Annotated in this window: 49 protein-coding genes and 1 pseudogene (2 of these 50 cut by a window edge); 23 read left to right on the top strand and 27 right to left on the bottom strand. The window is 73.3% G+C overall.

Annotated features, from left to right (window positions below; all coding sequences use genetic code 11):
- Window positions 1-49, top strand: the 3' end of a protein-coding gene (locus tag OG875_RS28930; RefSeq protein WP_330177181.1) for an NAD(P)/FAD-dependent oxidoreductase. 965 nt of this gene lie to the left of the window's left edge; only the last 49 of its 1,014 coding nucleotides appear in the window; its start codon lies off the left edge, out of view; it ends in the stop codon at window positions 47-49.
- Window positions 50-124: 75 nt separating this feature from the next.
- On the opposite strand, the gene OG875_RS28925 is transcribed toward OG875_RS28930, so the two are convergent.
- From OG875_RS28925 to OG875_RS28910, 4 genes and pseudogenes are all read right to left on the bottom strand, one after another.
- Window positions 125-607 carry an NUDIX hydrolase gene (locus OG875_RS28925; RefSeq protein ID WP_330177180.1) on the bottom strand — a complete coding sequence of 161 codons (483 nt, stop codon included), beginning with the start codon at window positions 605-607 and terminating at the stop codon, window positions 125-127.
- Between the two features lie 95 nt (window positions 608-702).
- Window positions 703-2,343 (bottom strand): apolipoprotein N-acyltransferase, encoded by a 1,641-nt coding sequence (gene lnt / locus OG875_RS28920; protein ID WP_330177179.1) that lies wholly within the window; start codon window positions 2,341-2,343, stop codon window positions 703-705.
- 216 nt (window positions 2,344-2,559) lie between these two features.
- Window positions 2,560-3,102 (bottom strand): annotated as a pseudogene (locus OG875_RS28915) (hypothetical protein); the annotation flags it as partial.
- A 638-nt stretch (window positions 3,103-3,740) separates the two neighbouring features.
- Entirely contained in the window at window positions 3,741-4,547 is an 807-nt protein-coding gene (locus tag OG875_RS28910; RefSeq protein WP_330177178.1) for a glutamate racemase, read from the bottom strand.
- A 58-nt stretch (window positions 4,548-4,605) separates the two neighbouring features.
- Between OG875_RS28910 and OG875_RS28905 the strand changes: the two genes are divergently transcribed.
- Window positions 4,606-5,778, top strand: a complete 1,173-nt coding sequence (locus tag OG875_RS28905) for a glycosyltransferase (protein ID WP_330177177.1) — start codon at window positions 4,606-4,608, stop codon at window positions 5,776-5,778.
- Between the two features lie 25 nt (window positions 5,779-5,803).
- Here the strand turns inward: OG875_RS28905 and OG875_RS28900 are convergent, their stop codons facing one another.
- Window positions 5,804-7,066, bottom strand: a complete 1,263-nt coding sequence (locus OG875_RS28900; protein WP_330177176.1) for a TerD family protein — start codon at window positions 7,064-7,066, stop codon at window positions 5,804-5,806.
- 253 nt (window positions 7,067-7,319) lie between these two features.
- On the opposite strand from OG875_RS28900, the gene OG875_RS28895 reads away from it, so the two are divergent.
- The 4 genes from OG875_RS28895 to OG875_RS28880 all read left to right on the top strand — a co-directional run bounded on the left by OG875_RS28895 (window position 7,320) and on the right by OG875_RS28880 (window position 12,376).
- Window positions 7,320-7,853, top strand: a complete 534-nt coding sequence (locus OG875_RS28895; protein ID WP_330177175.1) for a DUF6643 family protein — start codon at window positions 7,320-7,322, stop codon at window positions 7,851-7,853.
- Between the two features lie 91 nt (window positions 7,854-7,944).
- Window positions 7,945-8,862, top strand: a complete 918-nt coding sequence (locus OG875_RS28890) for an MOSC domain-containing protein (RefSeq protein ID WP_330177174.1) — start codon at window positions 7,945-7,947, stop codon at window positions 8,860-8,862.
- A 253-nt stretch (window positions 8,863-9,115) separates the two neighbouring features.
- Window positions 9,116-9,724, top strand: a complete 609-nt coding sequence (locus OG875_RS28885; protein ID WP_330177173.1) for an Rv1733c family protein — start codon at window positions 9,116-9,118, stop codon at window positions 9,722-9,724.
- A gap of 222 nt (window positions 9,725-9,946) precedes the next feature.
- Window positions 9,947-12,376, top strand: coding sequence for a right-handed parallel beta-helix repeat-containing protein (locus OG875_RS28880; RefSeq protein WP_330177172.1), 2,430 nt, complete (start codon window positions 9,947-9,949; stop codon window positions 12,374-12,376).
- Here the strand turns inward: OG875_RS28880 and OG875_RS28875 are convergent.
- Window positions 12,346-14,823, bottom strand: a complete 2,478-nt coding sequence (locus tag OG875_RS28875) for a hypothetical protein (protein ID WP_330177171.1) — start codon at window positions 14,821-14,823, stop codon at window positions 12,346-12,348. The genes OG875_RS28880 and OG875_RS28875 overlap by 31 nt on opposite strands.
- Before the next feature lie 182 nt (window positions 14,824-15,005).
- On the opposite strand from OG875_RS28875, the gene OG875_RS28870 reads away from it, so the two are divergent.
- Window positions 15,006-15,833: a DeoR/GlpR family DNA-binding transcription regulator gene (locus OG875_RS28870; RefSeq protein WP_330177170.1), complete on the top strand. Its 828-nt coding sequence runs from the start codon at window positions 15,006-15,008 to the stop codon at window positions 15,831-15,833.
- Entirely contained in the window at window positions 15,830-16,291 is a 462-nt protein-coding gene (locus OG875_RS28865) for an SRPBCC family protein (protein WP_330177169.1), read from the top strand. Before OG875_RS28870 ends, OG875_RS28865 begins: the two co-directional genes overlap by 4 nt.
- Window positions 16,292-16,670: 379 nt before the next feature.
- Here the strand turns inward: OG875_RS28865 and OG875_RS28860 are convergent, their stop codons facing one another.
- Entirely contained in the window at window positions 16,671-17,780 is a 1,110-nt protein-coding gene (locus OG875_RS28860; protein ID WP_330177168.1) for a PLP-dependent cysteine synthase family protein, read from the bottom strand.
- 276 nt (window positions 17,781-18,056) lie between these two features.
- Between OG875_RS28860 and OG875_RS28855 the strand changes: the two genes are divergently transcribed.
- Entirely contained in the window at window positions 18,057-18,374 is a 318-nt protein-coding gene (locus tag OG875_RS28855) for a hypothetical protein (RefSeq protein ID WP_330177167.1), read from the top strand.
- A 250-nt stretch (window positions 18,375-18,624) separates the two neighbouring features.
- Window positions 18,625-19,212 carry an ATP-binding protein gene (locus tag OG875_RS28850; RefSeq protein ID WP_330177166.1) on the top strand — a complete coding sequence of 196 codons (588 nt, stop codon included), beginning with the start codon at window positions 18,625-18,627 and terminating at the stop codon, window positions 19,210-19,212.
- Between the two features lie 229 nt (window positions 19,213-19,441).
- Here the strand turns inward: OG875_RS28850 and OG875_RS28845 are convergent, their stop codons facing one another.
- Complete coding sequence (locus OG875_RS28845) at window positions 19,442-20,296, bottom strand: YhjD/YihY/BrkB family envelope integrity protein (RefSeq protein ID WP_330177165.1); 855 nt, start codon at window positions 20,294-20,296, stop codon at window positions 19,442-19,444.
- Between the two features lie 183 nt (window positions 20,297-20,479).
- Window positions 20,480-21,694 (bottom strand): ROK family protein, encoded by a 1,215-nt coding sequence (locus OG875_RS28840; RefSeq protein WP_330177164.1) that lies wholly within the window; start codon window positions 21,692-21,694, stop codon window positions 20,480-20,482.
- A 76-nt stretch (window positions 21,695-21,770) separates the two neighbouring features.
- Between OG875_RS28840 and OG875_RS28835 the strand changes: the two genes are divergently transcribed.
- Both OG875_RS28835 and OG875_RS28830 read left to right on the top strand, forming a co-directional pair.
- Window positions 21,771-23,141, top strand: coding sequence for an MFS transporter (locus OG875_RS28835; RefSeq protein WP_330177163.1), 1,371 nt, complete (start codon window positions 21,771-21,773; stop codon window positions 23,139-23,141).
- A gap of 73 nt (window positions 23,142-23,214) precedes the next feature.
- The gene (locus OG875_RS28830; protein WP_330177162.1) at window positions 23,215-23,586 is read left to right on the top strand and encodes an SCO4225 family membrane protein; all 372 of its coding nucleotides are present in this window, start codon (window positions 23,215-23,217) and stop codon (window positions 23,584-23,586) included.
- Between the two features lie 33 nt (window positions 23,587-23,619).
- On the opposite strand, the gene OG875_RS28825 is transcribed toward OG875_RS28830, so the two are convergent.
- The 3 genes from OG875_RS28825 to OG875_RS28815 form a co-directional block, all read right to left on the bottom strand.
- Window positions 23,620-24,285 (bottom strand): response regulator transcription factor, encoded by a 666-nt coding sequence (locus tag OG875_RS28825; RefSeq protein ID WP_330177161.1) that lies wholly within the window; start codon window positions 24,283-24,285, stop codon window positions 23,620-23,622.
- Window positions 24,282-25,499: a sensor histidine kinase gene (locus tag OG875_RS28820; RefSeq protein ID WP_330177160.1), complete on the bottom strand. Its 1,218-nt coding sequence runs from the start codon at window positions 25,497-25,499 to the stop codon at window positions 24,282-24,284. The genes OG875_RS28825 and OG875_RS28820 overlap by 4 nt, the downstream gene beginning before the upstream one ends.
- Window positions 25,500-25,727: 228 nt before the next feature.
- Window positions 25,728-27,095 carry a geranylgeranyl reductase family protein gene (locus tag OG875_RS28815; protein ID WP_443079219.1) on the bottom strand — a complete coding sequence of 456 codons (1,368 nt, stop codon included), beginning with the start codon at window positions 27,093-27,095 and terminating at the stop codon, window positions 25,728-25,730.
- A gap of 149 nt (window positions 27,096-27,244) precedes the next feature.
- On the opposite strand from OG875_RS28815, the gene OG875_RS28810 reads away from it, so the two are divergent.
- Both OG875_RS28810 and OG875_RS28805 read left to right on the top strand, forming a co-directional pair.
- Complete coding sequence (locus OG875_RS28810; protein WP_330177158.1) at window positions 27,245-28,609, top strand: dipeptidase; 1,365 nt, start codon at window positions 27,245-27,247, stop codon at window positions 28,607-28,609.
- A 145-nt stretch (window positions 28,610-28,754) separates the two neighbouring features.
- Window positions 28,755-29,504, top strand: a complete 750-nt coding sequence (locus tag OG875_RS28805) for an MBL fold metallo-hydrolase (protein WP_330177157.1) — start codon at window positions 28,755-28,757, stop codon at window positions 29,502-29,504.
- Here the strand turns inward: OG875_RS28805 and OG875_RS28800 are convergent.
- Window positions 29,445-30,491: an NUDIX hydrolase gene (locus OG875_RS28800; protein WP_330177156.1), complete on the bottom strand. Its 1,047-nt coding sequence runs from the start codon at window positions 30,489-30,491 to the stop codon at window positions 29,445-29,447. The genes OG875_RS28805 and OG875_RS28800 overlap by 60 nt on opposite strands.
- A 211-nt stretch (window positions 30,492-30,702) precedes the next feature.
- On the opposite strand from OG875_RS28800, the gene OG875_RS28795 reads away from it, so the two are divergent.
- Complete coding sequence (locus tag OG875_RS28795; RefSeq protein ID WP_330177972.1) at window positions 30,703-30,897, top strand: hypothetical protein; 195 nt, start codon at window positions 30,703-30,705, stop codon at window positions 30,895-30,897.
- A gap of 147 nt (window positions 30,898-31,044) precedes the next feature.
- Here the strand turns inward: OG875_RS28795 and OG875_RS28790 are convergent, their stop codons facing one another.
- Window positions 31,045-32,028 carry an ROK family protein gene (locus OG875_RS28790; RefSeq protein ID WP_330177155.1) on the bottom strand — a complete coding sequence of 328 codons (984 nt, stop codon included), beginning with the start codon at window positions 32,026-32,028 and terminating at the stop codon, window positions 31,045-31,047.
- Window positions 32,029-32,247: 219 nt separating this feature from the next.
- On the opposite strand from OG875_RS28790, the gene OG875_RS28785 reads away from it, so the two are divergent.
- Window positions 32,248-33,291, top strand: coding sequence for a LacI family DNA-binding transcriptional regulator (locus OG875_RS28785; protein WP_330177154.1), 1,044 nt, complete (start codon window positions 32,248-32,250; stop codon window positions 33,289-33,291).
- 521 nt (window positions 33,292-33,812) lie between these two features.
- Here the strand turns inward: OG875_RS28785 and OG875_RS28780 are convergent.
- The 4 genes from OG875_RS28780 to OG875_RS28765 all read right to left on the bottom strand — a co-directional run bounded on the left by OG875_RS28780 (window position 33,813) and on the right by OG875_RS28765 (window position 37,683).
- On the bottom strand, window positions 33,813-35,117 hold the full coding sequence (locus OG875_RS28780; protein ID WP_330177153.1) for a DUF6986 family protein: 1,305 nt from the start codon (window positions 35,115-35,117) through the stop codon (window positions 33,813-33,815).
- Window positions 35,118-35,288: 171 nt separating this feature from the next.
- A complete protein-coding gene (locus OG875_RS28775) occupies window positions 35,289-36,251 on the bottom strand; it encodes an electron transfer flavoprotein subunit alpha/FixB family protein (protein WP_330177152.1) in 963 nt (320 codons plus the stop codon).
- A 73-nt stretch (window positions 36,252-36,324) separates the two neighbouring features.
- Entirely contained in the window at window positions 36,325-37,125 is an 801-nt protein-coding gene (locus OG875_RS28770) for an electron transfer flavoprotein subunit beta/FixA family protein (protein WP_330177151.1), read from the bottom strand.
- 210 nt (window positions 37,126-37,335) lie between these two features.
- Window positions 37,336-37,683: a TlpA family protein disulfide reductase gene (locus tag OG875_RS28765; protein ID WP_330177150.1), complete on the bottom strand. Its 348-nt coding sequence runs from the start codon at window positions 37,681-37,683 to the stop codon at window positions 37,336-37,338.
- A 332-nt stretch (window positions 37,684-38,015) separates the two neighbouring features.
- Here OG875_RS28765 and OG875_RS28760 point away from each other — a divergent pair, with 332 nt between their 5' ends.
- Window positions 38,016-38,738, top strand: a complete 723-nt coding sequence (locus OG875_RS28760) for a lysophospholipid acyltransferase family protein (protein WP_330177149.1) — start codon at window positions 38,016-38,018, stop codon at window positions 38,736-38,738.
- A gap of 342 nt (window positions 38,739-39,080) precedes the next feature.
- On the opposite strand, the gene OG875_RS28755 is transcribed toward OG875_RS28760, so the two are convergent.
- The 4 genes from OG875_RS28755 to OG875_RS28740 all read right to left on the bottom strand — a co-directional run bounded on the left by OG875_RS28755 (window position 39,081) and on the right by OG875_RS28740 (window position 43,189).
- Window positions 39,081-39,773 carry a B3/B4 domain-containing protein gene (locus OG875_RS28755; protein ID WP_330177148.1) on the bottom strand — a complete coding sequence of 231 codons (693 nt, stop codon included), beginning with the start codon at window positions 39,771-39,773 and terminating at the stop codon, window positions 39,081-39,083.
- 107 nt (window positions 39,774-39,880) lie between these two features.
- Window positions 39,881-40,951, bottom strand: a complete 1,071-nt coding sequence (locus OG875_RS28750) for a threonine aldolase family protein (RefSeq protein WP_330177147.1) — start codon at window positions 40,949-40,951, stop codon at window positions 39,881-39,883.
- The gene (locus OG875_RS28745; protein WP_330177146.1) at window positions 40,948-41,730 is read right to left on the bottom strand and encodes an SDR family NAD(P)-dependent oxidoreductase; all 783 of its coding nucleotides are present in this window, start codon (window positions 41,728-41,730) and stop codon (window positions 40,948-40,950) included. The genes OG875_RS28750 and OG875_RS28745 overlap by 4 nt, the downstream gene beginning before the upstream one ends.
- Window positions 41,731-41,809: 79 nt before the next feature.
- The gene (locus tag OG875_RS28740; RefSeq protein ID WP_330177145.1) at window positions 41,810-43,189 is read right to left on the bottom strand and encodes a DUF6421 family protein; all 1,380 of its coding nucleotides are present in this window, start codon (window positions 43,187-43,189) and stop codon (window positions 41,810-41,812) included.
- A 264-nt stretch (window positions 43,190-43,453) separates the two neighbouring features.
- Between OG875_RS28740 and OG875_RS28735 the strand changes: the two genes are divergently transcribed.
- The gene (locus OG875_RS28735; RefSeq protein WP_330177144.1) at window positions 43,454-44,137 is read left to right on the top strand and encodes a glycerophosphodiester phosphodiesterase; all 684 of its coding nucleotides are present in this window, start codon (window positions 43,454-43,456) and stop codon (window positions 44,135-44,137) included.
- Window positions 44,138-44,209: 72 nt separating this feature from the next.
- Here OG875_RS28735 and OG875_RS28730 read toward each other — a convergent pair whose 3' ends face one another.
- The 5 genes from OG875_RS28730 to OG875_RS28710 all read right to left on the bottom strand — a co-directional run bounded on the left by OG875_RS28730 (window position 44,210) and on the right by OG875_RS28710 (window position 49,243).
- Window positions 44,210-44,764 carry a GNAT family N-acetyltransferase gene (locus OG875_RS28730; RefSeq protein WP_330177143.1) on the bottom strand — a complete coding sequence of 185 codons (555 nt, stop codon included), beginning with the start codon at window positions 44,762-44,764 and terminating at the stop codon, window positions 44,210-44,212.
- Between the two features lie 318 nt (window positions 44,765-45,082).
- Window positions 45,083-45,934, bottom strand: coding sequence for an NAD-dependent epimerase/dehydratase family protein (locus OG875_RS28725; RefSeq protein WP_330177142.1), 852 nt, complete (start codon window positions 45,932-45,934; stop codon window positions 45,083-45,085).
- Entirely contained in the window at window positions 45,934-46,845 is a 912-nt protein-coding gene (locus OG875_RS28720; protein WP_330177141.1) for a carbohydrate ABC transporter permease, read from the bottom strand. Before OG875_RS28720 ends, OG875_RS28725 begins: the two co-directional genes overlap by 1 nt.
- Window positions 46,842-47,864, bottom strand: a complete 1,023-nt coding sequence (locus tag OG875_RS28715) for a carbohydrate ABC transporter permease (RefSeq protein ID WP_330177140.1) — start codon at window positions 47,862-47,864, stop codon at window positions 46,842-46,844. Before OG875_RS28715 ends, OG875_RS28720 begins: the two co-directional genes overlap by 4 nt.
- Window positions 47,861-49,243 carry an extracellular solute-binding protein gene (locus tag OG875_RS28710; protein WP_330177139.1) on the bottom strand — a complete coding sequence of 461 codons (1,383 nt, stop codon included), beginning with the start codon at window positions 49,241-49,243 and terminating at the stop codon, window positions 47,861-47,863. Before OG875_RS28710 ends, OG875_RS28715 begins: the two co-directional genes overlap by 4 nt.
- Before the next feature lie 156 nt (window positions 49,244-49,399).
- Here OG875_RS28710 and OG875_RS28705 point away from each other — a divergent pair, with 156 nt between their 5' ends.
- From OG875_RS28705 to OG875_RS28685, 5 genes are all read left to right on the top strand, one after another.
- The gene (locus OG875_RS28705; RefSeq protein ID WP_330177138.1) at window positions 49,400-50,185 is read left to right on the top strand and encodes an IclR family transcriptional regulator; all 786 of its coding nucleotides are present in this window, start codon (window positions 49,400-49,402) and stop codon (window positions 50,183-50,185) included.
- A gap of 104 nt (window positions 50,186-50,289) precedes the next feature.
- Window positions 50,290-51,576, top strand: coding sequence for an enolase C-terminal domain-like protein (locus tag OG875_RS28700; protein WP_330177137.1), 1,287 nt, complete (start codon window positions 50,290-50,292; stop codon window positions 51,574-51,576).
- The gene (locus OG875_RS28695; protein ID WP_330177136.1) at window positions 51,573-52,259 is read left to right on the top strand and encodes a ThuA domain-containing protein; all 687 of its coding nucleotides are present in this window, start codon (window positions 51,573-51,575) and stop codon (window positions 52,257-52,259) included. The genes OG875_RS28700 and OG875_RS28695 overlap by 4 nt, the downstream gene beginning before the upstream one ends.
- Window positions 52,244-53,323, top strand: a complete 1,080-nt coding sequence (locus OG875_RS28690; protein ID WP_330177135.1) for a Gfo/Idh/MocA family protein — start codon at window positions 52,244-52,246, stop codon at window positions 53,321-53,323. The genes OG875_RS28695 and OG875_RS28690 overlap by 16 nt, the downstream gene beginning before the upstream one ends.
- Before the next feature lie 288 nt (window positions 53,324-53,611).
- Window positions 53,612-56,650, top strand: partial view of an alpha-mannosidase gene (locus OG875_RS28685; protein ID WP_330177134.1) — the 5' portion only. The gene runs 153 nt beyond the window's last position; the window shows 3,039 of its 3,192 coding nt (coding positions 1-3,039); the start codon lies at window positions 53,612-53,614; its stop codon lies beyond the right edge, outside the window.

The raw sequence follows: 56,650 nt of genomic DNA, 5'->3' as shown, positions 1-56,650 counted from the left end.
CGCGCGGTTCCCGTCCCTGTTCGCGGCGGCCGTGCACGCGCTCCAGTAGGACGGCGGTCGCTCCGCCCTCTCCTGTCGCACCCGGCCCGCCCGGCGACGCCTGTCGCGTCAGGCGCCGGTGGCGTCAGACGTCCGTCGCGGGCCGGAACCAGGTGGGCCCGTCCGAGAGCGCCTGCTTGATCCGGAACCGGGCGAACTCCCCCAGCTCGGGCAGCGCGTCCACGGAGAACCAGCCGACCTCCAGCGACTCGTCGTCGTTGACCCTGGCCTCGCCGCCGACGGCCCGGCAGCGCAGGGTGATGTCGAGGAACTGGCACCGGTCCCCGTTGGGGTACGTGACGGGCTCCGGCAGCGCGTGGACGAGGACGACGCGCTCGGCCTTGCAGCGTACGGCGGTCTCCTCGTACACCTCGCGCTCCGCCGTCGTCGCGGGATCCTCCCCCGGCTCCGGGATCCCGCCGACGATCGACCAGGCGCCGGTGTCGGCGCGTCTGCCCAGCAGCACCCGGCCCTCGTCGTCGAAGACGACGGCGCTGATCCCCGGCAGCAGCAGCAACTGGTGCCCGGCGGTGGCCCGTAGCTCTTTGATGAAGTCCGGCGTTCCCATGCCCCCGACCCTATGCGCGGCGGACCGCCGGCTCTCCGGGCGGGCGGTCCGCCGGCGCCCCTCAGTCCTCCCGGGCGGGGGTCCGCCGGTTTCGCTCAGTCCTCGGGGTGGGCGGCCGGGCGCCGCCGGGCGCGTACGCCGCGCACGGCGACCGTACCGAGAGCGCCGAGGGCGATCGCCGCCAGCAGCGCCTCCGGCAGCGTGCCCAGCCGGGTCGCGGGCGTCTGCGAGGAGCGCAGCGGCATCGCGCGGACGAGCGCGTCGGGGGTGAACATCTTCGTCTCCTCGACCACCCTGCCGTCCGGCATGATCATCGCACTGACACCGCTGGTGACGGGCACGACCACCGACCGGCTGTGCTCGACGGCCCGGACACGGGACATCGCGAGCTGCTGGTAGGTCATCTCGCTGCGCCCGAAGGTGGCGTTGTTGCTGGGCACGGCGATCATCCGGGCGCCGTGGGTGACGGTGTCGCGCACCGCCCAGTCGAAAGCCGCCTCGTAGCAGGTGGCGAGCCCGACCCTGGTCCCGGCCAGGTCGAACACACCGACCTTGTGACCGGGGCCGAAGTCGCGCCGTACCCGGTCGACGTCGGCGCTGAAGATCCGTACGAAGGACCGCATCGGGATGTACTCGCCGAACGGCTGCACATGGCGTTTGTCGTACGTCGCGACGGGGCCGCTGCCCGGCTCCCACTGGATCAGCGAGTTGCGCAGCTTGCCGGTGTCGGGCGAGAGGACCGAGCCGACGACGGTGGGTACGCCGATCGCGTCGACCGCGTCGTCGATGACCAGCCGGGCGTCGCCGTTGCGGTAGGGGTCGAGGTCGGAGGAGTTCTCGGGCCAGAGGACGAAGTCCGGCCGCGGCACCTTGCCCGCCTCGACGTCGGCGGCCAGCTGCTCGGTGCGGGCGGCGTGGTTGTCGAGTACGGCGCGGCGCTGGGCGTTGAAGTCGAGTCCGAGGCGGGGGACGTTGCCCTGGATGGCGGCGACGGTCGCGGTGCCGTCCTCGGGTGAGGCGTCCACGAGGGGCAGCGCGGCGAGGGCGCCCGCGACGGGGACGAGCACGGACAGCGCGGCGACGGCCACGGCGGCGCGGGGCACGGGGCGTGCGGCGCCCCCGGTGGAGGCGGCGGTGCGGCGCTCCCGGTGGGCGAGGACCTGGCGGACCGTCTCGTACAGGCCGAAGCCGCACAGGACGACGGCGAAGCCCAGTACGGGCGTACCGCCGACGGCCGCGAGCGGCAGGAACATGCCGTCCGCCTGGCCGAAGGCGATCTTTCCCCAGGGGAAGCCGCCGAACGGGAACCGGGCGCGCGCGGCCTCGCCGAGGACCCACACGGCCGCCGCGAGCACCGGCCACGCCGGCAGCCGCGACACGGCGGCGATGCCCGTCCCGACGGCGCCGACGAACAGCGCGGAGACGGCGGCCAGCGCGATCCAGGGGAGCGGGCCGACCTCCTCACCCGTCCACTTCAGGAGCGGCAGCAGGAATCCGAGCCCGACGAGGAAGCCGAGCCCGAACCCGGCGCGCGGGCGGCGGCCCCGCAGCGTCCAGCCGAGCAGGGCGAATCCGGGCAGCGCCAGCCACCACAGGGGGCGGGGCGGGAAACTCGCGAAGAGCAGCAGCCCGGACAGGGTCGCGGCGCCCGGCCGCAGGAACCGGCGCGGCCACCGCCGCCCACCGGGCGCGGGGAGGGGCTCTGCGGGTTCGACGGGGGTGATGGTGGTGCTCACCCGGCGGAGTCTACGGCGGGGGCGGCGCGGGGCGGCAGTCCGGCCGGTGGCCGCACGGCCGGTTCAGACCTCGGTGGACCCGCCGAGGGGCGTTCCGCCGCCGGTGGCGGGACCGCCGTTGCCCCGGCCGCCGGTGCCACGGCCACCCGCCGCCCGGCCACCTGTGGCGCGGCCTCCCGTGGCGCGGTCGAGCGCCGATTTGCCGAGGCCGACGCCTCCGCCGGTCGCCGCCCGGAGCCGGTCGCGGATGACGCGGACCGCTGCCTCGGCGTCGTCGACGGTCACCGTGAACGTCCTGCCGTCGCCGAGGGTCAGCGCGACGCCCTCGCCGCGCCGCACGACCACCGCCGTCCCCCGCTCGGGCCGCCAGCGGTAGCCCCAGCCGCCCCACTGGCGGGGTGTGACGCTCGGCACGAAGTCGGCGCCGGTCACCTGGGCGAGCGGGATACGGCGGCGCGGCAGCCCGACATGGCCGCAGCGCACCTCCAGGTGCTCGTGGTCGACCTTGACCGCCACGTGCACGAAGGCGAGCGTCCCGCAGAGGATCAGCAGCCCGGCGGCCACACAGCCGATGACCGACGCGGCCAGCGCCACGACGCCGGTCTCCCAGGACGATTGGATCGCCAGCTCGATGCCGAGAGCGAGGCAGGCCGCGCCCACCACGGCGAACAGCCACTGAATGCGGTTGGTCGCTCGGCCGGTCCAGGTGTCGGGGAGGGGCACTGTGCCAGGCCCCCCTCGCCGGGGGTGCTCCGTCATGATTGCAGCGTACTCACGAACCTCCGGGTGAGCACCGCCGCGACGGCGCCCGGAACGACCGCCTCCGCCAGGTCCCTTGTCTCCCCCGCCGGAGCGCCGCACGGTGACGATGACCACAGCGGCCCGGCGATCCCGGTCATGGGGGTGCGGCCCGTCGAGGGGCGCCCGATGTCCGTACGCCGCGGAGAGCCGGCCTCCTACCGAGGTGCGCACGTGGCCGACTCCGCCGCCGCGTGGCGGCGTCACGGCGTGGCCGGGCGTCGACGTCCCGCCCAGGCCGTGCCTGACAAATAGCGCCCTCAGGGCGGGGCGTGCGGCCCGCCGGCACGCGGCCGACACCGCCCGCCGTGCGTGCGACCGCACGGCGGAGGATCAGGCTCGCACCGGGCGCACGTGACCGACTCGGCCGCCGCGAGGCGGCGTCGCCCCGGCCGGGACGCCGACGTCCCCGCCGGGATCGTGTCCGGCACGTAGCGCCCTCCGCCCGCGGGGCGGGGCGTGCGGCCCGCCGGCACGCGGCCGACACCGCCCGCCGTGCGTGCGACCGCACGGCGGAGGATCAGACTCGCACCGGGCGCACGTAGCCGTGGCTCCCACAACCACCGCGAGGGTGCGTGCCGGGTGTCGTGCGCCAGGCGCTACGTCGCGGACCCGGCCTGGTACGCGTGGGTGACGCCCGCGAGCAGGCGGCCCTCCGCGTATGTCAGGGCCGCGTCCGGCAGCGCCGACGGCCGGCCGCCGAGCAGGACGGTCAGCCCGCCCGGCTCGGCGTCCGCCGGGGCCGCCGGGGGGTCGCCGAGGCGGCGCAGTGCCTGCGCGACGACGGCGCCGGCCGAGCCGTGCAGGGTGACCTCCGGCAGACCGGGCTCCCGCAGGGCCGCCCGGATGCGCTCGCCGACCAGTTCGTAGTGGGTGCAGCCCAGGACGACGGTCCTCGCCGCGCGGGGAGTGCGGGCCGCAGCGTCGGCGACGGCGCGGGCGACGGCCGCCTCGTCGCCGCGATCGATGGCGTCCGCGAGGCCGGGGCACGGCACCTCGGTGACGTCGACGGTGGCGGCGAAGGTACGGATGAGGCCGCGCTGGTAGGGGCTGCCGGTGGTGGCCGGGGTGGCCCAGATCGCGACGGGTCCGCCGCCGGCCGCCGCCGGTTTGATCGCGGGGACGGTGCCGACGACGGGGACACCGGGCTCCAGGGCGGCGCGCAGCGCGGTCAGGGCGTGTACCGAGGCGGTGTTGCAGGCGACGATCAGCGCGTCGGGCCGGTGCGCGGCGGCGGCACGGGCCACCGTGAGCGCGCGGGCGGTGACGTCGTCGGGGGTCCGGGGTCCCCAGGGCATTCCGCCGGGGTCGGAGGAGAGCACGAGACCGGCGTCCGGCCGGAGCCGGCGGAGGGCGGCGGCAGCGGCGAGCAGTCCGATACCGGAGTCCATCAGCGCGATCTTCACCCGGTCACCATAGACGACCGGTCTTGCGGTCCCGCCGTCGTGGGGCAGACTGCGGCGAATGAGCGCCATCGCCTGGATCGCCGCGGCCTCGCTGGCCGCCTGGGGCTTTCTGTTGCTGGGTCAGGGGTTCTTCTGGCGTACGGATCAGCGGCTGCCGCCGCGCGCGGTCCCCGAGGTGTGGCCGTCGGTGGCGGTGGTCGTGCCCGCGCGGGACGAGGCGTCGATGCTGCCGGTGAGTCTGCCGTCGCTGCTGGCGCAGGACTATCCGGGGCGGGCGGAGGTCTTCCTGGTCGACGACTCCAGCACCGACGGTACGGGCGCGGTGGCCCGGGAACTGGCCGACCGGTACGGCGGTCTGCCGCTGACGGTGGTCTCCGCGCCGGAGCCGGCGCCGGGCTGGACGGGCAAGCTGTGGGCGATGCGGCACGGCATCACGCTGGCGCGGGAGGGGGAGCCGGACTATCTCCTCCTTACGGATGCCGACATCGCGCACGAGCCGGACAGTCTGCGCGAGCTGGTAGCCGCCGCCGGGACCAACGGGCTGGACCTGGTCTCCCAGATGGCCCGCCTGCGGGTGGTGACGGTCTGGGAGCGGCTGATCGTGCCCGCGTTCGTCTACTTCTTCGCGCAGTTGTATCCGTTCCGCCGGGTCAACCGGCCGGGGTCGCGTACGGCCGCCGCCGCCGGAGGCTGTGTGCTGCTGCGGACGGAGGCGGCCGAGCGGGCGCGGATCCCCGACTCGATCCGGGGGTCCGTGATCGACGACGTGTCGCTGGCGCGTGCGGTACGCGGGGCCGGGGGCCGGATCTGGCTCGGTCTGGCCGAGCGGGTGGACAGTGTGCGGCCGTATCCGTCGCTGCGGGATCTGTGGCGGATGGTGGCGCGGTGCGCGTACGCCCAACTCCTGCACAACCCGCTGCTGCTGGCCGGTACGGTGGCCGGCCTCTCCGTCATCTATCTGGCGCCGCCCGCGGGCGTGTGCGCGGCTCTGGCGGGCGGTGACACGGCGGCCGGTCTGCTGGGGGGCGGCGCGTGGGCGGTGATGGCCGGGACGTACGTACCGGTGCTGCGGTACTACCGGGAGTCGCTGTGGCTCGCTCCCCTGCTGCCGTTCGTCGCCCTGCTCTATCTGCTGATGACGGTCGATTCGGCCGTGTCGCACTATCGGGGTCGCGGTGCGGCCTGGAAGGGGCGTACGTACGCCCGTCCCGAGGCCGCACCGGAGCCCTGAGACGCGAGGGCGGCGGAATGGGCCGTCACTTTCGGCCGGGTGTCCAGTTCATGCCCCAGCCGTACGCGTAGTCGATGGTGCGCTGCGGGCTGACTCCGCGTTCCGGTACGAGAAAACGCGCTTCGCGCTGGACGAGGAGATCGGATCCGGTATTGGTGATCAATGCGAGCGCGCAGACCGTGGAGGGAACGGTGCACTCGCCGAGTGAGAAGTCGATCGCGGCGCCGTTCCGGGGCTGGAGGGTGACGGTCGCGTCGAGATCGGCGAAACTGCGCGCGCCTTCGTAGATCGTCACGAAGATGACGACACGGCGCAATTGGTGCTTGTGGTCGAGGTTGATGCTGAGGTTCTCGCCGTTGGCCGACCCTCCCGTGCGGTCGTCGCCGTCGAGGTGGATGAACGGCGGCTGGTGAAGCGCGCCGAAGGCGTTGCCGAGTGCCTGGACGACGCCTTTGCGCCCGTCGGTCAGTTCGTAGAGCGCGCACAGGTCGAGGTCGAGGTCGCCGTGCATGGCGACGGCCCGGCCGAGCTTGGCGCCCCAGCCCTTGAACTGCTTGCGCACCTGCCAGCTCAGATTGACGCGCATCTCACCGGAGTTGCCGCCCTGCTTGGACAGGGAGACGGTCGGCGCCTCCTTGGTCAGCGTGACCTTGCTGAGCCGTACCGGGGCCGCGGCGGCGGAGGGCGCGGGAGCGGCGGGCGGGGCCGGGGGTGTGTACGCGGGCGGCGCGGGGGCGACGGGCGCGGGCCGGGCGGTCTGCTGCGGCTCGTCGACGCTGATGCCGAAGTCCGTTGCCAGGCCCTCCAGTCCGCTGCTGTACCCCTGGCCGACGGAGCGGAACTTCCAGGCGCCCTGGCGCCGGTAGAGCTCGCCGAGCACGAACGCCGTCTCGACGGTCGCGTCCTGGCTGTCGTAGCGGGCGATCTCGGCGCCGGTCGCCGCGTCGAGCACCCGTACGTAGAGACCCGGCACCCGGCCGAAGGGGCCGCCGTCCGCCGAGGCGGCCACGACGATCCGCTCGATGTCGGCCTCCACCCGGGTCAGATCGACGGAGACGGTGTCGGTCACCCCGCCGGGACCTGTGCCCTTGCCGTCGTGGCGGACGGCGCCGGACGCGTGGGAGGGCTGGTTGTAGAAGACGAAGTCCGCGTCGGAGCGGACCTTCCCGGCCTTCAGCAGAAGCGCGGAGGCGTCGACGTCCGGTGTGCCGGGCGCCGAACGCCAGCCCAATTCGACGCGCACACTCGGTGCCGCCACCGCAACATTGGCTCCCTTAAGCATGGACATGCTCGCCCCCATCGAGATCGCGCGACCGAATGGTCTCCGTCGCTCTCCACCTAATCACCGGGACGGTGATCTCGCCCACGTCAGACCCGGCGGTAACCCTTACCTGGCTTGGCTTTTACACGATCACTACGGTCCTGGGCGACCGATTTTCCCACGTTCGCTCGCATTGGGGATCCGAACTGGCCCAGAGCGCGCAAAAGAACACACTAATCGGACTCCCCACTTGGCACATCGTGGGCTTAACTTAGGTTCCATGACCTCCCCCCGCTCGACCTACGGCGGCGGTTACTACACCGCGCCGTCGTTCCCGGACACCCCGATCTACGACTCCCTGGTCGCGGAGCGGGGCACGCCTCAGATCGCCCCGATCCGAGTGCCCTCCGCCTACGACACCGGCAACACCGGCTACCAGAGCAACAGCTATCTGCCGGCGCTGCCTTCGGCGCTTCCCGCCCTCCCGGCGGCCCCCTCCCAGCCCACGCCCTCCTACGGCGGGTACCAGCCGCAGCCGGCGCAGCATCCCGTGCCGCTCCAGCAGGCCCCGGCGCCCTACATCCCGCAGCAGGCGCCCGCGCCCCGCGGCGGCTACCAGGGCGGGCAGCCCTACCAGCCGCCCCAGCAGCAACAGCAGCCGCCGCGTCCCCAGCAGCCCCGTCCGCCGCAGCAGCAGCGACCGGGATCGCCCACGGGGTACGAGGCGATGCGCCCCGCGTCCCCGCGTCCGGCCCCCACGCCGGCGCCGTACGACGACCCGTACAACCGCCCCTACCAGAGCCGGGGTTACTGACCCCGGGAGGTCCGGAGGCGCGGCGGCGGCACGGGGAGCACCGGGCGGAAATCGGCCGGTGGTCCCGGGGGTCCGCTGGCAGGATGACCGTATGCCGCAGCCGTCCTCGCCCGTCCTGCACTCCCTGCGCGTACATCCGGTGAAATCGGTGGGAGGTTTCACGGCCGACAGCGCGTTCGTGGAGCCCTGGGGTCTGGCGGGCGACCGCCGGTGGGCGCTGGTGGACATGTCGGACCGCGCGGTCACCCAGCGCGAACAGCCGCGGCTCGCGCTGGCCCGCGCCGTGTCGTCGCCGGACGGCGGGATCGTGGTGCGCGCGCCCGGCCGGGAGCCGCTGGAGGTGGCCCGCCCGTCGGGTGACGGGTCGTCAACCGACGCCGCCGGTGCGGGTGTTGACCGTCCCCGGCCGGCGCTGCCCGGTGACGGCGTCGTGGTGAACCTGTTCGGGACGAAGGTCGACGCCGTGCTCGCCGACACGCGCGCCGGTGACTGGTTCAGCCGCCACCTCGGGGTGGAGGTCCGGCTGATTCATCTGGGGGACCCGGCCCACGCCCGGCCGGCGGATCCGCGGTACGCGCGCGCCGGGGAGACGGTCAGCCTCGCCGACAGCAATCCGCTCCTCGTCGTCTCCCTCTCCTCGCTCGACGCTCTCAACTCCCTGGTGGCGCAAGGCGATCACGCCTACGAGGGCCCGCTGCCGATGAACCGTTTCCGTCCGAATCTCGTCGTCGCGGGCACCGCCCCCTGGGCCGAGGACGCGTGGCGCCGGATCACGGTCGGCGAGGTCACCTTCCGGGTCACCAAGCCGTGCGCGCGGTGCGTGATCACCACGGTCGACCAGGAGACGGGGCGGCGCGGCAAGGAACCCCTGCGGGCGCTCGCCCGGCATCGCCGATTCGACGGAAAGCTGCTCTTCGGGCAGCATTTGACGCCCGAGAACACCGGCACGGTCCGGGTGGGAGACCCGGTGACGATCGTCACCGGGACCCTGGACACCGACCGGTCCTGAACGCGTCACCGGGGCCGTGAGCGTTCCGGAACGGTGAACGGACGCGGTCCCGGGGTGAGCGGTCCGGAACCGGCGGGCGGTGCGGAACCGGCGGCCGGTGCGGAACCGCCGGCCGGCCCCGCCCGTCGGACGAAGGGGTGATGTCCCTCTCCCTTCGGCCCTTTCGCGCGTGCGCCGGGACCGGCAGGGGCTATGACGGACGCGGCAGGGAACGCGCAAGGCGGGGAACGGAACAGGGAAGGGGTGCGGCACGATGCGAGCGGTCGTGGGACTCCGGCGCTGGCGGGACAACCCGCTGCGCAGAACGACGGATCTCGTCGAGGCGTGGGTCGCGCTCGTCGCCCTGGTCCTGACGCTCCTCGGTGTACCGGCCGTCGGCTGGGTGTCGGGCGCGCTGGCCGACGAGGCGCTGCGGCGCACCATCCGCGCCCAGCAGGAGGACCGGCAGCGTACGGAGGCGGTGGTGGTCCGCCGGTCCACGTCACCGACGCGGATGGCGCAGGACCCGGAGGCGTCGAGCGAGCGTGACGTCGGCAGGCCGGTGGTCGCCGGATGGACCGCGCCGGACGGCGGCCGGCGTACCGGACTGGTCCGCTCCGCCTCGCCGCAGCTGCGGGCGGGCGACACCTTCACGGTCTGGACCGACCGTTCCGGGCGGATCGCCCCGCGCCCGACGGACCCCGCCACCGCCCGTACGCACGCCGTGCTCGCCGGGCTCGGGCTCGCCGCCGTCTTCGGCGCGCTGGTGGAGGCGGGACGGCGGCTGGTGGTGTGGAGACTCCACCGGCTCCGGTACGCGCGGCTCGATCTGGCGTGGGCGCAGGTCGGCCCCGACTGGGGCCGTACGGGCGCGGGCAGTTGAGCCGGGGGCGCCGGCCGGGGCGTCTCCGCCGGGCGTGGCCGCCCGCCGGACGGACGTGCGAACCACCGCGGGAACCGGTCTTGGGTCAACCCACCGGTGCCGCGCGCGCTACGGTGGGGCGACCCGGTCATCCGTCGCGGCCGGACTTCCTTGAGTCGGCCCCGGCGCGGATCGGGCCGGCCCAGCAGGCGCAGGCGCACGAGGTGGGGACAGAACAACACCATGGCACAGGGCACGGTCCAGGTGACGCACACCGGCACCTCGCGTTGGCGCCGCCGTACCGGCGAGTACGCCTCTCTCGCCGCGGCCCTGGAGGCCGCGGGCGACGGCGACATACTCACGGTCGCCCCGGGCACCTACCGGGAGAATCTCGTGGTCACGCGCGCCGTCACGCTGCGCGGTCCCGAGGGCTCGTCGGGCTCGGTGCGGATCGCTCCGCCGGACGGCGTGCCGCTCACCGTGCGTGCCTCGGCGACCGTCCACGACCTGCACATAGAGGGCCAGGACAGCACCGCGCCCGCGCTGCTGCTGGAGGACGGCACCCCGGAGCTGACGGATCTGCGGATCGTGACGCGCTCGGCGGCCGGGATCGAGGTGCGCGGCGCCGCGCGGCCCACCGTCCGCCGCTGCACCGTCGACAACCCGGCCGGGGTCGGGGTGGCCGTACTCGACGGCGGCGGCGGGGTGTTCGAGGACTGCGAGGTCGTGGCGGCCGGGCAGTCGGGGGTCTCCGTACGCGGCGGGGCGCACCCCCGGCTGGAGCGCTGCCGTATCCACCACGCGTCCGGGGGCGGGCTGACCGTCACCGGCGAGGGCAGCGGGGTGGAGGCCGTCGGCTGCGAGGTGTACGAGATCAAGGGCACCGGTGTGCAGATCGCCGCGCGCGCGGCGGCCCATCTCACCGACTCCAGCGTGCACCGCACGTCCGCCGACGGCATCACCCTCGACACGGACGCGGTGCTGACGCTCTCGGACTGCGACATCCACGACATCCCGGAGAACGCGGTGGATCTGCGTTCCCGCTCGGTGCTGACGCTGACCCGTTCCACGGTGCGGCGGTTCGGCCGCAACGGTCTCTCGGTGTGGGACCCGGGGACGCGGGTGGACGCCAACCAGTGCGAGATCCACGACAGTACGGGCGACTACCCGGCGGTGTGGGTGAGTGACGGGGCGACAGTGGTCCTCGACTCGTGCCGGGTGCACGACGTGCCGGACGCGCTGTTCGTCCTCGACCGGGGCTCGCGCGCCGATGTCGTGGACAGCGACCTGTCCCAGGTGCGCAACACGGCCGTGTCGGTGAGCGACGGCGCGACGGCGCAGCTCGACGACTGCCGGATCAGGGAGGCATCGACCGGGGCCTGGTTCCGGGACCACGGCAGCGGCGGCACACTCAACTCCTGCACCATCGACAATGTGCAGACCGGTGTCATCGTCACCAAGGGCGCGGATCCCACCATCGAGCGGTGCGCGATCACCTCGCCCGCCGAGGCCGGTTTCTACGTCTCCGCCGAGGGGCGCGGCACGTTCCACGACTGCCGTGTGACGGGCAGCGGCGGGTACGGGTTCCATGTCATGGACGGCTGCCGTACGACGCTGACGCGCTGCCGTACCGAGCGCTGCGCACGGGGCGGTTACGAGTTCCCGGACGGCGCCGCACCGGGTGGGGAGGGCGGCGGGGCGGGTCCGACGGTGGAGGACTGCACCAGCGACGAGAGCGGGGCGCTGGCCGCCGTGGCGCAGCCGGCGGCCGTGCGGACCGCCACCCAGACGGCCGGGGTGCCGGGTTCGGTCCCGGCGCAGAGCCCGGCGGCTGAGCCGGAGACACCGCCGGACACCCCGGTCCGCGACTCGGGCACGGTCCTCGGTGAACTCGACACGCTGGTGGGACTGGAGAGCGTCAAGCGGGAGGTCCGCGCGCTCACCAACATGATCGAGGTCGGCCGCCGCCGGCAGCAGGCCGGGCTCAAGGCCGCCTCCGCCCGCCGCCACCTGGTCTTCACCGGCTCCCCCGGCACCGGCAAGACGACGGTGGCCCGGCTGTACGGCGAGATCCTGGCCTCCCTCGGGGTGCTGGAGCGCGGTCATCTGGTGGAGGTCTCCCGGGTGGATCTGGTGGGTGAGCACATCGGCTCCACCGCGATCCGCACCCAGGAGGCGTTCGACCGGGCCCGTGGCGGTGTGCTCTTCATCGACGAGGCGTACGCGCTGTCGCCCGAGGACTCGGGGCGCGACTTCGGGCGCGAGGCGATCGACACACTGGTGAAGCTGATGGAGGACCACCGGGAGGCGGTGGTGGTGATCGTCGCCGGGTACACCGTGGAGATGGAGCGGTTCCTCGCGGTCAACCCCGGTGTGGCGTCGCGTTTCTCACGGACCATCACCTTCAGCGACTACGACCCGGACGAACTGCTGCGGATCGTGGAGCAGCAGGCCGAGGAGCACGAGTACCGGCTGGGCGAGGGCACGGCCGAGGCGCTGCTCAAGTACTTCTCCGTACTGCCCAAGGGACCGGCCTTCGGCAACGGCCGTACGGCGCGCCAGACGTTCGAGTCGATGGTGGAGCAACACGCGAGCCGGGTCGCCCAGTTGCCGGAGACCAGCACGGACGACCTGACTCTGCTCTACGCGGACGATCTGCCCGAACTGCCCTGACCGAGACCGCCGTTCGGGTGGTCCCGGTCGGTCGTGGCGCCCGTGCGCTGTCCCGGCAGCGAAGGGAGCAGCCGGTCCAGGAGCGCGGCGCGCTCCACGGCGAAGGCGGGGTCGTCCTGGTAGTCGGAGTGGCCGAGGATCGGCTCGGGCAGCGGGTGGCGGGCGGTGCGGCCGTAGGCGAGCGGGTCCTTGAGGGGCCCGTGGTCGACGGCCGGTTCGCGGCTCTCGCCGGGGAGCCGGACGGGCCCGCCGATGGGGTCGGTGGCGCGCCAGAGGTTGCGCCAGCAGTGCACCTCCCGGCCCAGGTCGCCGAGCGGCCCTGCGCCGAAGTACGCGGGGAACCAGCGGCCGTACAGCCGCTCCAGCGGTGAGCCGTAGGTCAGCAGTGCCACCTGGTGGCGGGTGTTCTCCGGGAGCTGCCAGACCGCGGCGGCGGCCAGCACACTGCCCTGCGAGTGGCCGGAGATGACGAGGCGTCCGCCGGTGCGGGCGGTCCAGGAGGCCATCCGCCAGGTGAGATCGGGTACGGCGCGTTCCGCGTAGCAGGGCGGCGCGAAGGGGTGCGAGGCGCGCGGCCAGAAGGTGCCGACGTCCCAGAGGATGCCGATGGTGCGCCGGGCGGCGGGGTCGCGGTAGGCGCGTCGGCCCCAGGTCACGAACAGTATGAAACCGAGGCCGATCAGCCAGGAGCCGAGGGCCTGCGCGGTGTCGGCGAGCGACTGGACGGGCGCGGGCCCGCCCTCGGCGGCGCGGCCCGGTACGTCGCCGCTCAGCCAGGCGCCGACGACGGCCCCGGTGCCGAGCAGCAGGGCCGCACCGGACAGCACGCCGACCAGCCAGGGCGCGGCGTCGGTGAGTTCGGCGCGGGCGCGGGCCCCGGCGATACGGCGGGTACGGACGGAGTCGGGGGTGACCCGGCGCTCCCGCGACCCGTACTCCGCCTCCACGACGGGTGCGAGGCGACGGCCGGTGCGCACGGTACGCACGGCGAGGACCAGCACCGGGATCAGCAGCAGCACCAGCAGGACGGGGATGACGGCGGCCTGCCAGCTGAGCAGGACGGGCGGTCCGGGGATCGAGCCCTCACCCATGCCGGGGGTGCCGGACCCGTCGAGCCAGTCGCCGACGCGCTGGGCGACGCCGCCGGTCATCACCCCGGCCAGGGCGCAGGCGAGCATGGCGACGGCGGGGCCGCCGAGGCCGTACAGCGCGATCCGGTGGTGCGGGGCGCGGCGGTGCAGGGCGAGGGCGGCCACGGCGAGCGCGACGACGAGGGCGCCCTGGGCGAGGGCCAGGACGGGGAAGGTGACGGCGCCGGGCAGGGTGCCGGAGGAGCGCCAGCCGGGGCGGGACCAGGCGGCGTACACCAGGGCGAGTCCGAGCAGGGCGAGGGAGGCGGCGGGCAGCAGACCGACGAGCGCCTTGTCGAGGGAGCCGTCGCTCCGGCGTTCGCTGCGGCCCCGGGCGCAGACCACCCACAGCACGACGAGCGCGCCGACGACGAGGGCCGCCTGGAGGAGGCCGCCGGCGCTCTCGCGGACGGCGGTGGACGCGTCCCGGTCGTGGCGGGCGGCGGCGCCGGTGACCGCGCCCGCGACGGTGAGGAATCCGGCGGCGGTGTGCGCGGCGCGCAGCCGGGCGACGAGCCGGCGGCCGTACCAGAATCCGGGCCGGGAGAGAGCGGGCCGCAGGGCCGGGGCGCCGCCGGGGGCGGGCGCGGGGGCGGCCGGGCCCTCGTAGGCGTCGGTGGCGTCGGGGGTGGTCGCGGTCCCGGGCTCCGGTCCGGGCTCCGGGTGGTGCCGGCCGGGTGCGGCGTCGGTGGGCGGGCGCTGGGACTCGTAGGCGCTCCAGGTCCGGTTGGACAGATACCAGAGGAGACCCACGAGCGCGGCCGGGACGAGGGCGGCGAGCGCGAGGCGGCGGCCGGGCTGCGACCACCAGCCGCCCCGGCCGGCGGAGAGGAAGCCGAGCCAGGAGCGGTCTGCGGCACAGTCGGCGGAGCCCGCGCACTGCCAGGCCACCAGGTCGAGGGCGACCTCGCAGGCGGCGGCGGTCAGCAGGACGGTGAGGGTGAGGGCGAGCAGTCGTACGAGGACGCCGTAGAGCCGCTGGGTCCGGGCGAGTCCGTTGGTGGCCGGGCGCATCCAGTGCGCGAGGTTGACGACCATGAAGGGCAGAAGTAAGAGCCACAGCGCGCGGGCGCTGTTGCCGGAGGTGAGGTTGGACCAGCAGTACGCCTCCGGGACGGGTCCGTCCGCGTACCGCTCGGGGTGGGCCTCCGCGTGCTCGTCGTCCGGACGCCGGTATATGGCCGCCGTCTCGTCGCCCGTGATCCGGACGGTGTAGGGGTCGGCGAGCATCTCCTGCGGGGTGGCGCCGCCGACACCGTGCACGAGCAGTTCGAGCGCGGCGCCGTCGCCGCGGCGGGCGGGGGGATCGGGGGACACGTCGGTGACTCGCTCTCAGCTGGCGTCCGGCGGGCGGTGACCGCCGTCCTAGGGGTCTTTCCGGGCCGGAGGCGGCCGACACCTGCGTGACGGGCCCAACAGCGTGGGAGGATGAGCAACCTCATGATCAGCTGTGAACGACGGCCCCGTGCGACGCCGACGTGGAAGGACGGGCCCCGGTGGTGAACGACAACCAGAACCTTCTCGCGGAACAGCGGCGGGCCCTGATCCTCGACGAGGTGCGGCGCCGCGGCGGTATCCGCGTCAACGAGCTGACCCGCAAGCTCAGTGTCTCCGACATGACGGTCCGCCGGGACCTGGACGCCCTCGCCCGGCTCGGCGTCATCGAGAAGGTGCACGGCGGCGCGGTGCCGGTGGCGGAGGCGAGCACGCACGAGCCGGGTTTCGAGGCGAAGTCCGTGCTCGAACCGGGCGCCAAGGAGGACATCGCCCGGACGGCCGCCGCCATGGCCGTGCCCGGACGGGCGATCGCGCTGTCGGGGGGCACCACCACGTACGCCCTGGCGCACCATCTGGTGGACGTGCCCGATCTGACGGTGGTGACGAACTCGGTGCGGGTCGCGGACGTGTTCCACGCCGCGCAGCCCGCGGCGTCGGGCGGCCACCGTCCGGGCGCGGCGACGGTGGTGCTCACCGGGGGGGTCCGGACGCCGTCCGACTCGCTGGTGGGGCCGGTCGCGGACCAGGCGATCCGCTCACTCCACTTCGATGTGCTGTTCCTCGGCGTGCACGGGATCTCTCCCGAGGCGGGACTGTCGACGCCGAACCTGGCCGAGGCGGAGACGAACCGCCGTTTCGTGCGGTCGGCGCGGCGGGTGGTGGTCGTGGCCGACCACACCAAGTGGGGCACGGTGGGCCTGAGTTCGTTCGCGACGCTGGACCAGGTGGACACGCTGGTCACGGACGCGGGGCTGTCGGCCGAGGTGCGCGAGGAGATTCTGGAGCATCTGCCCGGACTGGTGGTCGCCGGGGAGCCGGCCGACGGATGAGCGCCTTCCGGATCACCCGCCGTACGGAACTGCCCGCCGACGAGGCGTGGCGGCGGATCACCGACTGGCCGGCGCACGGGCGCCGGGTGCCGCTGACCCGGGTGCTGGTGGAGACGCCGGGGCCGACCCGGATCGGGACGGTCTTCGTGGCGCGTACGGGGCTCGGGCGGCTGGGGTTCGACGATCCGATGGAGGTCGTGCGCTGGGAGCCGCCCGCGCCGGGGCACGCCGGGCGCTGCCGGCTGGAGAAGCGGGGCCGGGTGGTCCTGGGCTGGGCCGAGATCGAGGTCACGGCGGCGGACGGGGCCGGGGGCGCGCGGGTGTGCTGGACGGAGGAGCTGCGGGTCGCCTTTCTGCCGCGCCTTGTCGACCGGGTGACGGCACGGACCGGACAGGCCGTCTTCGGGCGGGTGGTCGACGGTCTGCTGAGGGACCGGGGGCGCGGCGCGGGCGCGTAGCGCCGCCGTACGGGCGCGGGCGCACGGGCGCGGGCGCGGGCGCGCGGGCTCAGCTGCGCGGGCTCAGCTGCGCGGGCTCAGGTGCGCGGCTGCGCGTACGTACTCATGTGCGCTACGGCTCCGAACAGGCCCGGTCCCCGGGAGGTCGCGGTGAGCGGTGGTGTGCGGGTGGCCCGGGGCCGTACTCACCGACCGACTCGCGCGTCGCGCAAGGCAGTCGCGCAGCGTCGGGCTGGGCCGTGGAGCGGCACGTGTTTCGCCGACCCGTCTCGGTGACCGCTCCCCCGCGTCTCCGACGCCCGCGCCCGCCGCCGGGCGCGGGCAGGCCCCGCAGATGGGCCCCGCAGGTGGGCCCGCCCCAACAGCCTTTCGCGGCGCGTCAGTCGGGCCAGGCGCCCGTCCGCAGGAAGTCGCCGATCGTGCCGGTGTACGGGGCGATGTCGATGCCCTGCGCGGCGAGCCAGTCGTCGGAGTAGTACTTGTCGAGATAGCGCTCACCAGGGTCGCAGATCAGCGTCACCACACTGCCCCTGCGGCCCTCCGCCGCCATCTCGGAGACGATCTTCAGCGCGCTCCACAGGCCGGTGCCCGTCGAACCGCCCGCCCTGCGCCCGATGGCGCCCTCCAGGACCCGTACGGCGGCGATGCTCGCCGCGTCCGGCACCTTCATCATCCGGTCCACGGCGCCGGTCACGAAGCTCGGCTCCATCCGGGGCCGGCCGATGCCCTCGATGCGTGAACCGCGCTCGCTGCGCGCCCGCGTGTCGCGGTTGGTCCAGCCGTCGAAGAAGCAGGAGTTCTCCGGGTCCGGGACGCAGACCATGGTGTCGTACTGCATGTAGCGCACATAGCGGGCGATGGTCGCCGACGTGCCGCCGGTACCGGCCGTCGCCACGATCCACGCGGGCTCCGGGTAGCGTTCCAGCCTCAGTTGCTGGTAGATCGACTCGGCGATGTTGTTGTTGCCGCGCCAGTCGGTGGCCCGCTCCGCGTACGTGAACTGGTCCATGTAGTGCCCGCCGGTGTCGGCGGCGAGCGCCGCCGACTCGTCGTACATCGTGCGCGGATCGTCCACGAAGTGGCAGCGCCCGCCGTGGAATTCGATGAGCCGGCACTTCTCGGGGCTGGTGGTGCGCGGCATCACCGCGATGAAGGGGACGCCGATCAGTTTCGCGAAGTACGCCTCCGAGACGGCGGTGGAGCCGCTCGACGCCTCGATGACGGGCTTACCCGGGCGGATCCAGCCGTTGCAGAGCCCGTACAGGAACAGCGAGCGGGCGAGCCGGTGTTTGAGGCTGCCGGTCGGGTGGGTGGACTCGTCCTTCAGGTAGAGGTCGATGCCCCACCGCTCGGGCAGCGGGAAGAGCAGGAGATGGGTGTCGGCCGAACGGTTGGCGTCGGCCTGGACCTTGCGTACGGCCTCCTTGAGCCAGTCCCGGTACGCGCGGTCGCCCCGGTTCACGTCGATGGTCCGCTGCCACTGCGTCATGCCCGTCGCCCCTCGTCCCTCGTTCGTATGAGTCGTCTGCGGTTCGTCGTCGCGCGTGACTCGTCGGCCGCTCCGCCCGTGTCACGCGCGACGGCGCCACAGTAGGCCCTCGACCTGCGCAAACCACTCCTTTGGGTGTCCATAGTCGTGCCTTGGAGTGGGCAGTTGACGGGGGGCGCGCGCGTCACCCGTGTCTGGCGGGGAAGTCGCTCTGGCGTCGGGGGGCAGAGTTGTGCAGACTTGCCTGGAGAGTGGTACGAAGGGGGCGGATCAGCCATGGCGGAACCGGAGTTCAGCGCGAGCGGTGTCGCGATAGAGCGCTGGCCGCGCTCGCTCACGAAGGCGGGCCGGGTCCTCGTCCAGGACGGCAGACTGGCGTTGCTGACCAGTTACGGACGGGTGATCGACAGCGCGCCGCTGCGGGCGGTGCGCGCGGCGAAACCGTGGTTCCGGGGTGACGACAACACGGTGGCCACGGTCAACGGCAGGCGCTACCGGCTCGTCATGGGCGGGGAGGCCGGACGGCCGGAGGGGCGGCTGCTGGCCGGGCGCTTCCTGGAGACCGTACGCAGGGCGAGCACCGCGAAGACGTGACACACGACGCCACGAGGACGTGAGGGGCGACGCCGCGAGGAGCTGACGGAGGGACGCCGCGACCCCGGCCGCCGGGGCCCGCGAGTTGCGGTCCCCCGTCACATGGTTCACCCTGGGATACATCACTCAGGGTGAATCGGCGGTGACGCTGCGATCCAGCCCCGCCGGGCACGACAGCGGCGAGCCTCGCGAGTGAGCTGCTGAATGCGATCCATGCCGTCCTCCGGACCTCAATCGGGGAGTCGCAGTCGTGATCAGCCAGCCAAGCAGGCAGTGCACGGTGGAGCTCCAGGCCCTGCCGTCGCGGATCCGCCAGGTCCGCAGAATCGTTTCCGCGCAGTTGCGCTACTGGCAGCTCGACCCACTGATCGACCAAGCGGCGCTCGGCGTGACCGAGCTGCTGACCAACGTCCACCGGCACGCGCAACCGGACAAGACGTGCACCGTGGACATCCGGCTGCTCCTCGACCGGCTCAGGGTCGCCGTCCACGACCACGATCCGCGCCTGCCGACCGTCAAGGAGGCCGATCCGCTCGCCCTGTGCGGACGCGGTCTCGCCCTGATCGAGGCCGTCAGCGAGAGCTGGGGGGTGCGGGCGGAGGGTGACACGGGCAAGGTCATCTGGTTCACGCTGCCCGCCCCGCCGGCCGCCGCGCCCCGTCACGCGCTGTACGGCGCGACCACGGACGGACCCTTCTCGCACGGCGCGGTGACGCTCGGCGCCGTGGCGAACGGCCCCCTCGGGGACGGTGCCTTCACCGGCGCCACCTTCACCGGCATCCGGCCCCTGGCCGGGAACCGCGAACCCACCGCCGTCCGGTCGGCCGTCGTCGGCTGAGCGGGCGGGGCCGGGACGCGCAGGCGTCGGGCACACCGGAACATCGGAACGCCGGAGAATAGGAACGCGCCGCCGGGCCGCACCTCGGGCCCGACGGCGCGTTCCGGCGTTCCCGCCAACGCCTCGCCCCGTCAACCGGAGCGCCACGTCGCCGTGCACCACGTGCCGTGCACCACGTGCCGGGTGCCGGGTGCCGGGCTCGCGTGCATCGCCCCCTCGCGCGCGGGGATCAGTCCTCGTCGCGGTGTCTCAGGCGGCGGAACACCCGCCCTTCGTGGGCGAGTCGGCCCACCAGCGCCCCGCCGTAGACGACGACTCCGACGCCGACGAGCCAGGACTGGAGGACCAGGACGGTGCCGAACGGGCCGTAGGTGACGGCGCTGGAGGCGATCAGCGGCGAGAAGACGAGCTGCGAGAAGCCCCGCAGCCCGAGCATGCCGAGGGCGGTCGCCGCGGCGCCGGGCAGCAGCGCGATCCAGCGGACGCGCCCGCCGAGCAGGATGTGCTGGGCGATCCAGAAGAAGACGAAGGTGCCGAGGACGTCCAGCACGACGACCACCAGGGGGCCGGTGACCCGGCCGGAGGGGCTGGGGGTGTTGGTGAAGCCGAGGAGTGCGAGGACCAGCAGGGCGAGGAAGACGACATGGCGCCACATGGTGTGCCAGCGCGCCGTGGGCAGGTCCCAGACCTTCTCGTAGCCGGTCTGGACGGCGGAGCCGAAGGTCAGGCCGAAGACGGCGAGGGCGGCGAGACCGAAGGCGGTGGTGCGCTGGAGGGCCGTGTTGGGTACCCCGAACAGCCGCTCGACCTGGGCCTGTGAGTCGTGCGTGACCCCGACGGCCTGGCCGAGCCAGCGGGCGAAGCCCTGTCCACTGGCCGGTTCGGCCGCCGCGACCAGGACCAGGACCGGGACGAGGGTGAGGAATCCGAGCGCGGCGAACCCCATGGACCGGTGCATCAGCTCCATGTCGCGGCCCCGGATCCAGGCGAGCCCGAGCGGTGACGCGCGCAGCCGCCGGTCGAGCCGCCGGAACCAGCGCGGCGGTGGCGGCGGGGGCTGGGCGCCGGACGGGTTCTCGGTCATGGGAGGTGCCCTACCCGCGATGGTGCGGCGAGGCGTCCCCGGTGCGGCCGGACGGGTGGCGGCGGCCCGGCGCGGGACGGGCGCGCCCACCGGGCGCCGGTGCGCGTTCGCCATACACGTCGAGGGGGCCGGGACGGGGCGGGGACGGCGTCCGGTCGGCCGGGCGGCGGGCGGGTCGCGGGCTCAGGCCAGGGCGGTGAGCGGATCGTCCAGCACGGGCTGCCAGGCCAGCTCGGCGGCGCCGACGAGGCTGTTGTGGTCGAGGGCGCAGGCGAGGATCGGCACGCTGCCGCTGCGGCCCCACAGACTGCGGTCGGCGACCACGGCGCGCAACCGGGCGGGATCGGCGGCGAGGAGTTCCCGGTGCAGCCCGCCGAGGATGACCCGGTCCGGGTTGAGGATGTTGACCAGCCCGGCGAGCCCCTGACCGAGCCGGTCGATCAACTCCTCGGCCGCAGCCCGTACGTTCGGGTCGGCGTACTCCGTACGAAGCAGGTCACGCGACTGCTGGAGCAGCGACACCTCGGGGCCGGGGTCCCGGCCTGCGGCGTCGAGGAAGGCCAGCGGGTCGGTCTCCACGTCGAGACAGCCCCGGCTGCCGCAATGGCAGGGCCGGCCCTCGGGGTTGACGGTCAGATGGCCCACTTCGAGGGCCAGTCCCGAACTGCCCGTGTGCAGACGGCCGTCCACGACCAGCGCGCCGCCGACGCCGCGATGTCCCGTGGCGACACAGAGGAGTTGGCCCGCGCCCCGGCCCGCGCCGTGCCGGTGCTCGGCCAGGGCCGCCAGGTTGACGTCGTTGCCGGCGAAGGCGGGGCCCTCGATGCCCGCGGCGCGTACCTGCTCGACGAAGAGGTCGCGTACGGGAGAGCCCGCGGGCCAGGCGAGATGCAGCGGGTTGAGCGCGGTGCCCTCCGGTTCGGCGACGGCGGAGGGGACGGCCAGTCCCGCGCCCACACAGCGACGGCCGCTGTCGCGCAGCAGGGCGGCGCCCTCGGCGACGACGGCGCGGAGCACCTGGGCGGGGTCGGAGGAGACGGTGACGGCGCCGGGGGCGGTGGCGACGGTACGGCCCCCGAGGGCGACCAGCGCGGCACGGAAACCGTCCGCGTGGACCTGGGCGGCGAGGACCACCGGGCCGGTGCCGTCCACCGAGAGGCGGTGCGAGGGGCGGCCCTGGGAGCCGGCGGCGGCACCGGGGCGGGAGTCGACCGTGATGAGCCCGAGTGCTTCGAGTTCGGCGGCGACGGCGCCGGCCGTCGCGCGGGTGACGCCCAGTTCGGTGGTCAGTACGGCGCGGGTGGGCGCGCGGCCCGTGTGCACCAGTTCGAGTGCGGGGCCGAGCGCGCTGCGGCCTCTCTCCAGTCGTGTTCTGGTCGTCGTCGCCTTGCCGTTCATGGAAGTGAGTCTCCCATGATCCCGGCGGTTCACCCCCGCCTTGTAGGGATCGGCGGGGAGCCCCTATCCTTCTTTTGTGCCGATTCTAAACAAACTCCGGACAGCTCTTCCCGGCGGCCTCGGCGGCGACCCCGCCCGTGGCTCGCCGCGCTCCCGCCTCACCCGTCTCCGCACGACGCTGACCGTGTTCTTCGCCCTGGACGGCTTCCTCTTCGCCGGCTGGGTCGTCCGCATCCCCGCCGTCAAGGAGCAGACCGGCGCGTCGGCGAGCGACCTCGGGCTGGCCCTGCTCGGGGTGTCCGCCGGAGCCGTGGTGACGATGATGTTCACGGGACGGATGTGCAAGCGGTTCGGCAGCCATCCGGTCACCGTGGTCAGCTCCGTCCTGCTGGCGCTGAGCATCGCACTGCCCGCGCGCACGCATTCCGTACCGGCACTGGGACTGGTCCTGCTCGTCTTCGGTGCGGCCTACGGCGGTCTCAACGTCTCGATGAACAGCGGGGCCGTCGATCTCGTCACCGCGCTCGGCCGTCCCGTGATGTCCAGCTTCCACGCCGCGTTCAGCCTGGGCGGCATGGCGGGCGCGGGACTCGGCGGCCTGGTGGCGGGCGATCTCTCCGCGTCCACGCATCTGCTGGCCCTCACCGCCGTGGGCCTGGTCGTCACCGCGCTCGCCGCACCCTCGCTGCTGCGCCACCGCCACGTCGCGCCCCCGGCCGCGGCGCCCGCGCGGGACGGTGCGAAGGCCCCCCGGCGGACGGATCGCCGGACGCGGCGGCTGGTCGTCCTGCTCGGGTTGATCGCGCTGTGCACCGCGTACGGCGAGGGCGCCCTCGCGGACTGGGGCGCCCTGCATCTGGCCCAGGACCTCGACGCCGGGGCCGGACTCGCCGCCGCCGGGTACTCGCTCTTCGCGCTCGCGATGACCGTGGGCCGGCTGTCCGGTACGGCGCTGATCGAACGGCTCGGCCAGACACGGACGTTGGTGGCCGGCGGGCTGGTCGCCGCGCTCGGCATGCTCCTCGGCGCCCTCGCGCCCACGATCTGGCTCGCGCTGCTCGGCTTCGCCGTCACCGGGCTCGGACTGGCCAACATCTTCCCGGTGGCCGTGGCCCGTGCGGGCGCGCTCGCGGGGCCGAGCGGAGTGGCCGCCGCGTCCACACTGGGATACGGCGGCATGCTGCTGGGACCGCCCGCGATCGGTTTCCTCGCCGACTGGTTCTCGCTGCCCGTCGCGCTGACCACCGTCGCCCTGCTGGCGGCAGCCGCGGCCCTCGTCGCGTACGGCGCCCGCGCCGTCCCGGCCCCGGGACCGGTACCCGCCGACCGGGCGGATCTCCCGGCCGGCGTTCCGGCGGATCTTCCGGCCGATGTCTCGGCCGGTCAGGCGCGGGCAGGCGTAGTCGCGGACGCACCGGCCGCCCGCACGGCGCATCAGGAGGGATGAGTAGCGGTACTCAGGCACAGCGGTTCGGTCCGTCCCACGATGGAGGAAGTCAACCGATACGGGAGAACGCATCATGACGTCAGGACGCCTGACCACACTGACCAGGCTCGCCCAGCGCCCCGCCCGGATGATCTACGGCAACCGCGCCTCGCAGATCTATCTCGCCGTCGTCGCCGCGACAGCGGTCTTCGTCGCCGTGGACACGCTGTTCGTGCACCACAACGACGCGTCGTTCGCGGGCGTGTGGCTGTTCTTCCTCGCGGCGCCCACCGTCTTCCTCTTCTTCGCCGGCGGCTCGCTGATAGGGGACTCGTTCGCCTCCTCGTCCGGTTTCGGCTATCTGGCCCTCATCGCCTCGGTGTTGATCCAGGCGGCGGCCATCGGGGCGTTCGTACGGCTGCTGACCGGCCGTACGGGCCGGGCGCACACGCCCCGCGAGGTCTGAGGACACCGAGCGTGACGGTTCCCCGGTGCTGCGTCAGCCGAGCCAGCCCGGCCGGACCAGCCCCGACTCGTAGGCCAGGACGACCAGTTGGGCCCGGTCGCGGGCGCGGAGCTTCACCATCGCGCGGCTCACATGAGTCTTGGCGGTGAGCGGGCTGACGACCAGCCTGCGGGCGATCTCCTCGTTGGAGAGCCCCATCCCGACGAGCGCCATCACCTCCCGTTCCCGGTCGGTGAGTTCACCGAGACCGTAGGCGCCGGTGGGCGTCTTGGAACGGGAGGCGAACTCCGCGATCAGCCGGCGCGTCACCCCGGGCGACAGCAGCGCGTCGCCGTCCACCACCGCCCGTACGGCGCGCAGCAGTTCGTCCGGTTCGGTGTCCTTGACGAGAAAGCCGGACGCGCCCGAACGCAGCGCCTCGAAGACGTACTCGTCGAGTTCGAAGGTGGTGAGCATGACCACCCTCACCCGGCCCAGAGCGCTGTCCCCGGTGATCCCGCGGGTGGCGTCGAGGCCGTCCATCACCGGCATCCGGATGTCCATCAGGACGACGTCCGGGGCGAGTTCGCGCGCCTTGCGCAGCGCCTCGGCACCATCGGCGGCCTCTCCCGCGACCTCGATGTCCGGCTGGGCGTCGAGCAGCGCGCGGAAGCCCGCCCGGACGAGCGACTGGTCGTCGGCGAGCAGGACACGGATCACGGGGTCTCCTTGGGCGTCAGGGGGAGGGAGGCCCGTACGCGGAAGCCCCCGTCCGGGCGGGGACCCGCCTCGATGGCGCCGCCGAGCGCGGCGGCGCGTTCGCGCATCCCGGCCAGTCCGTTGCCGCTGCCGCCCGCCTCGTCGCCGGTGGCGGGCCCCGTGTCGTCGATACGGAGGGTGAGCCGGTCCGTGCCGTAGCCGACGCGTACTCGCGCCGTACGCGAACCGGAGTGCCGGACCACGTTGGTCAGCGCTTCCTGGACGATACGGAAGGCGGCGAGGTCGGCGCCGGGGGCCAGCGGGACGCGCTCGCCGTCGTACGCCAGCTCGACGGCGAGCCCGGCGCCCGCCGCCTGTTCGGCCAGTTCGGGAAGCCGGTCGAGTCCCGGCGCGGGGGCGCGCGGGGCGGCGCCGGAGGTACGGAGGGTGTCCAGCACCTGCCGTACCTCGCCCAGCGCCTCCTTGCTGGCGGCCTTGACGGTGGTGAGCGCGGTGCGGGCCTGTTCCGGGTCGGAATCGAGCAGCGCGAGGCCCACACCGGCCTGGACGTGGATGACCGAGAGGGAGTGGGCGAGGACGTCGTGGAGTTCGCGCGCGATGCGCAGCCGTTCCTCGTCGGCGCGGCGTGTCTCGGCGGCGGCCCGCTCCCGCCGGTCGTGGGCCCACCGCTCCCGGCGCATCCCGACCAGCTCGGAGCCGACCAGGACGGCCGCCACCCAGGCGGCGACGCCCACTTCGGGCCACCAGGACGCCGCGGCGTCGCCGCTCGGCGGCAGATGGCGGTAGAGCAGATGGACGACCAGCAGATGCCCGGCCCAGAGAAGGCCGATCGCCCACCAGGCCGCCCGGCGGTGTCCGGAGACGATCGCGGCGAAGACGGCGACCGCGACGGTGATCAGGACCGGGCCGTACGGGTAGCCCGCGCCGAGGTACACCAGGACGGACAGGGCCACGCCGAGGACACAGACGACGGGCCGCCGGTAACGCAGCAGGAGCAGCGCGGGCCCGGCGAGCAGCAGGAGCCGGGCGAACACGTCCAGCGGCTCCCGGTCGGGCTGCCCCTCGGCGGCGAATCCCGTCCCGACGAGGACGAGGACGGCGAGCAGCAGACTGCTGAGCCAGGGCAGCCGTGACGTCTCCCCCCCGTCACCCGCCCCCGGCCCGCCCCTCAGCCAGGGGTGACCGAACCCGAGATGCCTGATCCGCTCGTCCATACCGCCACGCTAGACCGGCCGACCGGCCGTCGGCGTCCGCCGGGCGTGGCGGTCGCGCGTACTCCCGGTGGAGTACGGCGCGGCTGCCGGGCCGGGGCCGGTACGGCCGGGAGGCCGGTACGGCCGGGAGGCCGGTACGCCGGCGGCGTCGGCGGGGACCAGGTCGGCGGGTCGGGCGCGCCGCAGATCCTGGCGGTGGCCCGGACCGCCCTGCCCTCCCGCCCGGCCCTACGGCGTGACCGCGCTGCCCTCGCGGTCCGTGTCGCGGCCGTCGTCGCCCCCCGTCGCGTCCGTGTCCTGCTCGCCGCTCCCCGGGCCCTGCGCGGTCCCCGCCCGCTGCCGGTCGAGGACGTCCAGCGCGCGCCGGGCCAGCGGGTGCGTCCGTACCAGACCGCCCAGGGACGTGACGCCGCGCGTGATGTCGGCGAACGCCTTCCACGCCGGGCGGAAACCGGTGATCGCCGCGTGCAGCATGCCGGGCCGGCGTTCGAAGACGGCGAGCATGCGCCGGCCGACGCCCATCTCCACGCCGAGACCGGCCTTGATCGCGAAGGTGTAGTTCAGCGCCTGGCGGCGGGCGTCCACCGCGTCGTGCGCCTCCGCGATCCGTACCGCCCACTCCCCCGCCAGCCGGCCCGAGCGCAGCGCGAAGGAGATGCCCTCCCGGGTCCACGGCTCCAGGAGCCCCGCCGCGTCGCCGCAGACCAGCACCCGGCCGCGCGAGAGCGGCGAGTCCTCAGTGCGGCAGCGGGTCAGATGCCCCGAGGAGACCGAGGGCTCGAACCCGGCGAGCCCCTGCTTGGCGACGAAGTCCTCCAGATAGCGCTTCGTCGCGGCGCCGTCGCCGCGCGCCGAGATGACCCCGACGGTGAGCGTGTCGCCCTTGGGGAACACCCAGCCGTAACTCCCCGGCAGCGGGCCCCAGTCGATGAGGACCCGTCCCGCCCAGTCCTCGGCGACCGTCGGCGGCACCGGGATCTCCAGCTCCAGTCCGAGGTCCACCTGGTCGAGCTTGACCCCGACATGTGCGCCTATCCGGCCCGCGCTGCCGTCGGCGCCGACGACCGCGCGCGACAGGATCGTCTCGCCGTCCGAGAGGACCACGGCGACCGTACGGCGGTCGGGCACGGCCGGGCCGTGCTGCTGGACGCGGGAGACCGAGGCGCCGGTACGCAGCACGGCGCCCGCCTTCTGCGCGTGCTCCACCAGGCTCGCGTCGAACTCGGGCCTGTTGATCAGCCCGAAGAGCATGCGCCGGGAGCGGCGGGTCCGGGCCAGCCGGCCGTTCATCGAGAACGTGACCGCGTGCACCCGGTCGCGCAGCGGCAGTTCGAAGCCGGGCGGCAGCGAGTCGCGCGAGGGGCCGATGATGCCGCCGCCGCAGGTCTTGTAGCGGGGCAGCTCGGCCTTCTCCAGGAGCAGCACCCGGCGGCCCGCGACGGCCGCCGCGTAGGCCGCGGACGCCCCGGCCGGGCCCGCGCCGACCACGACCACGTCCCACACCGAACGGTCGTGCTCACCCGCCGGACCGGTCTCGGGACCGGTCCCGGGGGCGCTTCCAGGTTCACTTCCGGCATCTGCGTTCTCGCTGCTCACGATGTGCTTCTGCTCCTGATCCGACCGGGGGCCCTTGCTGTCGCACGGCATCCTACGGCGCCTGCGGGCCCGGTCCGTTGTGGGAGGATCGGCCCGGTCCCCGACCGCCCTCACACACCGTCAACGTCCCACCCGCCAGGAGCGTGCCCATGTCCGCCAGTCCGATCGCCGAAACCGTCGCCTCGCTGATGCCCCGCGCGCGGGCGGAGCTCGCCGAACTGGTGGCCTTCCGGTCGGTGGCGGACCCCGCGCAGTTCCCGCGCGAGGAGTGCGAGGCCGCCGCCATGTGGGTGGCGGACGCCCTGCGCGCCGAGGGCTTCGAGGATGTCGCGACGCTGGACACGCCGGACGGCAGTCAGTCCGTCTACGGCTTCCTGGCCGGTCCGCAGGACACGCCGACCGTATTGCTGTACGCGCACTACGACGTACAGCCGCCGCTCGACGAGAGCGCCTGGCTCAGCCCGCCGTTCGAGCTGACCGAGCGGGACGGCCGCTGGTACGGGCGGGGCTCCGCCGACTGCAAGGGCGGCTTCGTGATGCATCTGCTCGCGCTGCGCGCCCTCAAGGCGGCGGGCGGGGTGCCGGTGAACATCAAGGTGATCGTGGAGGGTTCGGAGGAGCAGGGCACCGGCGGTCTGGAGCGGTACGCCGAGGAGCACCCGGAGCTGCTGGTCGCGGACACCATCGTGATCGGGGACTCGGGGAACTTCCGGGCCGGGCTGCCGACGGTCACGGCGACGCTGCGCGGGATGACGATGCTGCGTGTGCGGGTCGACACCCTCGAAGGCAACCTGCACTCCGGCCAGTTCGGCGGCGCCGCCCCGGACGCCCTCGCCGCGCTCATCCAGTTGCTGGCGTCCCTGCGCGCGGACGACGGCTCGACGACCGTGGACGGTCTGGACTCCGCTGCCGAGTGGGACGGACTCGCCTATCCCGAGGCCGACTTCGCGAGGGACGCCAAGGTGCTGGACGGGGTCGGGCTGATCGGCCGGGGCACCGTCGCCGACCGGATCTGGGCCCGGCCCGCGGTCACCGTGGTCGGGATCGACTGCCCGCCGGTGGTGGGCGCGACGCCGTCGGTGCAGGCGAGCGCCCGCGCGCAGATCAGTCTGCGGGTGCCGCCGGGCCAGGACGCCGTCGAGGCGACGAAGCTGCTCACCGCGCACGTCGAGGCGCACACCCCGTGGGGCGCGCGGGTCTCCGTCGAACAGGTCGGGCAGGGCCAGCCGTTCAGGGCGGACACCACCAGCCCCGCGTACGCCTCGATGGCCGAGGCGATGGCCGTCGCGTATCCGGGCGAGGAGATGCAGACCGCCGGGATGGGCGGCTCCATCCCGCTCTGCAACACGCTGACCGCGCTGTACCCGGAGGCGGAGATCCTGCTGATCGGGCTGAGCGAGCCGGAGGCGCAGATCCACGCGGTCAACGAGAGCGTGTCGCCCGAGGAGTTGGAGCGGCTGTCCGTCGCCGAAGCGCATTTCCTGGTCAACTACGCTCGCTCGAAGCGGGGTTGAGCCGGTACGCGGCCCGCCGCCGGGCGGGCCGCGCGGCCGGACGCGAAGCGCTGCGGAAGGTTCACCGCGACCGTTCTGCGGACAGCGGAAATCGCCGTCAGCGAAGTGACGCGCGCGGCCGTTCCGCCATGCATACATTCGACCCATGGATCTCGTTGCGATCAGTCCACGGCTGCATATGCTCCGTTTCCCCATCGGTCAGGCGTATCTGTGGCAGGACGAGAACGAGCTGACTCTCGTCGACTCCGGTCATCTCTACGCGGGACCGGACATCGAACACGCCATTCGCGATCTCGGCCTCACCCCCGGGAATCTGCGCCGTATCGTCCTCACCCACTGCCACCGCGACCATGTCGGCGCGGCGCAGGAACTCGCGGGGCGGTACGGCGCCGAGGTGATGGCGCACCGGCTCGACGCACCGATCATCCGGGGCGAGTGGCCCGTGCCCGACCCGCTGCTCCTGGACTGGGAGATCCCGCTGTACGAGCGCGGGCTGACCGTGCCGCCCGCGCCGCCGACCCGGGTGGACCGCGAACTGGAGGACGGCGACATCCTGCCGTTCGGCGACGGTGCCCGGGTGGTGCACGTCCCCGGGCACACGTACGGGTCCGTCGCCGTGCATCTGCCTTACCACGGTGTGCTGTTCACCGGTGACGCGGTGGCCGCCGCCGAGGGCCGGGTGATGCTCGGCGTGTTCAACGTCAACCGGGAGAGCGCCAAACGGTCCATGATCCGGCTGGCGGCGCTGGGCCCGTCCACGGTCTGTTTCGGCCACGGCGATCCGCTCGTCACCGGTGACACCGCCGGCACGGACGCCGCCGCCGTACTGCGCGCGTCAGCCGACCGGGACACCGGCCTCCAGATTGAGCACGGTCCCCCGCTCCCGGGCCCGTAGCGCCCAGCGCAGCCGCTCGTAACGGGCGGGCGGCAGCAGCGACGCCGCCTCCGCCTCCGTGACGAACCGCCAGCCGCGCAGCTCCGACCCCGGCAGCAGCAGCCGCTCGGCGTCGTCCACCGGCAGCCGGCCGCCGTCGAAGATCAGCCGCAGCCCGCCGAAACCGGGCGGCGCCGGCGGCTCCCAGTCCACCACCAACAGCCGGGGCACCTCCGCGAGTTCGATGCCGATCTCCTCGGTGACCTCGCGCATCCCGGCCCGCGCGGGTGCCTCGCCGCGCTCGACGACACCGCCGGGGAACTCCCAGCCCGGCTTGTAGGTGGGGTCCACCAGCAGGACCCGGTCCCCCTCGTCGAAGAGCAGCACGCCCGCCGCGACGGTCTCCGCCGTCGGCTCGGGCGTCTGCACGATCTCGCACAGCCCCTCCGTACCCGCGTGGACGGCGTCCGCGACGACCGCCGCGCACTGCGCCGGAGTGAGCTCCCCGGCGTCCACGACGAGGGCGTCGGTCCTGAGCCAGCCGAGGGCGGCGCCGTAGGGCTCGATGTGCGCGTACGCCCACTGCCGGGCCCGCTCCGCGCTCGCGGGATCCTCGTCGTCCGACTCGGCACCGGTGCGGCCCGCTATTCGCCTGCGCAAAATCGTTTCGTCCACCGACAGCAGCACATGCCGGACGGGAATGCGGCGCGACGCCAGGCCACCGAAGATCTCGTCCCGGTACTCCTGGCGCAGCAGCGTCATCGGGACGACCAGCACCCCGCCCACGTCGGCGAGGAGCGCGGCGGCGGTGTCGACCACCAGCCGGCGCCAGATCGGCAGGTCCTGATAGTCGCTCACTTCGGCGAGCCGCTTCTGCGGCAGCAACTCCCGCAGCCCCGAACCGATCAGTTCCGGATCGTAAAGGGTGCTATGTGGGATCATGTCGATCAGTTGGCGCGCCGTACTTGTCTTTCCCGCTCCGAACGCCCCATTCACCCAGACGATCACAGTTCCCCCTCTTCCGTAGCCCCATGTGGATTGCCCGCAAGACCGGGCACGGGAAACACGTGGCCGATTCCGGCTGCCCTGTCGACACCCTGTCGTGGCCGGTGCGTGGCCTGTTCGCCACCTCTTTACGGAGGCGGCGGCCCGTCCGGCCCTGCCGAGGTTTTCGGCCGGAGCCGTAACTCATCCGCCCGGCGTGTCGTTGGAGACGCATATGACGAGGGGGTACGCGATGCACCGCGACGTACTGGAGCGCTTCCCGGCGGGGGACCCGCGCGGAAGCTGGCGCGCGGAGGAGTACGCGCGGGCGAGGCGGGACGAGGGGACGCCCGCCGAGGTCGTGATGGACCTGGAGTCGGACGTCTTCCTGGTGGTGGTGCCGCAGCAGGCCCGGGAGCCCGCCTCCTGAGGAGGTCGCCCACCGGTGGCGGGCGGCTGCCGCTCGTGTGTGGGGCTCGGCCGTGTGCGCCTTCCGGTCGCGTGCGGTCCGGCCCCGGACGTCATCCGGCGGCCGGACCGCCGCCCCGTCCCCTCCGGGGGGCCGGGTGACGGGGTGTCACAGGCTTGTCGGAGCGCTCATCGCCGAGGACTCGCCGGGCACGGCGACGGGCTCGCGGCCGAGCGCGGCAGCCGCCGCCGCACCCACCAGACCGGCGTTCGTCCCCGTCAACGCCGGTGCCACGGTCAGGTTCCGGACGAACGAGAGGGTGGCGTAGTCGCGCAGCGCGCGGCGCAGCGGCCGGAAGAGCACGTCGCCCGCGTTCGCCACTCCCCCGCCGACGACCGCGATACCGATCTCGGTGAGCGTCGCGGTCGCGGCGATCCCCGCCGCCAGGGCCTGGGCGGCGCGCTCGAACGACGCGATCGCCACCGCGTCGCCGGCGCGGGCCGCCGCCGCGACCGCCGCCGCCGAGGCGTCACCGTCCGGGCCGGGCCGCCAGCCGCCCTCCAGGGCGCGGCGGGCGATGTTGGGACCGCTGGCGATGCGTTCGACACAGCCGCGTCCGCCGCACGGGCAGAGGTCGCCGTCGAGGTCCACGCTGATGTGGCCGATGTGCCCGGCGTTGCCCGAGGGACCGGGGTGGAGCTTGCCGCCCAGCACCAGACCACCGCCGACGCCGGTGGAGACCACCATGCACAGGGCGTTGTCGTAGCCGCGGGCCGCGCCCTGCCAGTGTTCGGCCGCCGTCATCGCGACCCCGTCGCCCACGAGGGTCACCGGCAGCCCGCCGGTGGCCAGCCGGACCCGCTCCACCAGCGGGAAGCCGCGCCAGCCCGGCACGTTGACCGGGCTGACCGTGCCCGCCGCCGCGTCCACGGGTCCCGCGCTGCCGATGCCGACGGCGGTCGTACGCGCCCACAGGGGCGACGCGCCGATCTCGTCGAGCACCTCGGCGACCGCGCGCATCACCGACTCGTCGTCCTCGGTCGCCGGGGTGGACCGGCGGGCCCGTACGAGGAGTCTCCCGTCGCCGTCCACCAACGCGCCGGCGATCTTGGTGCCGCCGATGTCGAGAGCGGCTACGAGGTCGGTACGCATCAGTGTCGGATCTCCAGGGGGCGAGGGGGTTTCCCCGCGGGCGGGGGTGGCGTGGACGGGCGGGGGACCTGCGGGTTCATGGAACAGTGTCCATTCCCCTGACAACGTTGTCCAGGGCCTATGCTCAAAGCCGCGAGCCTTGCACGACAACGGAACGACCACGGAACGACAACCGAACCACCGCCGAAGAACGACCGAACGACGACAGGACAGCGCACAGTGGCCGACACCACCCGTCACATCGAGCCCCGCTACGGTAATCGGCCCACCATGAAAGACGTGGCAGCCCGCGCCGGTGTCGGTCTCAAGACGGTCTCCCGTGTGGTCAACGCCGAGCCCGGAGTCACGCCGGACACCGAGCGGCGGGTGCAGGAGGCGATCGACGCGCTGGGGTTCCGCCGCAACGACTCGGCACGGGTGCTCCGCAAGGGACGTACCGCCAGTATCGGTCTGGTGCTCGAAGACCTCGCCGACCCGTTCTACGGGCCGCTGAACCGGGCGGTGGAGGAGGTCGCGCGGTCCCACGGCGCGCTGCTGATCAACGGATCGAGCGCGGAGGACCCGGACCGTGAGCAGGAACTGGTGCTCGCCCTGTGCGCGCGCCGGGTCGACGGGCTGATCATCATCCCGGCGGGGCACGACCACCGTTATCTGGAGCCGGAGATCAAGGCCGGGGTCGCGACGGTCTTCGTGGACCGTCCCGCCGGAAGGATCGACGCGGACGCGGTGCTCTCCGACAGCTTCGGCGGCGCGCGCTCGGGCACCGCCCATCTGGTCGCGCACGGCCACCGGCGAATCGGCTTCATCGGTGACCAGCCCCGTATCCACACGGCGGTGGAGCGGCTGCGCGGCTACCGGGCCGCGATGGCCGACGCGGATCTGCCGGTGGAGGATTCCTGGGTGTCGCTGGGTACGACGGTTCCGGAGCGGGTGCACGAGGCGGTCGTCACGATGCTCGGGGCCCCGGAGCCGGTCACCGCGATCTTCACCGGCAACAACCGGGTGACCGTCACGGTCGTCCGGGCACTGGCCGCGCACGACCGGCCCGTCGCCCTGGTCGGCTTCGACGACATCGAACTCGCCGACCTGCTGGACCCCGGTGTCACGGTCGTGGCGCAGGACGCGGCCACCCTGGGCCGCACGGCCGCGGAGCGGCTGTTCCGCCGCCTCGACGGCGCGGCCGACGCGCCGAGCCAGGTGGTGCTGCCGACGAGGCTGATCGCGCGCGGCTCGGGCGAACTGCCCCCGCCGTCGGGCCGGTAGGCGGGGTACGCGACGGGGGCGGGCGGTACCGGCGGGCGTCCCGGCGCCGCGAAGCCCGCGCGGTCCGCGCGGCGGCGGACTCTCCGGGAGGTGTCCCCGGGTCCCGTACGAAAGGTCGTCGGGGATCGGCCCGGTCCCGGCGCGGACCCTCCCTGGCACGTCGGTACGGCGCGGCGGACGACCGGGCCGGACGGTGCGAGGCCGCCCACGGCCCGATGAGCCGGCTCAGCCGTCCCGAGTCCGGGGAGTCCGCCCGGCCGGACCCACGGCTCCGGGTCCGTACGGCCCGGCGTCACGAAGGACTCCAGGTCGGCGCGGATGCCGGCGGCGCGCTCCGCGCGGCGGACTCCCCGGGAGGTGTCCCCGGGCCCCGTCCGACGGGCCGTCGGGGATCGGCCGGTCCCACCGCGCGGGGCCGGTGTTCGCGTCGGCTCGGCGGAGGACCGGTGTGCCCGGCGGCGCGGCCGTACGGTGCGAGGCCGCCCGCAACGCGACGAGCCGGGCGATCCCCGCACCGGGCCCTAACGCTCCGGGGCCCCGGCGCCCGCGCCGCCCGGCCTCGCGAAAGACTCCAGGTCGGTGCGGGACAGGCCGGTGAGGCGGGTGACCTCGTCGTCGTCCAGTGCCCCGCAGTCCAGTCCGCGCAGCAGATGGCCGCTGAGGGCCCTGGCCGTGGCGGGCTCGTCCAGCACGGCGCCGCCCGTCTTCGCGACGTACGCGGCGAGTCGCGCGGCGGCGGGCGCGAGGCCCTCGCGGTAGAAGGCGTAGACGGCCGCGTAGCGCGTGGGCAGATGGCCGGGATGCATGTCCCAGCCCTGGTAGTAGGCGCGGGCCAGGGCGCGGCGGGTGAGCCCGTAGTGCAGCCGCCACGCCTCGTGGACCTGCTCGGCCGGGCCGACGGGCAGCACGTTGGTCGAGCCGTCGGAGACCCGTACGCCGGTACCGGCGGCGGCGACCTGCATGACGGCCTTGGCGTGGTCGGCGGCCGGGTGGTCGCTGGACTGGTGGGCGGCGCTGACACCGACACAGGCGCTGTAGTCGAAGGTGCCGTAGTGCAGTCCGGTGGCGCGGCCGTCCGCCGCGCCGATCATCCGGGACACGGTGGCGGTGCCGTCGGCGGCGAGGATCGACTGGCTGGTCTCGATCTGGATCTCGAAGCCGATCCGGCCGTGCTCCAGGCCGCGTGCCTTCTCGAACTCCTCCGCCAGCCGCACCATGGCGGTGACCTGTTCGGTGTACGTGACCTTCGGCAGGGTGAGGACGAGCCCGTCCGGCAGTCCGCCCGCGTCCATGAGCCCGCTGAGGAAGATGTCGAGGGTGCGGACGGCCCGTCTCCGTACGGGGGCCTCCAGGCACTTGATCCGGATGCCGGTGTACGGGGCGGCGGTGCCGTCCCCGTACGCCGCGTGGACGAGGCGCGCGGCGCGCGCGGCGGCGTGGTCCTCCTCCGCGTCGGTGTGCGCGCCGTAGCCGTCCTCGAAGTCGATCCGCAGGTCTTCGACCGGCTCGCGTGCCAGCTTGGCCCGGACGCGTTCGTGGACCGGACCGGCCAGTTCGGCGGGGAGACCGAGGACACGGGCCAGTGAGGCGGCGTCGGGGGCGTGTTCGTCGAGGGCGGCGAGCGCCCGGTCGCCCCAGGAGCGGACGGTGCCGGCGTCGAAGGCGTCGGCGGGGACGTAGACGGTGTGGACGGGCTGTCGGGTGCCGGGGTCTCCCGGATAGCGCCGGGCGAGTTCGGCGTCGACCGGTGCGAGCGAGGCGTCGATGCCGTCGCCGACCGCGTCGGCGAGGCTCGTCGTGACCGTCTCCTGTTGCCCGTGCCCCATTGCCGCGCCTCCAGTTTCCGCCATGTGGAGTCGACCGTCCGCATGGCGAAGCTAATCGACCGCGTCCGGCCTCGTCAATGGTCGTCCGCCGAGGGCGGGACGGCGAGGCCCGGCCGCGCCGGGGCCGCGCGGCGACCCTCCGCCGCGCGGCCCCGGAACGCCGGCACGGACTCAGCCCTTGCGCGCCTTGATGGCCTCGGTGAGCTGGGGGACGACCTGGAAGAGGTCCCCGACGACGCCGTAGTCGACGAGGTCGAAGATAGGAGCCTCGGCGTCCTTGTTGATCGCGACGATGGTCTTCGAGGTCTGCATGCCCGCCCGGTGCTGGATCGCGCCCGAGATGCCGGAGGCGATGTAGAGCTGCGGGGAGACCGACTTGCCGGTCTGGCCGACCTGGTGGGAGTGCGGGTACCAGCCGGCGTCCACGGCGGCGCGCGAGGCGCCCACGGCCGCGCCGAGCGAGTCGGCCAGCGCCTCGATGATCGCGAAGTTCTCGGCGCCGTTGACGCCGCGTCCGCCGGAGACGACGATCGCGGCCTCGGTCAGCTCCGGCCGTCCGGTCGACTCGCGGGGCGTGCTGGAGACGATCCTGGTGCCGGTGGCGGCGGCACCGAAGGTGACCGCCAGCTCCTCGACGGTGCCCGCCGCCGCGGCCGGCTCGACCGGGGCGGAGTTGGGCTTCACGGTGATGACCGGGGTGCCCTTGGTGATCCGGGAGGTGGTGGTGAACGCGGCGGCGAACGCCGACTGCGTCGCCACCGGGCCCTCGTCACCGGCCTGGACGTCGATCGCGTCGGTGATCAGGCCCGAGCCGATCCGCACCGCGAGACGGGCGGCGATCTCCTTGCCCTCGGCGGAGGAGGGGACGAGCACGGCGGCCGGGGACACGCTGTCGTACGCGGCCTGGAGCGCGTCGACCTTGGGGACCACCAGGTAGTCGGCGAACTCGGGGGCGTCGGCGGTCAGCACCTTCACCGCGCCGTGCTGCGCCAGCGCGGCGGCGGTGTCGGCGGCGCCCGCGCCGAGCGCGACGGCGACCGGGTCGCCGAGACGGCGGGCCAGCGTCAGCAGCTCCAGGGTGGGCTTGCGGACGGCACCGTCCACATGATCGACATAGACGAGGACTTCAGCCATGGGATGTGTTCTCCTGCGAATGCGTGGGCGTGAAGGGGGCGGGACCGGCGTCGGGGGCGGTGGACCGCACCCGTCAGATGAACTTCTGGCTGGCGAGATATCCGGCCAGCTGCTCGCCGCCGTCGCCCTCGTCGTTGACGATGGTGCCCGCCGTACGGGCCGGGCGCTGCGTGGCCGAGTCGACGGCCGTCCACGCGCCGTCGAGGCCGACGTCCCCGGCGTCGATGTCCAGGTCCTCCAGGTCCAGGGACTCCACCGGCTTCTTCTTGGCAGCCATGATCCCCTTGAACGAGGGGTAACGGGCCTCGCCCGACTGGTCCGTCACCGACACCACGGCGGGCAGGGGGGCTTCGAGCCGTACGGTCGCCGCGTCGCCGTCCCGGCGGCCCTTGACGGTGCCGCCCTCGACGGACACCTCCGACAGCAGCGTCACCTGGGGCACCCCGAGGCGCTCCGCCAGCATCGCGGGCAGGACGCCCATCGTGCCGTCGGTGGAGGCCATGCCGCAGACCACCAGGTCGTAACCGGTCTTCTCGATCGCCTTGGCGAGGACCATGGAGGTGCCGAGCGCGTCCGTGCCGTGCAGGTCGTCGTCCTCGACGTGGACGGCCTTGTCGGCGCCCATCGACAGCGCCTTGCGCAGCGCGTCCTTGGCGTCCTCGGGGCCGACGGTCAGTACGGTGATCTCGGCGTCGCCGTCGCCGGAGTCGTTGTGGGCCGCCGCGATCTGCAACGCCTGCTCGACCGCGTACTCGTCCAGCTCCGACAGCAGACCGTCCACATCGTCACGGTCCAGCGTCAGGTCGTCGGCGAAATGCCGGTCCCCCGTCGCGTCGGGCACGTACTTCACACAGACAACGATCCTCAAGCTCACGCCGGCTCTCCTACTGCATCGTCATTTCTGGGCTGCCTTGGTGCTCGCAGCATAGGCGCCCGATGGGGGGTTTTCCGGTCAGGTCGATCCCCGCACCGACCGTAATATTACTCGCCAGTACACCTCAGTACATCCAGCTCATGCCCGCTGGGCAAGCGCTCCGAACTGTGACCTTCCCTACGCCCGGTCCACCGCCGCGCCGGGGGACTGTCAACCGCCCCGCGCCGTATCGGAGATCGCCGCCCCGAGCGCGGCGATCACATCCGCTTTGCGCGGTGCCCCGGCGGCCCTGCGGACGGTCCGGCCCGCCGCGTCGAGCACCAGCACCGTGGGTGTGGTGACGATGCCCAACTCCCTTACGAGCGCCAGCCGGTCCTCGGCGTCGATCTCCACGTGGACGACGCCGTCGACCATCGCGGCGACCTCGGCCAGGGTGCGCCGGGTGGCGCGGCACGGCTGGCAGAACGCGGTGGAGAACTGCACGAGCGTGGCCCGCTCCCCCAACTCCGTGCCCAACTCGGCGGCTCCGAGCCGTGTTTCACCGTGTCGCCCGCGCACCGGTCGCCTCCGTTCCGTACGACACCGGGGCCCGACGCCGAATCCGCCGCCGCACCCGTGTCCCGCGCCCCTGTCGCGCGTCCTGTCGTGACCGTCCCCGAAGGAGCGTCCCACGGCCGCACCCTATTCCGCCGGGCGCCCGCCGCGCGGCCCTGAGCTGCGGCAAACGCCCCGATCTCGCGTGAATGACGTGATGAGAATCTCGCTCCGCGCCGACGGCAGGACTGGCCACGGGCCCTTGTTTGGGGCACGATCTGCCCAATGCCGAAAACCTACGGCTGCGTAGCTTCCGTCGGGAGAACCCTCCCCGGGAACAGAAGGGTCTCCTCCAGATGGCAGAGCTCGTCTACCGGCCGGTCGTCGGTGCCGCCCGCACGATGTTCAAGGCACTGGACCTCAAGATCGAGACTCAGGGCACCGAGAACATCCCGCGTACCGGCGGCGCCGTGCTCGTCAGCAATCACATCAGCTATCTGGACTTCATCTTCACCGGTCTCACCGCCCTCCCCCAGAAGCGGCTCGTCCGCTTCATGGCGAAGGACTCCGTCTTCCGGCACAAGGTCTCGGGCCCGCTGATGCGGGGTATGAAGCACATCCCGGTGGACCGCAAGCAGGGTGAGGCCGCGTACGCGCACGCGCTGGACTCGCTGCGTTCCGGTGAGATCATCGGCGTTTTCCCCGAGGCGACCATCTCCCAGTCCTTCACGCTGAAGTCCTTCAAGTCGGGCGCGGCCCGTCTGGCGCAGGAGGCCGGGGTCCCGCTGATCCCGATGGCGCTGTGGGGCACCCAGCGGATCTGGACCAAGGGGCGCCCGCGCAACTTCCGGCGCAGCCACATCCCCGTGACGATGCGGGTCGGGGAGCCGGTGGAGGCGCCCGCCGACCAGTACGCGGGGGCGATCACCCGGCGGCTGCGCGAGCGGGTGCAGGAACTGCTCGAAGCCGCCCAGCGCGCCTATCCGGTACGGCCCAAGGACGCGAGCGACACCTGGTGGGTGCCGGCACACCTGGGCGGTACGGCTCCGACACCGGCCGAGGTCCGCGAGGCCGGCTGAGCCGCGCGGACGGCCCCGTCCCGGACGGCGGGAGAAGACGCCCCGGCCGGGACGGCGAACGAACGGCAACGCGTCCGGACGGCCGGGAGGAACCCTCACCGCGCCGGGACGGCGAACGAACGGCAATGCGTTTCCGAACGACCCGCGGACTTCACCACCGGCCGCGGACCTCACCGCCGGCCCGCGGACTTCACCACCGGCCGCGGACCTCACCGCCGGCCCGCGGACTTCACCACCGGCCGCGGACTTCACCACCGGCCGCGGACTTCACCACCGGCCGCGGACTTCACCACCGGCCGGTGCCGCCGGGCTCGCGCCCGGCACGGCACCGGCCCGTCGGCGTCAGCCCGCCGGATAGACCGTGATACGGGCGCCGGGGCTGAACTTCTCCAGCTTCTCGGCGAGTTCGGTGCCCGCCGCGTCGAGCGCCTCCCGGCTCATCGGGTCCAGCGCCTCCAGCAGGAAGACCGCGTTCACCGACTCCTCGGTGAGCCGGGTGCGTACACCCTGGCGCCAGTTCCAGCGCCGGCACGTGACCCCCTCGTCGTCGCGCCAGACGACCTCACCCGCGTCCGGGTGCTCGACGACCGGCTCGCCGCCCGCGGCGGTGTGGAACGGCTCGTCGCCGGTGGCCCGTACGAGCCGCATCGTGCCCTCGATGCGGTCGATGTCCTCGCCGCCGACGGGGATCAGATGGGCGACGCTGATCGCGTTGTAGAGGTCCACGAGCAGATTGATCCGGGGCAGCCCGCCGTCCGCGAGGGCGCGTTTGGCCAGTGCCTCGCCGGAGTTGCGGGTGCGGGACGGCTTGCTGCCGAAGGCCGTGTACGCGGCGCGCCAGGCGACCATGTGCGGGTCCTCGTGCGGGGCGCGGCCGTCGAGCCGGGCGGCCAACCGCCGGGTCGCGTCGTCCAGCAGGGCCGAACCGGCCTCGGTGCTGGGGCCGTTGACCAGCCCGTGGGCCTCGACGGCGAGCGGGGTGAAACCGGGGACGAGGGAGCGCACCTCGTCCGACACGGTGAGCGTCAGGGTCATCGTCTGCCTTGCCTGGGGACGTACGGAAGCGGTGCACCACAGCGCACGGAAAGGTCTACTGTAATGCACCGCTCGTGGGGTCCGGCCACGGTTCGCGAAAGCGCCCGCTACCGCGCCATCTCCTCCTTGAGCGCCTGCACGAACGCGTCCACGTCGTCCTCGGTGGTGTCGAAGGCGCACATCCAGCGGACGTCGCCCGCCGCCTCGTCCCAGAAGTAGAAGCGGAACCGCTTCTGGAGGCGCACGCTCACGTCGTGCGGCAGCCGGGCGAAGACGGCGTTGGCCTGCACGGGGTACAGGATCTCGACGCCGTCGACGTCGCGTACCCCGGCCGCGAGCCGCCGCGCCATGTCGTTGCTGTGCCGCGCGTTGCGCAGCCACAGGTCACCGGCGAGCAGCGCCTCCAACTGCACGGAGACGAACCGCGTCTTGGAGCTGAGCTGCATGGACAGCTTGCGCAGCCGCTTCATCGCGCGGACCGAGTCGGGGTCGATCACCACGACGGCCTCGCCGAGGATCGCGCCGTTCTTCGTACCGCCGTAACTGAGCACGTCCACGCCGACGGTGTTGGTGAAGGTGCGCAGCGGTACGTCGAGGGAGGCGGCGGCGTTGGATATCCGGGCCCCGTCGAGGTGGACCTTCATGCCCAGTCCGTGCGCGTGCTCGCACACCGCGCGGATCTCGTCGGGCGTGTAGACGGTGCCCAGTTCGGTGTTCTGGGTGATGGACACGACCTGCGGCATGGCCCGGTGCTCGTCGTCGAAGCCCCATGCCTGACGGTCGATCAGTTCGGGGGTGAGCTTGCCGTCGGGGGTGGGCACGCCGAGCAGTTTGAGGCCGCCGACCCGCTCGGGGGCGCCGCCCTCGTCCACGTTGATGTGCGCGGACTCGGCGCAGATCACGGCGCCCCAGCGGTCGGTCATGGCCTGGAGCGCGACGACGTTGGCCCCGGTGCCGTTGAAGACGGGGAACGCCTGGGCGGTGGGGCCGAAGTGGCCGTGCATGACGCGCTGGAGGTGGTCGGTGTACTCGTCCTCGCCGTACGCGACGGTGTGCCCGCCGTTGGCGACGGCCAGCGCGGCCAGCACCTCGGGGTGGGCGCCGGCGTAGTTGTCGCTGGCGAAGCCGCGCGTGGCGGGATCGTGGTGCGCACGCGCGGCCGTCGTGCGGGACCTCATGACTCGGGGGTCAGCCACAGGCGTTTTCCGTTCACTTCACCGGCGGGCCGGTCCCAGACCCCGGCGATGGCGTCGGCCAGCTCTCCGGTGTCCGTGAAGCCCGCGAACTTCGCATTCGGGCGCTCGGCGCGCATCGCGTCGTGCACCAGTGCCTTGACGACCAGGATCGCAGCCGCCGCGCGCGGTCCTTCGTCGCCCCCGGCCTTGCGGAAGTCGTCCCCCAGCGCCAGGGTCCACGCCTCGGCCGCCGCCTTGGCCGCGGCGTAGGCGGCGTTGCCGGCCGTGGGGCTGCTCGCGCCGGCGGCGCTGACCAGGACGTACCGGCCGCGGTCGCTGCGCAGCAGGCCCTCGTGGAAGGCGAGCGAGGTGTGCTGGACGGTGCGGATCAGCAGTTTCTCCAGCAGGTCCCAGTCGGCGAGGTCGGTGGCGGCGAAGGTCTTGCCGCCGCGCCAGCCGCCCACCAGGTGGACCAGTCCGTCGATCCGGCCCCGGCCGGCGTCCTTCTCGGTGCGGGCCGCCCAGGCGCGGGTGGCCTCTGGGTCGAGGAGGTCGACGGTGTCGGCAAGGACGGTGGCGGCGCCGTGGGCGCGGCGGACGGTGTCGACGGCCTCGGCGAGGGCGTCCGCGTTCGCGTCGGCGGCGGCGACCGTCGCCCCGGCCGAGGCCAGGCGCAGCAGGGTGGCCTGTCCGGCGGGGCCGGCGGCTCCGGCGACCGCGACGACGGCGCCGTCGAGCGCCCCCGTGCCGGTGGGTGTGGTCATGGTCGTCTTCTCCGTCATACCGGTTCCCCCGTGGTCCGCGCCGTGGTGGCGCTCGCGTTGCTGGTGCGGCTCGTGGAGCCCGTACGGCGCCGGGTGCTCACGCCGCGGCCGTGATGCCGCGCGTGGACGCGATCACGGTCTTGAGCTTCTTGGCCAGGGCCTCGTAGAACATGCTCAGCGGAAACTCGTCGGGAAGCACGTCGTCCACCAGCTTGCGCGGCGGCAGATCGAGGTCGAGGGCGTCCGGGCCCTTGGCCCAGCGGGATCCGGGGTGCGGGGCCAGATAGGTGGAGACGAGGTCGTACGCGGCGAACCAGTGGACCAGTTTCGGGCGGTCGATGCCGGCCCGGTAGAGGGCCTCGATCTCGCCGAGGAGCTGCTGGGTGACCTGCGGGGCGCGTTCCCAGTCGATCCGCAGGGTGTTGTCGGTCCAGCGGACCACGTCGTGGCGGTGGAGGTACGAGAAGAGCAGCTGGCCGCCGAGGCCGTCGTAGTTGCGCTCGCGGGCGCCGGTGACGGGGAAGCGGAACATCCGGTCGAAGAGCACCGCGTACTGCACGTCGCGGCCCTGCGCGACGCCGTCGGCCTCCAGGGTGACGGCCTCCCGGAAGGCGGTGAGGTCGCACCGCAGCTCCTCCAGGCCGTACATCCAGAACGGCTGCCGCTGCTTGATCATGAAGGGGTCGAACGGCAGGTCGCCGTGGCTGTGGGTGCGGTCGTGGATCATGTCCCAGAGGACGAACGCCTGCTGGCAGCGGTCCTGGTCGCCGATCATCTCGCGGATGCCGTCGGGGAGTTCGACGCCGAGGATGCCGACGGCGGCGTCGGTGACCCGGCGGAAGCGGGCGGCCTCGCGGTCGCAGAAGATGCCGCCCCAGCTGAAGCGCTCGGGGGCCTGCCGGACGGCGATGGTCTCGGGGAAGAGTACGGCGGAGTTGGTGTCGTACCCGGAGGTGAAGTCCTCGAAGGTGATGCCGCAGAAGAGCGGGTTGTCGTAGCGGGTGCGTTCCAGTTCGGAGAGCCACTCGGGCCAGACCATGCGCAGGACGACCGCTTCGAGGTTGCGGTCGGGGTTGCCGTTCTGCGTGTACATGGGGAAGACGACCAGGTGCTGGAGCCGGTCCACGCGTTCGGCGGCGGGCTGGAAGGCGAGCAGCGAGTCCAGGAAGTCGGGGACGCCGAAGCCGCCGTCGCCCCAGGCGCGGAGGTCCGCGACGAGCGCCGTGTGGTAGGCGGTGTCGTGCGGCAGCAGGGGTGACAGCCGCTCGACGGCGTCGGTCACCCGGCCCAGTGTGGTCGCGGCGAGGGCCCGGGTGGGGGCGTTCTCGGCGTCGAAGTCCACCGAGCCGTCCTTGGACTGCCAGGGACGGATCTCCTCGACGGCGTTCTTGAGCTCGGCCCAGGCGGGGTGGTCGACCACCCGCGTGTCGTCGGCCGCGTGCCCTCCGGGCCGATCCTGCACAAGAATTTCCGTCATGTCGTGTCCTCCACGGGAGAAGCTGGCGTCAAAGCACCGTATCGGTCTCCGATTCTCCCGTACAAGGGCGGGGGTCACAAATTATCCTGCCGCACCCCACGTTTACCGGCGTTTTTCCTGCCGCTTACGCCTTGGACAACAGCTGTCGGCACGTACGCGGACGGCGAAGGGTCGTATCCGCACCGTGGCCACTAGGGTTTGCCGTCGGGCCGCGTGGGGCGCGGGCGCCGCGCGGGAGCCGCCGACGACGGAAGCGAGTCAGCCTTGACTTTCCTCACCATCGGTCATCGTGGAGTGATGGGTGTCGAACCCGAGAACACCCTGCGCTCCTTCCTGCACGCCGAGCGGGCCGGCATGGACGCCATCGAGCTCGACCTTCATCTGAGCAAGGACGGCGCTCTCGTCGTCATGCACGACGCGGAGCTGGACCGTACGACGGACGGCACGGGCCCGATCGCCGGGCGGACCCTGGCGGAGCTGCGGGGGCTGGACGCGGGACGGGGCGAGCGGGTGCCCGTCTTCGAGGAGGTCCTGGACGCGGTGCGGTCGCCGCTCCAGGCGGAGATCAAGGATGTGGCGGCGGCGCGCGCCCTGGCGGAGGTCATCCGGCGGCGGGGGCTGGTCGGCCGGGTGGAGGTGTCCTCGTTCCACGACGAGGCCGTGGCGGAGATCGCCTCGCTGGTGCCCGGCGTACGGACGGTGCTGATCGCCAGCCGCTGGGGCGGTGACGTCGTGGACCGGGCGGTCGCGGTGGGCGCGGACTCGCTGGCGCTTAACATCCGGCGCCTCACGCTGGAGACCGTCGAGCGCGCGCACGCGGCGGGGCTCGGGGTCATCGGGTGGGTGGTGAACACACCGGAGCAGTTGCGGCTGGTCCGGGCGTTCGGCCTGGACGGCGCGACCACCGACTTCCCGGAGATCCGCCGCACCGGCCGCTTCACGGCCTGACCCGGCGCCCCGGCGGGGCGTTCGGACCCGGCACCCGGGCGGCCGGACCACCGCCGTACGGAGCGCGGCGGGTCAGTCGTCCAGCGGCTTGACCAGCAGTTCGAACGCCAGGTCGTCGATCTGCGGGAGGCCGTAGCGCTCGTCGCCGTACGGGAAGGGCAGCAGCTGTCCCGTACGGCGGTAGCCGCGCCGCTCGTACCAGGCGATCAGGTCCGTGCGCTGGATTATCACGGTCATGTGCATCTCACCGACGCCCCAGTCCGCGCGGGCGCGGCGCTCCGCCTCGGCGAGTACGCGCTTGCCCAGGCCACCGCCCTGCGCGCGGGGGTCGACGGCGAACATGCCGAAGTACGCGGCGGGGCCCCGGTGTTCGAGCTGGCAGCAGGCGACGAGTTCGCCGCCGGTCTCGACCATCAGCAGCCGGCTGCCCTCGGCCTCGATCACCTCCAGCACGCCCCGCACGTCGGTGCGCTGCCCCTCCAGCAGACCGGCCTCGGAGGTCCAGGAGGCGCGGGCACTCTCGCCCCGGTAGGCGGACTCTATGAGGTCGACGAGCGGCTTGACGTCGTCCGGGGTGGCGTCCCGGTAGGTGAGCGGGCCGGGAGCGGGGAGCGGGGCGGTGTCCATGGTGCGCGTTCTCCGATTTCTCCGCCGCGAGTCGGCGGCGAGCCCGAGCCTAACCCCAGGTCCCGGCCGCGCGGACGGTCGGGGTCCGCGCGGGCGCACCGCCCGGACCTGCGGGAGCCGCGGTGATCACCGGGTCGCCCGGCCCCCGCCCGGCGCGCGGCGGTCGGTGCTCGGCGTCGGGGCCGGATCACCGGCGGCGGTCTGAGGTCGGCGTGCTGCGGTCGACGCTCGGGGCCGGGCCGGATCACCGCGCGGTGGTCGGCGGCGTACGGCCCCGGGGGCAGGTCACCGAGGCCGCGCTCCCCCGACCGGCCCGGGTCATGTCGCGTCCCCGGCCGGAGCCCTGCGGTGCTTCGGCGCGAAGCCCAGCAGGCGCGCGCAGGCGGAGGTGTCGAACAGCGAGGCGTGGCCGGTGAGTTCGGCGAAGGAGGGCACGCCCGGGTGGTGCTCTTCGAGCAGGTCGGCGGTCGGTACCGGTGACGACGTGTCGTCGGCCGTCACATTGAGGATGTGACATCCCGTCAGTTCGGCGCGGAGCGCGTACCGTACGGCCCTGGCGGCGTCCCTGGTGTCCAGCCACCCCCACAGGTCCCTCCGGTGGGCGGCCGGGTCGGCGCGTACGGCGGCGAGTTGTTTCGTCAGCCGTTCGCCGGTCCCGGTGAACGGGAGGCGCAGGCAGACGATGTCGGTGCCGTGGCGCCGGTGGGTGGCGCGGGCGGTCTCCTCCAGGACGAGCTTGGAGAGCCCGTACGGGTCCTGGACGAGCGGGGGGTGCTCCTCGTCCAGGGGTACGTAGCGCGGCGACTGCGGCACCGGTGACCAGGCGAGTCCCACGGCGGAGAGGCTGGACGCGGCGACGACGCGGCGGACACCGGCGCGGCCCGCCTCGTCCAGCACCCGGTGCGCGGTGAGGCAGTTGGTGGCGAACAGGTCGCTGTCGTCGTCGGAGTTGGGGTGCGGAATGGCGCCGAGATGGACGACGGCGTCGACGCCGAGCAGGGCGTCGCGGACCAGGTTCCGGTCGCGCAGATCGCCGGTGAGGACGCGGTCGGCCCTCGGGTCGTCGACGGGGACGAGGTCGGTGGCGACGATCCGGTGGCCGTGGGCCAGCAGGTCGTCGCGGACATGGCCGCCGATGTGTCCGGCGGCGCCGGTGACGAGGACACGCATCAGCCCTTCACCGCCCCGACGAGACCGTTGACGAAGTAGCGCTGGAGGCAGAGGAAGAGAAGGACGACGGGAATGACCACGATCAGTGCTCCGGCCATCAGGTTGTTGTACTGGGGGACGTTCTCGGCCGCGAGGGTCTGGAGGCCGAGCGGCAGGGTGAAGGCCGAGCGGTCGTTGAGGGAGACACGGCTGAGCAGGTACTCGTTCCAGGTCGGGATCGCGGTGAGCAACGCCACGGTGATCAGGGCGGGTTGGGCCAGCGGCAGATGGATGTTGAGGAAGATCCGGAACTCGCTCGCGCCGTCGACCCTCGCGGAGTCGCGGAGTTCGCCGGGGATGGCGGCGAACGCGCCGGTCATCAGCAGGATCGACAGCGGGGCTCCGCCGTTGACGAAGGGCAGCACCAGCCCCCAGTGGGTGCCGAGGATGCCCAGCTCGTTCTCCAGGAGCACGATCGGCAGCATCACCGTCACACCGGGCACGAAGAGCAGCGACACGAACAGTCTCGACAGGAGGAGGCGTCCGGGGAAGCGCAGGACGGCGAAGGCGTAGCCGGCCGCCGCGTAGATCACCAGTGTGAGGACCACGGTGTAGAGGGTGACCAGCAGGCTGTTGAGGAAGAAGTCGAAGAAGTGCAGCGTGTTCCAGGTGTCGACCAGGGTGTCGAGGGTGGGGTTCTCCGGGATCAGATGACCGCCGCGGACCACCTCGATCCTGTCCTTGAAGGCGGCCGACACCATCCAGAGGAACGGGTACACGCTGACCAGGCCGTATCCGGCGAGCAGCAGACCGACGACGGTACGGGCGAGGATCCGGCGGGTACGGGCCGCGCCGGAGGGGGCGCCGCCGCCCGCCCGGGGTGCTCCTCCGGTCGTGCGGTCTCGCGTGCCGGCCGGGGGGATCGACGTCATGTCTTGCTCCGCAGCGCTCGGAGATTGATCAGGGCCAGTAGCAGGGCGGCGGCGAACAGCAGCCAGCCGAGCGCGCTCGCGAGGCCGAGGGTGGGCCGCAGTTCCTTGAGGAAGGCGAGGCTGTACGCCTCCAGGCCGAGCACGTTGGTGTGGTCGCCGGGGCCGCCGTTGGTCATCACCAGGAAGGTCTGGAAGCCCTGGAGCGAGTCGCGCAGATTGAGCAGGACGACGATCGCGGTGATCGGGCGCAACAGGGGCCAGACGACGGACAGTTGGGTGCGCCACCAGCCGGCGCCGTCGAGTTCGGCGGCTTCCAGGAGACTGGCGTCGATGGTCTGAAGACCCGTCAGATACAGCAGCATGGAGACGGGGACGGCGCCCCACACGGTGACCACGATCATGGTGGGCAGGGCGGTGTCGGGATTGCCGAGCCAGCCCTGCGGCTGCTGGAGGGAGCCGAGTCCGAGCTGCTCCAGCAGCAGGTTGACGGCGCCGTCCGGCTTCAGGATGTACTGCCAGGCGAAGAAGACGGCGATGCCGCTGGTGACGTACGGCAGGAAGTAGACCGACCGGAGGACGGACCGCATCCGGCGCGCCCGGTTGAGCAGGACGGCCAGCGGAAAGGACACGACGACGGTCAGCACCGGTACGGCGGTCATGACCCAGAGCGTGTTGAGGCCCGCGTCACGCACCCGGGGCGCGTAGACGGGACTGCGCCAGAGCAGGTCGGCGTAGTTGTCGAGGCCGACCCAGGTCCAGTGCGGCATGAAGCCGTTCCAGGACGCGAAGCTCAGCAGGAAGCCGTAGCCGACGGTGTAGAGGCCCATGACGGCGAAGAGGACGACGGCGGGGGCGACGAACAGGTAGCCCGAGACGGTCTCGGTCCTGATCCGCCGGCGCGGGGGCCGTGCGCCGGGGCCGCCGGGGCGCTCCGCGGCGGTGGTGTCCCCGGCCGGGGGCGTACGGTCCGTGCCGCCCCCGGCCTTCTCGTGCGCGGTGCCGCGAGGCGCTGTGGTCACTGCGTCGCCCAGTAGTCGCTGTTCAGTCCGCGGAGCTTGGCGCCCGTCTGCGCCGGTGTCTCCTTCCCCAGGGGTGTGAGTTCGGCGAGGAGTTCGCCGGCCCGGTCCTGGTCGTAGCCCGGCGGCCGGAAGTCGCTGAGGTACGGGTCGTAGGTGGTCTCGGGGGTGCCCTGGAAGCTCTCCATCATGGCGGTGAGCGCGGGGCCGAGGACCTTGGCGGAGTCGGCGCCGAGTTCGGTGGCGGGCAGGTCGCTGCCGGCCTTGGCGAAGTTGGCGGCGACGTCGGTGCCGGAGAGGAACTCCATCCACTTCTTGGCGTTGTCGGGCTGCTCGCTGGTGGCGGTGAGGCTCAGTCCGGTCAGTGCGATCGGGCCGAGCGCGCGGTCGGGTATCGCGCCGTCCCGGGGGGCGGGCAGTCCGAAGGCGAGGATGTCGTCGGCCTTCACCCCGTTCTGCTGGAGGAAGGCGAGGGTGAAGGTGCCGCCGATGGCGAAGGCCGACTTCCCCTGGGCGAACGCCTGGTCGGCCTCGTCGATGGTGAGGGACTGGCTGCCCGGCATCCAGTACGGGGTGATCCGGTCGTAGAGGGACAGGACCTCGATGCCGTTGGGCGAGCCGAAGTCGGCGCTCTTGTCCCGGCCCCAGAGCTTCTCGTAGTCCTCCTTGCCGAGCTGGGCGAAGGCGAGTTGCTGGAGGACCCAGTTGATACCGGTGGACTTGACCTTGAGGCCGAGGCTGACGCCTCCGTTCTTGGGGTCCTTGTGGTGGGTGGCCTCCAGCGCCTCCAGGAATTCCTCCCAGGTGGCGGGGGCCTCGGTGATTCCGGCGTCGGCCAGCTTCTTCTTGTCGGCGTAGACGATGCCGAAGGTGCCGGCGGTCAGCGGCACGCTGAAGCGCTGGTTCTCCTCGACGCCCTTGAAGGTGGAGTCCTTGGCCTGGGACTCCTTGAACTTCTGGGCGGTGACGGTGCCCGAGTCCCGGATCGCCTCCTGGAAGCGTCCGCTCCAGGAGTCCGGGACCTCGTCCTGGAGGTCGGCGGTGACTCCGGCCGCGCCGAGGACGAAGTCCTCGCCGTCGGAGTGCACTTCGAGGACGTCGGGCAGGTCGCCGGTCTTGGCCGAGCTCTGCACCTTGGTGGTGTAGGCGTCGTCGGGTGTGTACGCCTCGACGGTGACGGTGATGCCGGTCTCTTCCTTGAACTCCTTGGCCGCCGCGCGCAGGGCGCCGACGTGGGACTGCTTGAACGTCCACATCTCCAGGGAGTCCGCGTCGCCTCCGGAGCCGGACGAGCCGCCGCAGGCGGAGAGGGTGGTGAGCGTGAGCGCGGTGGTCGCGGCCAGAGCCACCAGCCGGACATTCCGCGCGAAAGATGTGCGCATGGGCTCTACCTCAGATCAACCGTTCAGAAGACCGAATGACGTTGGAGTGACTGAACTTATGGTCGCGGTGATATAGCGTCAAGACGCACGTCGAGAATCGTGCTGGCCGGTTCGCCGAGGGGCACCGGTGCGGGAAGCGGAGGTTCCGTGGAATCGGTGGCAGCAACTGCGCGCGGGCGCAAGCCCGAAGAGGTCAAGTCGGCGGCCCGGGTGCTGGAGGTGCTCGAACTGCTCGGCACCGAGGGCGCCCGGCTCTCGCTCGCCGAGATGGCGAGCGCGATGGCGGTGCCGAAGAGCAGCCTGCACGCGATCCTGCGCACCATGGAGGCACGGCGCTGGGTGGACCTGGACGCCTCGGGCACCCGCTACAGCCTGGGCCTCAAGGCCCTGCTGACGGGGACCGCCTATCTGGAGGGCGACGACGTCGCGAGCCTGGCCGGGCCGGTGCTCGACGCGCTCGCCGAGGAGACCGGCGAGTCGGTGCATCTGGGCAGGCTGGACGGGACGGACGTCGTCTACCTGGCCAAACGCGAGTCACGGCACGCGCTGCGGATGTACTCGGCGGTGGGGCGGCGGCTGCCGGCCCATGCGACGGCGCTCGGCAAGGCGATGCTGTCGCAGTACGACGCGGCGGAGGTGCAGCGCCGGCTGGCCTGGCCGCTGGCCCGGCTCACCCCCGACACGGTGACCGACCCCGACGAGCTGATCCGCCAGCTCGCGGAGGCCCGGCTCCGGGGCTGGGCGATGGACGACGGCGAGAACTCCGTGGACATCCGGTGCGTGGCCGTGGCGCTCGGCACCGGGCGCGGCGGCGGCGACGCGCTCAGCTGTTCCGCCCCCAAGACCCGGATGGACGACACCCGCGCGCAGGAGATCGCCGGGGCCGTCACGGAGGCCGCACACGCGTTGCGGACTCTCCTCAAACGCCTCGGACAGCACTGACGACGCCGCGGCCCATAATTGGTAGAGTCATTGACAAATTAAAGCCCCGCTCTCTACGTTCGGATAGACGTACATCATCCTGCTATCTGTACGAGGGAGTTCGTATGGCACCGCCTGATGCCCGCTCCGACATCCTCGCTCCCGCTCCCTGGGTCGAGGAACGGGGCGCGAGAATCCGCATCACGGCCGTCTCCACCTTCCTCACCGCACCGCACGGCTGCCCCCATCTGATCGTCCGCGTCGAGACCAACGAGCCCGGCCTGTACGGCCTCGGCTGCGCCAGCGACCCGCAGCGCACCCTCGCCGTCCGGTCCGTGCTGGACGACTACCTGGCGCCCATGCTCGTCGGGCGCGACCCCGACGACATCGAGGACCTCCACCGGCTGATGCTCAACAGCGCCTACTGGAGGGGCGGTTCGATCAGCGGCAACGCGCTCGGCGGGATCGACGTCGCTCTGTGGGACCTCAAGGCCAAGCGCCTCGGCGCGCCCCTGTACTCGCTGTTCGGCGGCCGGGTCCGCACCCGCGCGGACGCCTACACCCATGTCAGCGGCACGGACGCGGCCGAGATCGCCGACCGGGTGGTGGCGGCGCGCGAGCGCGGTTACCGCCATGTCCGCGTCCAGGCCGCCGTCCCCGGCGCCGACACCTACGGCACCGGTGCCGCGCCCGCCGCCGACGCGCACGCGCTGCGCACCCGTTCGGTGCCGTGGGACTCCGCCGCGTACGTGCGCACCGTGCCCCGCGTCCTCACCGAGGTACGCGAACGGGTCGGCGACGAGGTCGAGTTGCTGCACGACGTACACGAACGGCTCGACCCCCGGCAGGCGCGGGACTTCCTGCGCCGGGTCGAGGACGCCGGGCTGTACTTCGTGGAGGACCTGCTCGCCCCCGAGGACGCGGGCCACTTCGCCGCGCTGCGCGCCGGCTCCCCCGTCCCGCTCGCCGTCGGTGAACTCTTCCACGACATCGGCCAGTTCCTGCCGCTGCTCGACGGCCCGGCCATCGACTTCGCCCGGATCCGGGTCCCCACCCTCGGCGGGCTCACCCCCGCCCGCAAGCTCGCCGTCGCCTGCGAGTTGCGCGGCGTACGGCTCGCCCCGCACGGCCCCGCCGACGTCAGCCCCGTCGCCCAGGCCGCCACGCTCGCCATGAACATCAGCAGCCACGCCTTCGGCGTCCAGGAGGCCGCCGTGTTCAGGCCCGCCGTGCTCGATGTATTCCCCGGCACGATCGTGGCACGCGACGGCGCGCTGTTCCCGCACGGGACGCCCGGTCACGGCGTCGACTTCGACGAGGCGGCGGCCCGCAGACACCCGGTGCCCGCGCCGCTGGAACACGACCGCTGGGCCCTGCTGCGCAACACCGACGGGAGCGTGCAACGACCATGACGGACACCACCCCGGGCCCGCCGCCCGTTCCCGGCCCCCGGCGCGCGCTGGTCGTACGCGGCGGCTGGGAGGGGCACCTGCCCGTCACCGTCACCGATCTCTTCCTGCCGTTCCTCCGGGAGCGGGGGTACACGGTCGAGACGGCCGACACCCTCGACGTGTACACCGACGCCCCGCTCCTCGCCGCCACCGACCTGATCGTCCAGTGCTGGACCATGGGCGAGATCAGCCAGGAGCAGTGCGACGGACTCGTCTCGGCCGTCCGGGCGGGCACGGGCTTCGCGGGCTGGCACGGCGGTGTCGTCGACTCCTTCCGCGGCAGCGTCGGCTACCAACTCCTCACCGGCGGACAGTTCCTGACGCATCCACCGGGCTTCAGCGACCACACCGTGCGCATCCTCCCGGAGCACGCGGACCATCCCGTCGTCGGCGGGCTGGCCGACTTCCAGGTGCACACCGAGCGCTACTGGACCCTCACCGACCCGCTGATCGACACGCTCGCGACCATCGGGTTCGAGGCGGACGAGGACCGGTCCCGGCCGGTCACGATGCCCGCCGTCTGGACCAGGACCTGGGGCGCGGGCCGGGTGTTCGTCTCCACCATCGGCCACAAACCGGACGACTTCGACGTGCCGGAGGTCCGGACCCTGACCGAGAGGGGGCTGCTGTGGGCGAGCCGCTGAGGATCGGCATGGTCGGCGCGGGCGCGATCAGCGGCCAGTACCTGACCACCCTGGAACGGCTCGACGGCGTCCGGCTGACCGCCGTCACCGACCTGGACCCGGCGCGCGCCGAGGCGGTCGCCGCGCGGATGCCGGGCGTCGCCGTCGCCGCCACGGCCGCCGAACTTCTCGCGCGCCCCGACGTCGACGCCGTACTCAACCTGACACTGCCCGCCGTGCACGCCGAGGTGGCACGGGCCGCGCTGGACGCGGGCAAGCACGTGTACGGGGAGAAGCCGCTGGCCACGACCCGTGAGGAGGCCGCCGGTCTGCTCGCGCTGGCGGCCGGCCGGGGGCTGCGGATCGGCTGCGCGCCGGACACCGTGCTCGGCACGGGCGTGCAGACCGCGCGCCGCGCGGTGGACGACGGGCTCATCGGCACCCCGGTCGCCGCGACCGCGTTCATGACCACCCCCGGGCATGAACGGTGGCATCCCGCCCCGGAGTTCTACTATCTGCCCGGCGGCGGACCGCTGCTCGACATGGGCCCGTACTACCTCTCCACGCTCGTCCATCTGCTCGGGCCCGTCGGCCGGGTCACCGGCGCCGCGTCCCGGCCGCGCCCCGAACGGGTCGTCGGCGGCGGGCCCCGGGCCGGTGAACGCTTCACGTCCGAGGTGGACACCCATGTCACGGGGCTGCTGGAACACACGGGCGGCGCGCTGACGACGCTGGTCATGAGCTTCGACATCCACGCGGCGCGGCTTCCGCGCATCGAGGTGCACGGCACCGAGGGGTCGCTGTCCCTCCCCGACCCGAACGGCTTCGACGGGCCGGTCGACCTCCACCGGGCGGGCGGCGGGTGGGAGCCGCTGCCGGTGTCGGGCGGCTACCGGAACGCCGGGCGCGGCACCGGGCTCGCCGATCTGGCGACCGCGCTGGCCGAGGACCGTCCGCACCGGGCGTCCGGCGAACTCGCCCGCCATGTCCTGGACGTCATGCTGACGCTGCTCGACGCGGCACGCGACGGGGTCTGGCTGCCGGTCGCCGGCGACTGCGGGAGGCCGGAGGCCGTACGGCACTGAGCCCGGCGCGGGGCCGGCGTAAGGGCGGGAACGGCAGGAGGGCCCCGGCGCTCCTGCCGTTCGTGTCCCTTTCTTCGTTTCTCCGCACTCTCTTTCGTTCCGCCGTTCTGATTGCGCGAATGTCAGGACACTTATTGTCCACGAAGAGAACTCCGTGGGCGGGAAATCGACTGACAATGCGCCGGAAAGGCCCTCACCACCAGGAATGCAGAAGCGATCCGGACCGGCGTTGACTTGATAACACTCTTGGTTTTACATGGCGTTCACTGGCTGGACAGGAGGCCGCCCATGCATGACCGAAGGACGTCCGGAGAGGCGCGCGCCGCCCATTTCCTCGACCGGCGGCTGCGTCCCGCGCTTTACACCGGGCGGCTCCCCCTGGACATCGGCGCCTGGCACATCCCCGGTGAGCCGGTCCCCGTCGACGTGGCGCTGCGCGCCGGGTACGAGCCGTTCGTCGTCGGCGAGCGCTGGGGCGGCGGCCCCTGGTCCACCAGTTGGTTCCGCTTCTCCGCCGAGGTGCCCGAACGCTGGGCGGGGTGCCGGGTGGAGGCGGTGATCGACCTCGGCGGCGGGCAGGCCGAGGGGCTGGTCCACGACGAGCACGGCACCCCGCTCCAGGGCCTGGGCCACCGGCACCGGACGGTGACCGTCGCGGTACGCGCCCGGGGCGGCGAGCCCGTACGGCTGCTGGTCGAGGCCGCGGCCAATCCGGCGATCGACGCGGTGACCGGCGCCGGGTCCCGCTTCGGCGACCCGGTCACCGCCGGCGACGAGCCCCTGCACCGGCTGCTCCGCGCGGATCTCGCCGTACGGGACGAGAACATCTGGCAGTTGGTCCACGACATCGACGTCCTGTACGGCCTGATGCGCGCGCTGCCCGCCGAACTGCCGCGCCGGCACGAGATCCTGCGGGCGCTGGACCGGGCCGTCGACGCCGTCGACCCGCGTGACATCCCGGGGACGGCCGCCGGCGCGCGCGCCGTTCTGGCCCCGGTGCTCGCGCGCCCCGCGCACGGGTCCGCGCACACCGTCGCCGCCGTCGGGCACGCCCGCTCGGGAGCCGCCCGGCTGCGGCCGGCGCGCGAGAGCGTCCGGGCGGGCGCCCGCGTGTTCAGCAGCGTGGCGGCGCTCGCCGAGGAGTACCCGGAGCTGGTGTTCGCCGCGCCGTCCGCGCAGCAGCACGCCTGGATGAAGGACCGGCACCCGCATGTCTTCGAACGCGTACGCAAGGCCGTCGCCCGGGGCGCCTGGGTCCCCGTGGGCGGCATGTGGGTGGAGCCGGACGCGAACCTGCCCGGCGGGGAGTCGCTGGCACGGCAGTTCACGCACGGCCGGCGCTTCCACCGGGAGGAGCTGGGCCTGGACCCCGACGGGGTCTGGCTGCCCGGCCCCGGCGGCATGTCCGCCGCGATCCCCCAGCTCGCCGCGCTGGCCGGGGCGCGCTGGCTGCTCGGGCACGGTCCGACCGGGCCCGACGGCGCCTCGTCCCCGCACCGCACGTTCTGGTGGGAGGGCGTCGACGGCAGCCGGATCTTCACGCACTGTCCGCCGACGGGCCCCCGCGACGCGGCCCTCACCGGGCCCGAACTGGCCGACGCCGTAACGGTGTACGCGGACCGGGGCGGCGGCAGCCGCTCGCTGGTGCCGTTCGGCCAGGGCCGGAACGAGGGCGGCGACCACGACGGCGACACCGGGCACGGCACGGACCCCGAGGGCGGGGGCCCGACCCGGGAGATGCTGGAACGCGCGCGCAGGCTGGCCGATCTGGAGGGCTCGCCGCGCGTGGCGATCCAGCACCCGGCGCACTTCTTCCGGGACGCCCTGGCCGAGTACCCGCAGGCCCCGGTGTGGCGCGGTGAGCTGTACGCGGGGACGCACGACGGCTCGTACACCGGTCAGGCCCGGACGAAGCGGGGCAACCGGCGCTGCGAATCGCTGCTGCGCGAGGCCGAGTTGTGGTCGGCGACGGCGGCCGTACGGGACGCGGTGCCCTACCCGTACGACGAACTGGACACCCTGTGGAAGCGGGTGCTGCTGCACCAGAGCCGGGATGTCCTGCCGGGCGGGGCCATCGCCTGGGTGCACGAGGAGGCCGAGCGGGCGCACCGCGAGATCGGGCGCCGGCTGGAGGGCCTGATCCGGCGCTCGGCTGGCGAGCCGGACGGCGCCACGGTCCTCAACGCCGGGCCGCGCGCCCGCCGCGAGGTGGTCGTGCTCGACCGGGACGGGCCGGTGGACCCGGGCCCGGCGGAACGGGGTCAGCCGCTGTCCGACGGGCGGCTCGCCGTACTGGCCGAGGCTCCCGCGCTCGGCCGGGGCACGGCCGGGCTGCCACTGGGTGCCACGGCGCCGGTCACGGTGACCGCCGCCGGCCCCGCCGCGGGCGGCGGGCAGTTGCTGGACAACGGGCTGCTGCGTGTCCATGTCGACGCGGCGGGGCTCGTACGCTCCGCGCTCGACCTGACGGCCGGCCGCGAGGCCGTCGCGCCGGGCGAGGCGGGCAATGTGCTCCAACTGCACCGGGACGAACCGGCGTTGTGGAACGCGACCGGACGCGACGCACCGCACCGGGAGGCGGGACACCCGGCCCGGCGTGATCTCACGACCGCGATGTCCGTCGAAGTGACCGACGCCGGACCGCTGTTGGCACGGATCCGGGTGGAGCGCGGCACCGGCAGGTCCACCGTCACCCAGTGGCTGACCCTGACGGCGGGCAGCCGCGCGCTGGCCGTCGACACCGAGGTCGACTGGCGCGAACAGGACACGCTTCTGAAGGCCGCCTGGCCGCTGGACGTGCACGCCGACCACAGCCGGGGTGAGATCCAGTACGGCCATGTCGAACGCCCGACACACGAGAACACCGGCCGGGACGGGGCCCGTCGCGAGCAGTGGGCGCACCGCTGGATCCAGGTCGGCGAGCACGGCTGGGGCGTGGCGCTGGCCTCCGACGCGACGTACGGCTACGACGTGTCGCGGCACACCCGCGCGGACGCCGGGACCACCACCCTCGTACGGCTGTCGCTGCTGCGGGCCGCGCACGGCCCCGACCCGCACGCCGACCGGGGGCCGCAGTGCTTCCGGCACACGCTGCGCCCCGGCGCCGGTGTCGAGGACGCGATCTCCGAGGGGTACGCGCTCAACCTGCCGCTACGGCCGGGCCCGTCCCCGGCGGCGGGGGCGGTGGAGCCGCTGGTGGCTGTGACGGGTGCGGACGTCGTGGTCGAGGCCGTGAAGCTGGCGGACGACCGGTCGGGCGATGTGGTGGTGCGGTTGTACGAGTCCCGGGGCGGCCGGGCGCGTACGACGCTGACCGCCGGGTTCCCG

This window comes from Streptomyces sp. NBC_01498 (genome assembly GCF_036327775.1).
Lineage (GTDB): Bacteria > Actinomycetota > Actinomycetes > Streptomycetales > Streptomycetaceae > Streptomyces.
This window is presented reverse-complemented; position numbering and strand designations above follow the sequence as displayed.

What these genes read in the sequence shown, in the direction of transcription:
- OG875_RS28805 (WP_330177157.1), top strand. Translation starts at nt 28,755, where the DNA reads ATGGATCTCGTTGCGATCAGTCCACGGCTGCATATGCTCCGTTTCCCC.
- OG875_RS28810 (WP_330177158.1), top strand. Translation starts at nt 27,245, where the DNA reads ATGTCCGCCAGTCCGATCGCCGAAACCGTCGCCTCGCTGATGCCCCGC.
- OG875_RS28845 (WP_330177165.1), bottom strand. Translation starts at nt 20,296, where the DNA reads ATGACCGAGAACCCGTCCGGCGCCCAGCCCCCGCCGCCACCGCCGCGC.
- OG875_RS28695 (WP_330177136.1), top strand. Translation starts at nt 51,573, where the DNA reads ATGACGGACACCACCCCGGGCCCGCCGCCCGTTCCCGGCCCCCGGCGC.
- OG875_RS28880 (WP_330177172.1), top strand. Translation starts at nt 9,947, where the DNA reads ATGGCACAGGGCACGGTCCAGGTGACGCACACCGGCACCTCGCGTTGG.
- OG875_RS28860 (WP_330177168.1), bottom strand. Translation starts at nt 17,780, where the DNA reads ATGACGCAGTGGCAGCGGACCATCGACGTGAACCGGGGCGACCGCGCG.
- OG875_RS28795 (WP_330177972.1), top strand. Translation starts at nt 30,703, where the DNA reads ATGACGAGGGGGTACGCGATGCACCGCGACGTACTGGAGCGCTTCCCG.
- OG875_RS28725 (WP_330177142.1), bottom strand. Translation starts at nt 45,934, where the DNA reads ATGCGTGTCCTCGTCACCGGCGCCGCCGGACACATCGGCGGCCATGTC.
- OG875_RS28745 (WP_330177146.1), bottom strand. Translation starts at nt 41,730, where the DNA reads ATGACGGAGAAGACGACCATGACCACACCCACCGGCACGGGGGCGCTC.
- OG875_RS28720 (WP_330177141.1), bottom strand. Translation starts at nt 46,845, where the DNA reads ATGACGTCGATCCCCCCGGCCGGCACGCGAGACCGCACGACCGGAGGA.
- OG875_RS28900 (WP_330177176.1), bottom strand. Translation starts at nt 7,066, where the DNA reads ATGTCCATGCTTAAGGGAGCCAATGTTGCGGTGGCGGCACCGAGTGTG.
- OG875_RS28830 (WP_330177162.1), top strand. Translation starts at nt 23,215, where the DNA reads ATGACGTCAGGACGCCTGACCACACTGACCAGGCTCGCCCAGCGCCCC.
- OG875_RS28760 (WP_330177149.1), top strand. Translation starts at nt 38,016, where the DNA reads ATGGCAGAGCTCGTCTACCGGCCGGTCGTCGGTGCCGCCCGCACGATG.
- OG875_RS28700 (WP_330177137.1), top strand. Translation starts at nt 50,290, where the DNA reads ATGGCACCGCCTGATGCCCGCTCCGACATCCTCGCTCCCGCTCCCTGG.
- OG875_RS28885 (WP_330177173.1), top strand. Translation starts at nt 9,116, where the DNA reads ATGCGAGCGGTCGTGGGACTCCGGCGCTGGCGGGACAACCCGCTGCGC.
- OG875_RS28895 (WP_330177175.1), top strand. Translation starts at nt 7,320, where the DNA reads ATGACCTCCCCCCGCTCGACCTACGGCGGCGGTTACTACACCGCGCCG.
- OG875_RS28710 (WP_330177139.1), bottom strand. Translation starts at nt 49,243, where the DNA reads ATGCGCACATCTTTCGCGCGGAATGTCCGGCTGGTGGCTCTGGCCGCG.
- OG875_RS28755 (WP_330177148.1), bottom strand. Translation starts at nt 39,773, where the DNA reads ATGACCCTGACGCTCACCGTGTCGGACGAGGTGCGCTCCCTCGTCCCC.
- OG875_RS28740 (WP_330177145.1), bottom strand. Translation starts at nt 43,189, where the DNA reads ATGACGGAAATTCTTGTGCAGGATCGGCCCGGAGGGCACGCGGCCGAC.
- OG875_RS28890 (WP_330177174.1), top strand. Translation starts at nt 7,945, where the DNA reads ATGCCGCAGCCGTCCTCGCCCGTCCTGCACTCCCTGCGCGTACATCCG.
- OG875_RS28750 (WP_330177147.1), bottom strand. Translation starts at nt 40,951, where the DNA reads ATGAGGTCCCGCACGACGGCCGCGCGTGCGCACCACGATCCCGCCACG.
- OG875_RS28925 (WP_330177180.1), bottom strand. Translation starts at nt 607, where the DNA reads ATGGGAACGCCGGACTTCATCAAAGAGCTACGGGCCACCGCCGGGCAC.
- OG875_RS28780 (WP_330177153.1), bottom strand. Translation starts at nt 35,117, where the DNA reads ATGGGGCACGGGCAACAGGAGACGGTCACGACGAGCCTCGCCGACGCG.
- OG875_RS28775 (WP_330177152.1), bottom strand. Translation starts at nt 36,251, where the DNA reads ATGGCTGAAGTCCTCGTCTATGTCGATCATGTGGACGGTGCCGTCCGC.
- OG875_RS28840 (WP_330177164.1), bottom strand. Translation starts at nt 21,694, where the DNA reads ATGAACGGCAAGGCGACGACGACCAGAACACGACTGGAGAGAGGCCGC.
- OG875_RS28790 (WP_330177155.1), bottom strand. Translation starts at nt 32,028, where the DNA reads ATGCGTACCGACCTCGTAGCCGCTCTCGACATCGGCGGCACCAAGATC.
- OG875_RS28730 (WP_330177143.1), bottom strand. Translation starts at nt 44,764, where the DNA reads ATGGACACCGCCCCGCTCCCCGCTCCCGGCCCGCTCACCTACCGGGAC.
- OG875_RS28905 (WP_330177177.1), top strand. Translation starts at nt 4,606, where the DNA reads ATGAGCGCCATCGCCTGGATCGCCGCGGCCTCGCTGGCCGCCTGGGGC.
- OG875_RS28820 (WP_330177160.1), bottom strand. Translation starts at nt 25,499, where the DNA reads ATGGACGAGCGGATCAGGCATCTCGGGTTCGGTCACCCCTGGCTGAGG.
- OG875_RS28855 (WP_330177167.1), top strand. Translation starts at nt 18,057, where the DNA reads ATGGCGGAACCGGAGTTCAGCGCGAGCGGTGTCGCGATAGAGCGCTGG.
- OG875_RS28865 (WP_330177169.1), top strand. Translation starts at nt 15,830, where the DNA reads ATGAGCGCCTTCCGGATCACCCGCCGTACGGAACTGCCCGCCGACGAG.